The sequence below is a fragment of the Dysgonomonas sp. 521 genome (assembly GCF_010501055.1).
In the GTDB taxonomy this organism is placed as follows: domain Bacteria; phylum Bacteroidota; class Bacteroidia; order Bacteroidales; family Dysgonomonadaceae; genus Dysgonomonas.
Map to the genome: position 1 here is coordinate 4219 of NZ_QVMO01000014.1, position 57671 is coordinate 61889.

The following is a 57671-nucleotide window of genomic DNA, read 5'->3' on the forward strand; positions in this document are numbered from 1 at the left end:
CAAGCGGTAAAAGACCGATTGAAGACAAATAAGATAACGTTGAAGACAAACAAGACAATACGGATGTTCCCTCCCCGAATGTTAGATTTTTAATTATATTTGTTATTTCTTTTATTACTTTTGTAAAAGTAAAAAGGCAAATACCCATTCCCGGACATATACCGGATGGGCACGATATATGACCTCTGTGTATATAGCGATATACTATATTCCTATAGAAATGTAGTTGTGAATACATTTGTTATTTGCTTCGTTTCTACCGTCTTTATATGCCTTCTTGCCAAAAAACAAGAAGTGTCTCCTGATAGGTTTTCGAGTCTGTCTCTTTATAAGTGACAGACAGCGGAAAATGCGTTTTGCAAACCGCTGTATGGCAATGAATTACAAGGCTGAAAAATGAAACGAAAACGCTTTGTGCAACATTTGTCAAACAAAAAAGTAGTGATTTGCCGCCACCTCAACCGAATAACAATCTGTATATCAATAAAATATAAGCAGATTTGAAGAGAAAAATCCGACTTTCCGTTAAGCCATTTGTAAAACATTTGTAAAACACCTGTAAATAAGCACCTTACAAGGAAAAAGTTGCGAGAAAAATGAGTGTTTGCAGATACTAAAAAAATCTTAAAAAACGGGCATTTAGGCGTATTTGGACAATAATTGTGCGGAAATAAGCAATAAATTAAAGGGTGAGATGCCCTATATTTGCAGTCATAAGTTCAACAGGTTGTCCGTCACTTATAAAGAGACGGACTCTTTTTTTTGCTTTAACAAGTAGCAAATGTAAGCAAAAATCCATGCATCAACTATTCCCCCTAAATAACCACAGGTAGATCTGCCATTTTAAACATCGCTGATACGCTTTAACAATATTTACACAAAACAAACGAAAAAAGCGTATCCGAAGTAGAATAATGCGTATCTTGTCTAACCCCTCCGCTTCGCTCGTCCCCTTTATCAAAAGGGGACAATCGCTGGCTTTCCATCGTTTGTTCGGAATTTTAGCTAAGGATGAAAAACCAGAACTCTCCCCTCGCAGAAGGGGAGTACCACCGGAGGTGGGGAGGGGTTAGGCATTAAGACGGATATTCATTAAAAATAATTATTTAAGAATATTGCAAGTTAGCGACGGGATTGCACAGCGGTGCAGTCCCGTTCGGTTTTTAGGGATACACACAAACTACCTGAGAGAGTTATCACCGTAATAAAAAAGAACTTAACCGCTCATTCCATGTTAAAATTTTTTCTAAAATAAATTTTAATATATATTTTTACAAGTAAATATTACACACTATGAAATTGTATACAAAGATTTTGTTCACTGTTTGCTTTCTTACTTTTGCATCGATACTACACGCAGAAGTAAAATTGCCTCACATTTTTTCTGATAATATGGTACTCCAGCGCGACAAGCCGGTAAAGATATGGGGCTGGGCCGATAAAAACGAAACCGTAGAAGTACGCTTCCACGATCAGGTAAAAAAAATAAAGTCCGACAAAGACGGAAACTGGACTGTAACGCTTGACCCTGTTGCATACGGAGGACCTTACACAATGGTTGTGAAAGGGAAAAGCAATACTCTTTCATTCGATAACATCCTCGTGGGCGAAGTATGGTTATGCTCAGGGCAATCGAATATGGAAATGACAGTTCATGGCTGGGGATCGATAGACAACTACGAACAGGAGATAAGCAATGCTAACCATCCGCAGATAAGAGCTTTCAATGTGGTAAAGGATGTAAGCATGACTCCTAAAGATGATCTGGATGGGACATGGGATGTATGTTCTCCGCAAACGGTCGCTAACTTCTCCGCCGTAGCTTATTTCTTTGCACGTAAGCTGAATGAGGAACTCAATATACCTGTAGGTATTATCAACTCCTCGTGGGGCGGTACAGATATAGAAACGTGGACCAGTGCCGATGCATTCGGCAAGCTGCCACAGCAATTCAAAGACAGATACAAAAACTTCCAGATTCCAGACTTTGACCAGTTCAGGAAAAACAATGAGACCAACAAAGTGAAATACATGGAAGCGCTCAAAAACGATCCCGGCATAAATGAAAAATGGTATGAGCCTTCATTCAACACCTCCTCATGGAAGAAAATGTACATCCCGCAAATGTGGGAAAATGTATTAGGAGACGTTGACGGCATTATATGGTTTACATACAGCCTGAAATTATCAAAGGAGGATGAAGGAAAACCGGCCGTATTGCATCTGGGTACAATAGATGATGATGATGTGGTATGGATAAACGGGGTGAAAATAGGCGAAACGGTTGGTTATACAACAAATCGGATCTACGATGTTCCCGAAAACATTCTCAAGGCCGGAGATAATAAAATAGTGATAAAAATAACAGACGGTGTTGGCGGAGGCGGGATATACGGAAATCCTGAAAAGATATTTATCAAGACAAATACGAATCAATACCCACTGGCCGGAGACTGGCAGTACAAAGAGGCTGTGACAAGTACGATGTACAACTATATAGATGTCTCTCCCAACATGTATTATTCGCTATTGTACAATGCCATGATAAACCCGATAACGAAGCTTTCCATCAAAGGGGCTATCTGGTATCAGGGCGAGAATAACGCCTCGGAGGCATATAACTACCGTACCCTGTTCCCTACCATGATAAACAACTGGCGCAACAAATGGGGCTATGAGTTTCCATTCTACTGGGTACAGCTTGCCAACTACATGGCAAAAGACAATACGCCTGTAGACAGCGAATGGGCCGAGCTGCGTGAAGCGCAAACAATGACATTGTCATTGCCGCATACAGGACAAGCGGTAATCACGGATATAGGCGACGGGGATGACATACACCCGCGCAACAAACAGGATGTGGGGCTACGGCTCGCACTGATAGCATTGAACAAGGATTATGGGAAAACAGACATCATATATTCCGGTCCTACATTCAAAGCGATGGATATTGAAGGCAATAAGGCAATAATATCGTATACCAACACGGGTAAGGGCTTATATGTAAACAATAAATACGGTTACGTGGAAGGCTTTGCCATCGCAGGCCCTGATAAGAAATTTGAATGGGCAAAAGCATACATTGATGAAGACAAGGTAATTATCTATTCGGATAAGGTTGCCAATCCTGTGGCTGTGCGCTACTCCTGGTCAAACAATCCGGATGTGAATCTGTTCAACAGAGCAGGTCTCCCTGCTGTACCTTTCAGGACAGACAGTTGGAAAGGAATTACACAACACAATTAGTGTTAGAGGTAATTAAACTAATTGTGAAGACAAATGCAAGAGGCGACCGTCCCGATGGTAAATCGGGGCGGTTTATTCATTAAGCTAAGGTTATCTCTTATTGCGGGGATGATGTTCGATAATCTCCTGGCGGAGGTATTCCCTGTCCATGTGTGTATAAATCTCCGTTGTGGTAATCTTTTCGTGCCCAAGCATCAACTGTATAGCCCTGATATTGGCGCCACCTTCAAGCAGATGAGTGGCAAAGGAATGGCGGAATGTATGCGGGCTGATAACCTTCTTTATCCCGGCCTGTACTGCATACTCCTTGATAAAATGGAAAACCATGATGCGGGAGATAGGAGTACCCCTGTTGCTCAGAAACAGGGAATCCTCGTGCCCCTTCTTTACATTTACTTCCGTGCGGTAATACATATATTTCTCTATCTCGTTGATAGCTATATGTGATATAGGTACAAGCCGCTGTTTACTGCCTTTCCCCTCTACCTTGATAAAGCCTTCATCGAAAAACAGGTCGGAGAATTTCAGCTTGGTCAGCTCCGATATTCGTAAGCCGCAGCTATAAAGGGTTTCAAGAATAGCCCTGTTGCGTTGTCCCTCCCTGGTAGATAAGTCGATCACAGACATCAGTTTCTCTATTTCTTCAAGGGATAGCACAGTCGGCAGTTTCAGCCCTATTTTAGGAGTCTCCAGCAACTCGGTCGGGTCATTTTGCATATAGCCGTCCAGTACAAGGAAATTATAGAACGACTTGATACCCGAAATAATACGCGCTACCGAACGGGCATTGATACCAATATCGTAAAGTTGGGCAACAAACTGCTGAAGGTGATCGAGGGTCACTTCTTCTGCTTTCAGCCCTTCGTTTTGGAGGAAACCGGAAAGCTTCGCAAGATCGGTCATATAGGCATCGATAGAGTTCGGCGATAGAGACTTTTCCAGGAGTAGGTAGTTTCCGTATTTTTTAGCTATGTTGTTTTCTTTTGCCATTTAACCATTCTGATAGATATTCTTATCCACAGTATAATTCGTTAAAGACTTTAAGCCTTTTAACCGACGTTCCAGATCATCCATATCAAATTTATAGAATTTCAGTTCAAGTTCAGTTAAATTCTGCAATGATTCTATTCCCTCCGTGTTATCCAGTGTTACGAATTTAGCACTCTCATAAGTTGAGCCCCATAAAGAAAGGTACTGCAAAGATGGAACATTTCCCAACCCCGAAAAGCTTTTCAGCGCTTTTGTAGATTCTATCCCCAAAGCGACCAAATCACTTTTTACATATCTTAGAAATTGTAAATTCTCTAATCTCGAAGGACTGAACAACCACAATACCTGCAAACGGCGAAGAGATTCCAGCTCTTTGAAAAAAGATTCATCTTTCCTGATATAAGAAATCTGCAAATGGGTCAGATTAGGAAATAGTTTTAACAAACTCAAGTCGTCCTGCTTGTTATTCCATATCTGTAAGTGTGTTACCTGCTTTAACAAATTCGCGTTTTGTTCCAGTATTTTATATTTTGCTCTGTCTATCTTATAGTTGTTGATTTCGATAATCTTTACATTTTTATAAAAGCGGATATTCGACAAATCTTTTGTACGTGGCAAAATCAATACTATATCTGAAGAAAGGTTTATCTCGCAAACCGTATTCTCTATATTTTCATCAGCAGGATCAAGGAAAATACCATTGGACTTCTCATAAAAAAGCCTACTGAATTCTTTTATTTTTTCTATTCCGCTCATTTATCTTTTAAGCTTATTTCATTTATTTATAATTACAAATATATATCTTTGTAGCATGAGTTTAATGAATTAACATTGGCTTAATCTTTTTCAAACTTATGAAAATTTTCAAATCTATATATAATTACCTGATTACCAGGTATACAAAAATACAATTGCTTATCATACTGGTAATCATTGTTTTTGCTTTTTTTATCACTGACAGCAATATCTTCGCACGGTTTAACTATGATGCGAAAATCATGGAGCTAAACGGCCAGATAGATTATTACCGCGAGAAAACGGAGGAAGATAAAGAAAAACTAAAACTGCTGGAATCGGATAAAGACCGCATCGAACAATTCGCCCGGGAAAACTATCTGATGAAGAAAGACAATGAAGATGTTTTCCTCGTAGAATAACCTATCATCAATCTGAAATGAAGCAAAATACGAAGCTCAAAAATATTATTTTCCAAATATCCGCGATACTTATCCTCCTTGCCGCCATTGTGTACTATTTTCGTCCCGATGTAGCCAAATACATCATCATAGCGGGAGTAATAGGATATACCGTCATTTCATTCACTACTCCTTATCCGGGGAAAAGCTTGAGGGGAAAACGGCTGTTCAACATCCAGATAATAGCCGTCTTGCTGATGTGCGTATCCGCATACCTTATGTTTGTAGATATTAGTGGCTGGGTGGTCACACTTCTGATAGCAGCCATACTTACACTGTACAGCACAGTCGCCATATCGATGGAGTATAAGAAAGAACAGGAACAGGAAGAAAACGGACAAAAATAAAAGGGATCGTCTCCAGCACAGACAATCCCTTTCTTTCAACCTCTATTCACAATATGCGCTTAATCACTAAGCGAAGAGATTTTATTTTTTAGTTGACAGTTGATAATTGACAGTTGATAATGAATTAATTTTCAATTGTCCACTGTCCGCTATCAATTATTACTACGGTTTCATTCCCATTGCAGAAATGTATCCCGCATTCTTTACACAGTTATTAAACTTCATGTTCTCAAGCAAATCAATCATTGCTTTTTTCACAATTTCCTGATTAGGCCTTGCTTCGCGTACTTTTGCAAAACTGCCTCTGTCTTTCTTTGTAAATTCAACTATCACATCCCAGTTTTCAGGTTTCGGTATTGTTACCATACAACTGTTGGGCACCATTTTCTTATATGGCCAGTAGTGCCATCCAATGTTGTTGCGTTCCATCAGGCGTGTCCATCCGGCAATCCACTGGTCGGTATTTTCCCCTGTTTCGCCCATATATATTGGCAGGTTTACGCTGTCCCTGAACTGTACGAAGTCCTGAATATTTGCCTGCAATGTATCGCACCAATAACGGTGGCAGGTGTACATCAGCTTATCATCGAACTTAGAATCTTTGAATACTTTAAAGTTTCCGTTCCACTGCGCCCCGGCAAGTAGTACTATATGATTTTTATCTACCAGGCGTATAGAATCTACACACCTCTTGTATAATGGCTCCAGAGAATCATTCAGATGGGCGTATTCTTCGAGGAAATAGTGAGCGATAGGTTCATTCAGCAGGTCGTAGCCAAGTATAATCGTATCGTTGGCATAATGTTCGGCTACTTCTTTCCAGATGCTGCAGAATAATTCCTTACTAGGCTCGCTTTCCATCAGCCAAGGGTAACCGTAACTGTCGTCGATATTATCGCCTGTCTGTCCTCCCGGAGCATCGTGCATATCCAGTATTACATACAGGTCTTGCTGGCGGCACCATTCCACCACCTGGTCGATAAGGCCGAAACCATTATGATCCGAATCCAGCCCCATATAGTCTTCATTGGTAAAGAGCTTATAATGGAACGGTATCCTGATGGAATTCATCCCTGTCTGCTTAATATACTTTATATCATCCTCGGTGACATAGTTCTTCTTAAATTCATTCCAGAACCAGTTGGTAAAATCTGGCCCAACCATTTCGCAAAATGCCTCATTGATAAGGCGGTACGAACTTGCGTCCTGAAAGAAAAACATATAACCTTCGGGATTGATCCAGTTTCCAAGATTAGTACCTTGTATCAAGAATTTATCGCCGTTAGGTTTAATCAGATTCGGCCCGTCGATACGAAGGAAACGGTCTGCTGACACTGTTTCGTCTTTCTTCGGTTCACAACTAAAGAGTAAAAACGGTAGTAAGAAAAGATAAAATAGTTTTTTCATGGTCTTTTGTTATAATAGCGTTAAAATCAAACAAATAGAAAAAGAAGGCATAAGAGCCATATAGATAGGATGACTCTTACACCTTTTCTGTACTTTATTCTGTCACAGAGAAAGTACCTTTCAGGGTAGCGTTACTATTGCCGCCAACCCAAACATTAAAATCACCTTTTTCAGCCTTTTTAACCAAGTTGCGACCATAAAAAGCAAGGTCGTCTGTCGTTAAACTAAATTCAATTGTTTTCGATTCGCCGGCTTTAAGGGCAACACGTTGAAAACCTTTCAGTTCCTTCACAGGACGTACTACCGAACCAACAATATCTTGTACATATAATTGTGCTACTTCTGTTCCATCTATATTGCCTGTGTTTTTAAGCGTAGCTTTCACGGTCAGTGTACCGTTCATCGGTACAGAAGCAGACGAGAGAGTTATATTTGAATATTCGAATGTAGTGTACGACAATCCATACCCGAATGGGAATAAAGGATCTTTTCCCGAATCGAGGTAGAATGATGTGTTACCAAGGGAAGTCTGCCCTGCTTCCAGTTCTATCTCGTCAAGAGTCATTACTTTTTCAGGAGCCGGACGGCCTGTATTGTTATGGTTGTAATACATTGGTATCTGTCCCACTTCGCGAACAAATGTGGCAGGCAGTTTCCCGCTAGGATTAGCTTTTCCGAATAACAAATCAAGGATAGCCGGGCCACCCATCGTTCCCGGATGGAAGTTGAATAATACGGCATCGGCATAAGGAAGATCGCGCTCTATAGTCAGCGGACGGCCTGCCATGATAACCAATACTACGGGTTTTCCCGCACTTTTTACAGCTTTCAGCAAATCGGACTGTACACCTATCAGGTTGATATTAGACAAGGAATGCGCTTCACCTGAAAGTATCGCCTCTTCTCCTAAGAATACTACTGCTACATCAGCAGACGCAGCCGCTTGTTTTGCCTTTTCGAAATTCGCAGTGCTCTTGTCGCGCGAATAGCCCAAAGCAGGCTCATACACATAATTGATATGCTTATATTCACCTTTGAGCGCTCCAACAGGAGTTGCTGTATAATTCTTGTCTCCATCGAAAACCCATGTTCCCATCTGATCGTGCGGAGCATCAGCCATAGGGCCTATTATTGCTATTTTCTTAGTTTCAGCCAAAGGCAATGTGCTGTTATCGTTCTTTAATAAAATAGCTGATTCAACGGCTGCTTTTCTCGCTGCATCCTTATGCTCTTGCGCATATAGTACAGAAGCTTTCTTTGTATCTACATACGGGTTTTCGAACAATCCCATACGGAACTTGATACGGAGTATATTGCGGACAGCATCGTCTACGGTCTGCATAGATACTTTACCTTCTTTTATCAATTCCGGAAGATACTTAATATAGGCACCGCTCACCATTTCCATATCCAGTCCTGCATTAGCAGATATTTCGGCCACTTCTTTATCATCCTTTGCAAATCCGTGAGGAATCATTTCGCCCATCGATGCCCAGTCTGATACTACGAAGCCATCGAATTTCCACTCATCACGCAAAATGTTTTTCAGTATATAACTGTTTCCTGACGCAGGTATACCGTCATTATCATTGAACGATGTCATCAGTGTAGCTGCACCTGCTTTTATAGCTTCGTGGAACGGAGCCAGATACACATTGCGCATCAATATAGGAGGGATATTCGTACTGTTATAATCGCGTCCGCCTTCTGCCGCGCCATAACCAATGAAATGTTTTACACAGGCAGCCATTGAGCCGGGATCGTTCAGATTTCCATTTCCCTGAAAACCTCTGACCATAGCAGCACCCAGTACACCACCCAGATAAGGGTCTTCGCCCAGACTTTCGGCGATACGTCCCCAGCGTGCATCGCGGGATATATCCAGCATAGGGGCAAATGTCCAGGTAACACCTGTCGAGCGTGCCTCTACTGCAGCTACGCGTGCGCCATCCTCAACCAGTTGAGGGTTGAAAGACGCAGCCTGCCCCAGCGGAATAGGGAATATTGTTTTAAATCCGTGGATAACGTCACGCCCGATAATCAAGGGTATACCCAGACGGCTGTTTTCTAAAGCAGCCTTCTGCATACGGTTTACCATTTCGGGGTCGGTAACATTCAGTAACGAACCTATTTTACCATCCCTTATGGGGCCTGTTATATTATTATCAAGCATCTTTTCAGCCTCTGCTTTTATCAGGACTATTTTTTCCTGCTTGGTCATTTCCGATGGTTTCTTTTGTCCCTGGCCTCCGGCAATACCCATCCTGACAAGGAATGTATCCATGTCATCGTCGCTATATTGGGCTATGGCCTTATCGTCAACGGCAAAAAAGCTAACTTGATTCATCTGCCCTATCTTCTCTTCAAGGGTCATTTTGGCGAGTAAGTCCTCAACCCGCTTCTCTATATCGCTTTGTGCATAGCCTGTCGAAAACAAGCCCGCCAAAAGGATAGTACCAAACAATCTTAATTTCCTTAACTTCATATATTTATTTTTTATCTTATATCTTAATTCGTTTTCCCATTACCATACAAATGTACCTACCGATCCCGAAGGCAACGTAGGGGAAACCATTTGTCCGTTAAAACGTATACTAAAAGTAGCTGCTAAATCCGATTTGTTCAACACTATCAGCACATGCTTCCCGTCAGGTGTCTGAAAGGCTACATTCGGCAGGTTGTTCATCTCCGATGACGCAATTCTTACAGAGCCCGGACGGACGAACTTGGCTGCATGGGCTATCACGTAATAGCTTTGGTTCCTTTGCGTAACACTGCCTCCATTGATAGTTACCGCACCCAGACAGTCTGAACATCCCCCCTCGGTATGCGGCTGCATATTAGGATCCGAAGCCAGATTCCATTCTATTATATTTTTGCTCCAATTGCGCATAGCGCCCACAATTAAATTTTCGATATGCCATTGCACATCCCCGCCAAAATCGCCTTTCGACGACGTGAACTGCTCGGTAAAGTATAAATTCTTCTCGGGGAATTTATCATGCACAGCCGACATCGTTTTAATATCGCCGGCATAGAGATGAAATGCGGATCCATCTACCACTTTGTAGGCTTCCGGATCATTCAATATAGCAATAGCATATTCAGGATGATCGAGATTATGATCGTATATGATTATTTTTGTTTTTATTCCATTTGCTTTAAATTGAGGAGCAAGATGATTTTTAACAAAATCGGCTTGTTCATCAGCTTCCATCAACATAGACGGATTATTCCAGGCATTCAACGGTTCGTTTTGTGGTGTTATAGCATCGATGGGAATGCCTGCTGCTTCCATCGTTTGAATATATTTTACAAAATAGCGGGCATAGACATCATAGCATTCAGGCTTTAACTTACCTGGTTGTGCTCCGCCCCCATAGAGCGTGTTATTGGTTTTCATCCAGGCAGGCGCGCTCCAGGGCGAGCCCATAATCTTGAGTGAAGGATTCAATGCCAGCATCTTTTGCAGGATAGGGATCAAATCTTTCTTTTCCATATCCATGTTGAAATGCTGCAGATCCATATCTCCCGGAGAATCATTGTATGTAAATGTAGAGAAACTCAAATCGGAAGCTCCGATACTTACCCGCAAATAGCTGACACCTATATGGGTAGAATCGGTTAACATCAGCTCTTTCAGCAAGTCATCCTTTGCTTGTGGCAAAAGCCCGTTGATAAGGGAGGCGCTTCCTCCGGTAAGGGCATAGCCAAAACCATCAACGGTTTGGTATTTTTGAGTAGCATCCACATCTATTGTGGGATAAATATCAGTAGCCTGTCCAAAATTCAGACTGACATTCTGCTGTTTAAAGAGAGTGCTTCCATCCAGATTAGTCATCCAGAGAGCGACATCGCTCTTAGCCAAAGCACACCAGACCTGTACAAAGATTGTAGTATCTGTTACCGCATCGCCATTGTAAGCAAAGACTGCTATCGGGTAGGTAGTAACAGTACCCGGAGCCGATGTGAACGAATAATTTACTGTTCCACCCGGCTCATCCAATGAGAGCATCTTGTTGTTTTCTGTTGGCAGTACAATCTGGTAAGAAGTAGCATTTGTGGCAGAAAGAGTTAAATGAACCGCACCACTACCATCTCCATATTTGTTACTATCGGAAGCTCCAACTACTTCTACCTTAATTTTCAGGTTGGTTGGGGCTACAGATAACTGGCTATCATCCGATCCATCATTACTACTACAAGCAATGAATAAAAAAAGCGATAACAGATAATACATCTTCATTACATTTTTCATTTTGTTTTTTGATAAACTCTTACATAGTCTATTTCGTAAGTTGCCGGCAGCGCACTTTCATCCACTCCCAAAGCTCCTCCCCAGTCTCCTCCCCATGCCAGGTTCAGCTTGAGATAGAATGGTGCATCAAAAGGCCATGTATTTTTATTTCCTGTCTTATCATTTACGAAGTTAAACAACTGCTTACCATCTACATAGGTACGTATATAATCTTCTGTCCACTCCAGTGCATAAACATGAAATTCGGTTTGTGCTCCGGCAAGGTATTTTTCTGCTGTCTTTTGTGTACCTATCGAGTGATAATAAGCCTTACAGTGTATGGACGAACTTACATAGTTAGGGTTATAACCTACTTCTTCCATAATATCTATTTCGCCGTCATCGGGCCATGCCGCAAAGTTTTTAGGCATCATCCAGAATGCAGGCCATGTACCTTTACCCTTAGGTAATTTCAAGCGGGCTTCAAAATAACCGTATGTCCAGCTTTCACTTGTATTTATACGAGCCGATAATATTTCTTTACCAACCTTTTTAGCGATTATCTTCAATGTCCCGTCATATATCACAGCACATGTATCCGTACCTTTGTTTCCTGCGATATAGGTCTGCAATTCATTGTTTACCCAACCCGGGCCGGCAGTTTCATAATACCATCTATCCGTATTAGGGAGTGCCGCTTTTCCATTAGCATTTCTCGAATCGTCAAATTCGTCCTGCCAAACAAGCGAGTAGCCTTGTGGAACAAAACTTTCTATTTTAGTAGGCTCCTGGCTTACGATGCATTTTTTTTCAACCGTACCCGCAGTGAAAGTCAATTCAGCCTTACGTACAGATTCAGTAGAATTCGGTAAAGCCGATACTAAAACATTGTGACTTCCGGTACCGCCCGACTTTTGTGAATAACTACACCAGTCTGCATTAGATGAAACTGTCCAGTCCGTATTGGATGTTACAGCTACATTTACTCCCTTGCCTTCCGGCAGTATGGAAATGTCATTTGGGCTGACAGAGAGGTAAGTTTCCGCTGGGGAAGGAGGTAGCTCCTGACCGTTGGCTGAATCGCCGCCACAACAAACTAATGAAAATAAAAGTGCGAATAAGGATAACATATATATGTTTTTTTTCATCTTTTAGTAAAATATGAAATATGGGTGTGGACAAGCCACACCCATTCATCCTATTTAGTCAATAACTTCTTGTAATGTAATATTCTTAATTACAACATCAGTATTAGCAGGGTTGCCTCCAAAGTCAAAGATCAATTTACCTTTGCTTATATCTACACCCGGCAAGTCGGTTTGTTCAAAGACTACATCTTCACCTGCAGGAAGATCAACTCTGCTATCGAGAAGAACCGGAGTGTCACCATCTACATTCTCACACAATTTCACAGTTACACCTCCGATAGCATTCGATGCATTCAGTGTTACAGAGAAATTATAATTCTTATCAGCTGATGTAGCCAGACCTTCTGTATTGAACGCTACTTGATTTTGCCATTGGTCACTAGTCGCATCTGGGAATTTAAGAGTGTATTTTGTACCATCGGTAGTTAATTCCGGATCTGGAAGCTTGTTCCAACCAGGAGCATAGTAGAAACTATTGGTAAAGCTTACATCAGCCCATAAATTCACAGCTACAGGCCCGGATACCAGTTCGAAACACCACTGAGGATCGTCCGCTTTAGACAGTCGGACACTTGTAGGAGAATAGCTTATTACTTCATACGCAGTTTCGTCCAAGTCTCCAGGAGAAGTAACATAGCCAACAAATCCTTTCGTAATAGTCAGAATAGTTTTACCTCCATCTTGAGTAACTTTCCAGGTAGCACCACTTGGAGCAGTGTAAACTGTGGTTACGAATGATCCTTTCGGGTCACCGTCAGAGAAAGAATCGGCTGCCGATTCATTAACAAAGGTATCGCCATTGTTTTCATATTTGTATCCTCCATTTGGATTAATACCATCCGGTGTAAAGGTCATTTTATCGTTCATCATAGAAGGTTCAGGACCATTATAATTCCACCAAACAGTCTCACGATCATTCGGGTCGCGCATAGCAGACCATTCCCCTATATACCATGTCTTACCGGCTGTGTTAGCTTTACCTCCGGTGAGGGCATATTGCAGGCTGGTTACATTGTCTGTATAGATGCCCGGATTGTCATTATTTATAGTAATGGTTACCTCCTTTACGATCATATTGCCATCCGGTGTATAGATAACACATTGAGCCGTATAAGTTCCTTTTGCTACCACATACTCGTGAGATCCTGTCAGATTCTTAGTTGTTGCACCATCTCCGAAATTGACTTCACAAGAGTGAGGAGTAGAAACGTCCTTACTATACGAAACGGCATAGTTATATGTCCATTCATTGCTTCCGGATGTTACTTCAAATGAAATCTGATTCGCATCAATACTGTAAGCTCCCAGGTTGTGGTCATCATCCGGCGAACATGCCGTTAACGCCAATGAGGCGACAAACACTATATATATGAATTTTATTATTGTTTTCATACGTACTTATTTTATATTTTAATGTCAAGTATTAATATCCCGGATTTTGAACCAATGGGAATTCCGAGCCTTCAGTCTTGTCAATTTCAGACTGGCTAATAGGTAAGAATTTTCTTGTATCGTCCCATACGCGGCTTATAGGAATATCCATATCCGTTACAGAGAGTACGTCTTTAATAGCCTTGCCGTTTTCATCGCTACCCCAACGTACCAAATCCCAGAAACGTAAGCCTTCGCCATAAAATTCACGGTGACGTTCACGTTTAATGTTGTTTAGGGTCGCATTTATACGGTGCTTGGCATCACCAAAAGCGCGGTCGCGTATCGCATCCAGATATGGCTGTGCGGCACCTTGTCCGCCTCCTACCGCGAACTCCAGTTCGGCAGCATTCAGGTATGCCTCAGCGATGCGATAGATACGACGGTTGTTTTCATAGTTCAAATCGCGGTCTCCCTGATTACCTTCGTTATAGCCATCACGGGCAATATACTTTTTGAGAAACAAGCCTGTATTCTGATAAGTGGAACTTGTCGCAAATGCAATAGCAGTAGCGTCTTTCCTATAGTCGCCGGCCTCGTTGAACAGAGCGTTAAACGTAACCGCATTTACCGGGCAAAAACCCCATCCGGCTACAAAAGGCTTTATATCTATATCACGGGCGCCTGTAAATCGCGGCGAATAATTACCATAACCTGCCCAGGCATTTCCCCATGATTTGGCCTCAGGGATACAATTGACTTCAAAAATACTTTCGCTGCAAAATTCGCCGTCACGCAGGAATATCCATTCTATCGGATTGTCAGTAGAAGGCGATCCTTCGCCAGTATAGTTAGGTTGCGCAGCTGTTGTTACCAGACTGAAAGCTCCGTTATTGATAATAGTTTTCATGTCTGCCAGTACTTCAGCATATTTCGACTGGTCTTTGTAATACATTACCACGCGGGCTTTTGTCATCATAGCCATAGACTTGGTAACACGTCCCGTATTGTCACTCATCGGCAATTCTGGTTCAGCGATAGCGGCATCCAGATCTGCAATAATAATCGGGTACATTTCGTCAAATGTATGCTGTCTGGCTATAAAAGGTTCAGATGTCCATGCCTTATCGAAGTAAGGGATATTTCCGTACGCTTTCCACAGCCAATGTACATAATAAGCACGTAAAGCCAGAGTTTCGGCACGCAATCTCGCCAAAGTCCTCGGATCGGGGTCTCCCGCTGCATTATCTATTGCGTCTAGTGCGCCGTTGCAACGTTTCAACCCTGCATAAAAGATACTCCACCAGCCGTCAGGAGAATTTGACGGAGTTGAATTAAAACTCGCGAAAAGTTGTAAGAATGGCTGGTCACCTGCATCTGATCCACCTGCATAAATGTCGTCGGTAGCTACATCGTAAAACATATTGACAGGCATCCACTTGCTATTGGCATAATCGTCAAAATTCATGATGGAATATGCACCCGTCACATTCTTTTCAATCACATCTATTGTGGCCGGCGCGCCTGCTACCACATCTGTGCTAGGATAAGACGTCAGATAGTCATCGCCGCAGGATGTCAGCAGCCCTGCCAGTACAACTATAAATAATACGATTTTATTTTTTTTCATGATTCTTTTATTTTTAAGATTTAGAAAGTAACGCCCAAACCGAAATTGAAAGTGCGGGCCACCGGATAGTTCCCCATAATAGATACACCGCTCTGCCTGTCAGCAATTTCTGGGTCGAATCCATTATATTTGGTAAATGTGAAAAGGTTTTCGGCTCCTACCCATAAGCGTAGGCGTTCGATAGTAGCTTTGCGTGTGATTGCCACTGGCAATGTGTAGCCAATCTGAATGTTTTTCACGCGGGTAAACGCACCGTTGTGAACATATAAGTCGGATATACGCCAGTTTTGATTCAAATCTGCACCGGTTGAAGCCAATCGCGGATATTTGTTGGATGTTCCTTCTCCTGTCCAGCGATCCATAAACCAAGCCGGAAGATTAGATTTGGAAATGTCGGTACGCCTTGAGATATCAAATACATCGTTTCCTGTTACACCCTGTATGAATACATAGAGGTCGAATCCTTTATAATCGGCTGTCAGTGTAAATCCATATGTCCAATCCGGTACTGGTTTACCAATCATTTTCTTATCATGAGAGTCAATAACGCCATCCGGCACTCCGTCAGGACCTGATATATCTTTGAAGCGAACGTCTCCCGGTACAGCTTTCGGCTGAAGCAAGTTTGTCGCGCCAGTTTCAGGATTAGTCCATGCATAGTTGTTAACCTCATCCTTGTTTTGGAAAATACCGTCTGTTACATAACCGTAGAAGAAAGGGCTTGGATAACCATTGCGCTGATAGATAAAATTATCAAGACCTGCAGCTCCGATCGCTCCCCAACCGTTTTCACCTGAAGCGTTACCATAGTCCACTATTTTGTTTTTCACATACGACAGATTGCCTTTAAGTCCAATATTCAGATCTTTAACCGGTGAAAAACGATATGCGATATCAAATTCCACACCCTGATTGTCTACAATACCTGCATTTTCGTATGGAGGTGACTGCCCTACATATCCCGGAACACCGGCAGATTCGCGCAACATGTCTTTGGTACGTTTCTTATACCAGTCGAATGTGAAGGTAAGCGCGCTGTTGAGGAATACCATATCCACACCTATATCAGTCTGTGTACTTTTTTCCCAGTGAATATTCGGATTTGGCAGACGGCCTGCACTGATACCATAATTCATCTGATCTCCAAAATAATAATTCAGTCCACTCTCCATCAAACTCATATAAGAATAAGCATTGATACGGTCGCTACCGTTCATACCCCATGAACCGCGCAACTTGAGGGCGTCCCACCATGTAGGTTTGACGTTTTGGAATGTAGGTTCGTTCCATACATTCCAACCCACAGAGAAGGAAGGGAAGGTACCCCATTTATTATTTGCTCCAAATTTGTAAGAGCCGTCACGGCGTACTGTTGCCTGAAGCATATACCTTTCATCAAAGTTATAGCTAACACGTCCATAATAAGATGCCAATTTAGATTCAGTAGTCTTACCGCCACTGGTTCTTCCTCCTTTGGCTATATCCATTTGCGCATTGTCAATGATAGCCATATTCGGGTCGTAAGCTTTCAGGTCATAGCCTTTGCCTGTCAGTACACGGCTGTGCATATCACGAGCCGATTGACCTGCCATCAAAGAGAAAGAATGTTGTCCAAGCCTGAAATCATAAGTCAATGTATTTTCAATCTGACGTGTAAAACCACGGTTCATTTCGGCTGCTGCAAAAGACTTTGTAGGATCTTCATCATTTGCCCCTGTTGTGTTATAAGATTGGAAATAAGGGAACCTATAGCTGTTATTTCCCCAGAACGCCAGGTCGAAGCCATAGCTGGAACGGAATTTCATGCCGGGCAATACATCGAGTTCACCCCAGAAACTACCAATGAATTTATCTTCTTCATTGAAAGTCTTGTCGGGGCGGGTATAAATAGCTAACGGGTTACGGAACTCCTGAAAATCTACAGGTGAAGGTGTAAGTACACGCCCGTTAAGAGTCAGTGCTGTAGGGTGTTCAGCTAATAAGGCCGCACCGTCTTCTTCACTAAGATAAGGAGTCATCATAGGCTGTAAACCCATGGCGCTGGAAAGAACTGTACCAAATACATCATTGTTATACAACCCGGTAGAATTTCCGCGTGCATAAGAAACATTGACACCTACTTTCAGCTTATTCAAGAATTTACGATCCCTAGCTGTATAAATTTCATAATCACTATTGAGTCGAACCGACCATCTGTCGTAATTAGACGCGCCATAATTACCACCCAATATACCATCCTGTACAAAGCGTCCTAAAGAAAGGAAGTAAGAGCCTTTCTCGTTTCCACCCTGAATGCTGATTTCATGGTTTTGCACCGGTGCGTTATCATTAAAGGCTACATCCTGCCAGTTCGTGCTTGGAATAATCCCATTACGAGCATCGGCAATATTCTGAGCCGAATAAGCAAGTCCCATATTAGAGCTCAGATTATACTCGTTCATCAGAGTCATATATTGCTCTGAGTTGAGCATCGGCACTTTTCTCCAAGCACTCTGCCAGCCAAGAGTCATTTCATACGAAATTCTTGGTTTGCCTTCTTTTCCACGTTTGGTAGTGATCAGTATAACCCCGTTACCACCTCGTGTACCATACACTGCAGCCGAAGCCGCATCTTTCAGAATTTCCACCGATTCGATATCGGAAGGATTCAGGTTTTTGATACCACCGTCTACAGCCATACCGTCTACAATATAGAGAGGGCTGTTGTCGCCTGTGGTCCCTACTCCGCGAATACGAATATTGACATCGCTACCCGGTTGTCCCGAATTGGTTGTTATGGAAACACCGGACACTTGGCCATTCAGTACGTTTTCTATGCGTGAAGGGGTTGCTTTTGCAATATCCGAAGCCTTTACGCTACTGATAGCTGCCGTTACAACGCTTTTTTTCTGTACGCCGTAACCAATAACAATTACTTCATCCAATAAACTTTGTGCAGACTTTAATTTCACATCCAGCTTACTGCCTGTAACGGGATGCTCCTGGCTATCATAGCCTACATAAGTAAATGCCAGAGTAGCACCGGCAGGCACATTAATAGTATACTGACCATCCACATCGGTCATTGTTCCATTAGTTGTACCCTTTTGGGCTACAGATACGCCAATTAAGGTTTCTCCTGTTTCTGCATCGGTAACAACTCCCGTTATCTCGGTAGTTTGCCCCAAAACAGTCATAGAAGTAAAAAGAAAAAACGGAAGGATAACAAGTAACTTCCAAAGAAAGGATTTTCTCTTCATAATTGAAAATTTAAGGTTGATTAATTAATAGTTTTAGATTCTTGTTAGTGAGTCTGATGCAAACATAGAACATTACTTTCTTTTTTTTTATATTTTTTAATACTTCAAAAACTCAAAAAACTTTCTTTTTGAATACTACAATACTACTACAACACTTTTAATGAAGACTGACAACCAGATTATTATGTTAATTACTATTTGCAATTTCTGTTTTTAGTAATTATATTAGTATATTTGATATTGCTAGTATGCTTTTAATAATTATTAATGTATAACATCAATCAAAATATTACAGTATATCCAGTCATTTTTCCCTTTGAAAATTTGACAGTTAACTATTTATTACCAAGAGAGATAAATGCAAAATTTCATATTACTTAAGAAACTGTTTAAATTTTATACGAATTTTTTATTATGTCTTTTTATTTGGGCAAAGTACTTTATACATAACCATAACATCCATGAAACATATTCTCAGAATTATATCTTATATACTATTCTTACTAGTACCCGTATTTATATATCCGGATACTATCTGGCAGCGAAAAATAATAAACTATGAACGTAATCAGTACAAAGCCGGCTTTCAGAATTGGATGATAGCCCAATCCGAGAATGGATGGATATATTGTGCCAATTCGAATGGGTTATTGGAATTTGATGGCGTCAACTGGACTTCATATCCTATCCGCAACAATGTAATGCGTTCGCTAAAAATCATTGATAAGAGAGTATATATCGGTGGCAGTACCGAATTTGGGTATTTTGAGCCCAATCAGATCGGACTCCTTACCTACCACTCTCTGTCGGAAAAGACAAAAGACTGGGGCGGAGAAGTCTGGAATATAATCGACAATGATAATGTAATTTATTTCCTAAGCGAAAGGTATATCCATACATATAATAAGAAAGCAAATGGAGTTACCTCCGTCAATACCAATATCAAGATAGACTGTTCCACCCTATACAAAGGGAAATTATATATAGGCACTACCGACGGAATATTTTATCTGGACGACAACAATAAGATTATGCTCTTAGAGTCGTCTAAGCCATTGACCGGACGCAAGTTGGTAAGCCTGTTGCCATATAAAAACGATATACTGGTAACATCAGCCCAAGCCGGCTTATACCTGTTAAACACAAATGATATACAAAAGATACAATCGATAGCAGACAGCTTTATCAGTAAGAATCAGTTGTTCAGTACAACTATATCGGGGTCGAAAATAGCATTGGGTTCAGTTCAAAACGGCGTTCTTATCTTCGATTTCGATAAACCTGCTTACAAAGAAGAATTCAATCTCAACAACGGGTTAAGGAACAACACTGTATTAAGCTGCTTTTTTGATAAAGAACAAAACCTATGGCTGGGACTTGACAAGGGGATTAGCTATATAAATCTAAACTCTCCTATCAGGCCTCTGTTTGCTACAGCTTCCCCTCTAGGCACCGGCTACTGGAGTACAGTATATAATGATGAATTATATTTCGGAACAAATCAGGCACTTTACAAACTCGACAAAGAAGGGAACTACAAGCTCATAAAAGATTCGGAAGGACAGATCTGGTCTATAAATATCATCGAAAACTCTCTCTTCAGTTCGGGAGATAATGGCATCATCGTTATAACTGCTACCGAAACCTATAAAATAAATCTGCAGGGAGCATGGGAAACACACGCCCTGGCTGCCGATAGAGAGCGGCTGATAGTAGCCACATATTCAGGATTCCACATACTTAAACGCGAAAACGGACGTTGGGCCTATTCACACAAAGTACCTGATTTTTTTGATTCGTGCCGGGGATCCATAGAAGATAATGAGCCTTATACTTTCTGGATAGCAAATGCCAGCGGTTACATACAACGGATTACATTCGACCCGGGATTCACCAAAATAGTGAAACAAAAAGCTTATCCGTTCAATAATGAGACTTTCGATGCGAATATCATTTTCAGGAAGATAGATAATAACCTTGTTATTTGCACCGACAACGGGATTCTTTACTACAGCCGCATTAGCGATTCCTTCGACCATTATACACAGTTGGAGTCAATGCTTGAAGGTCCTAAATATTATGAATTCTTATTCGTAGATAAGCTAAAGAATATTTGGTTTGTCGCTGACAATAACCTGAAGATGCTATCTTACACCGATGGAAAATACCAAGGGAATATACACAACTGGGGATTATCCAACGAACTGATAGACAGCTACGAAAACATCTATTTAACAGATTCCGCAACAGCTATTGTATCTGTAGACAATGCTTTCATGAAAATAGACCTGTCAAAGAAAAGGAACAGTCCCCTCCCAACAAATACATATATAAGGAAAATAACAAACAGCCGGAACGACAGTATTTTAAGCTATGGAGGCAAAGGGAAGTCAATATCCTTGCCTTATTCCTTAAATTCGATCAGGATTCATTTTGCCGCTACCTCCTATGAGCATTCATCAGACATTTTATATATGTACCGCCTCAAAGGCCTGGATGAAAACTGGAGTATCCCTTCTACAAACACATTGAAAGAATATACCAACCTTGATGAAGGGAAATATACATTCGAAGTGAAAGCCTTCATCGACGGAAACCCTGATTCTACGAATGTTACATCTGTAATGTTCATCGTACAGCCTCCGTGGTACAGGTCGCTTCTGGCCTATCTGCTTTATTCTCTTGCCGCTGCAATACTAATACTTATCTTATACAAAAAGACAATAAGCAAACAAAAACGGATTATCCATCAGAAAGGAGAAGAACTGATAGCACAGACCAAACGCCATGAAGAAGAAACCAAACTGAAAGATCAGGAAATTTATGAATTGCAGAACGAAAACCTGAAAAGTGAACTAAAATACAAAACGCAGGAGCTTAACGGATACATACTGAATGTCATTCGTAAAAACGAAATGTTTGAAGATATAAAGAAAAACGCCTTGAACATATCCAAAGCTATTGATGAAGAAAAACAGATGAGCACGATCAAGCAAAAGGTGATGCGCCTGATTAGCCAGATCAACAGCAATATTGAGCACGACACTGATTTCAAGGTGTTTGAATCAAATTTTGACCTTATACATCAGGACTTCTTCAAACTTCTTGATGAACGATTCCCGGGACTTAGCCGTAACGAAAAGATATTGTGTGCATATCTGAATATGAACCTTTCTACAAAAGAAATAGCTCCTTTATTGAATATATCGGTACGTGGAGTGGAAGTCAACAGGTACAGGCTCAGAAAAAAAATGAATCTGGACAGAGATGTAAACCTTTCGGAATTTTTGCATAACCTGAAATGATATTTTCTTTACAATTTGACACTAAAACAGAGTACTAACAACAGATTATTAATCCATCAACAGTCTGTTAATACATAAAAGAGGATAAAATATTATATTTTGTCCAGAAAGATGCTTATAAATATTCTCAATATTTTTTGGGATAAAAATATAAATCTTATCTTCGAAAAATGTAACCAAGAACCAAGCATCATGGAAATCAGACTTAATAATACATTGCCGGAATATCCTTCTTTCGTAGAAGGAATACGCCGTGCACCAGATAGAGGATATAGCCTCACCCCTGCTCAGACAGAAACTGCACTAAAAAATGCGTTGCGTTATATTCCTAACGAATTACACGAAATTCTGGCTCCTGAATTTCTGGAGGAATTAAAGACCCGCGGGCGTATATATGGCTACCGCTATCGTCCTCAGGGAGATATTTATCCCAAATCCATTGATGAATATACAGGAAACTGCATCGAGGGGAAAGCCTTCCAGGTAATGATAGACAACAACCTGTGCTTCGACATTGCCTTGTATCCATACGAACTGGTGACTTATGGCGAAACCGGTCAGGTGTGCCAGAACTGGATGCAATATTGTTTGATAAAGAAATATCTCGAAATACTCACCAGTGAGCAAACATTAGTAATAGAATCGGGTCACCCGCTTGGACTATTCAAGTCGAAGCCCGATGCCCCGCGTGTTATTATCACCAACTCTATGATGGTAGGTATGTTCGACAATCAGGCTGACTGGGAAATAGCAGCACAGATGGGTGTTGCCAACTACGGACAAATGACCGCAGGAGGCTGGATGTATATTGGCCCGCAAGGAATCGTGCATGGCACATTCAATACTTTACTGAATGCCGGACGCCTGAAATTAGGCATTCCGCAGGATAAAAACCTTGCAGGTTACCTCTTTATATCTTCCGGACTGGGAGGCATGAGCGGAGCACAGCCTAAGGCCGCGGATATAGCAGGAGCAGTATCCATCGTTGCCGAAGTGGATTATTCACGTATAGTGACCCGCCACAGTCAGGGATGGGTGCATCATATAATTGCCGATGCGGGTGAGGCTTTTGATATAGCGCAACAGGCACAGAAAGAGAAGAAAGCCTGTTCGATAGCTTTTCATGGAAATATAATCGACCTGCTTGAGTATGCCGAAAACAACGGAATACATATTGATTTACTTTCCGACCAGACTTCCTGTCATGCCGCTTATGAAGGCGGATACTGCCCTGCAGGTGTCTCTTTTGAAGAAAGAACAAAACTGCTGAAAGAAGACCGTGGAACATTCCATACATTAGTAGATAAAAGCCTGAAACGTCATTTCGAGGTTATCCGCAAACTGGTAGCAAAAGGTACATACTTTTTCGATTACGGAAACTCGTTTATGAAAGCTATGTATGATGCCGGAGTAAAAGAAATATCCAAAAACGGCGTTGATGAGAAAGACGGATTTATCTGGCCTTCGTACGTAGAAGATATTATGGGGCCCGAACTTTTCGACTATGGCTATGGCCCTTTCCGATGGGTTTGCCTCAGTGGGAAACATGAAGACCTGATTAAGACCGACCATGCGGCAATGGAATGTATCGACCCTGCACGAAGAGGTCAGGATAAAGATAATTACGACTGGATTCGCGACGCCGAGAAAAATCAACTGGTGGTCGGCACACAGGCACGTATACTTTATCAGGATGCTTTGGGACGTATGAATATCGCTTTGCGATTCAATAAGTTGGTACATGATGGTGAGGTAGGCCCGATTATGCTGGGGCGCGACCATCATGATGTAAGCGGTACGGACTCCCCTTTCCGCGAAACGGCCAATATAAAAGACGGCAGCAATGTAATGGCAGATATGGCTGTACAGTGCTTTGCCGGAAATGCGGCCAGAGGAATGAGCTTGATAGCTCTCCACAACGGCGGAGGCGTTGGTATCGGGAAATCTATAAACGGCGGCTTTGGACTGGTATGTGACGGCAGCGAACGAATCGACGAAATTATACGTTCATCTATGATATGGGACGTAATGGGCGGAGTAGCCCGCCGTTCGTGGGCACGGAACGAACATGCGGTGGAAACTTGCAATTCATTTAACCGGACGCATCAGGATGGGTATCATATTACCATGCCGTATATAGCTGATGATGAATATATAAAGAATTTATGTAAATAAGATGAAATTATTACCAACAATCATACTCACTCTTTTTTCGCTAACTACTTTCTCTCAGGAAATCAACCTGAAAAAGAAAGCACAGGAGATTACCGAAGAAGGAAAATCCCTCTACAGGCTTGAACTCGCGGCCTGGCACGGCTCTGATATTTTTATGGAAAGTTATAAAGGAGAAGAGCGTGTGGGAGGTTATTTTTCCTATATAGATAACGGTACCCCTAAATGCCTGTTTTTCTCAAGGGGAGAGAATCCAAAGGTAATCGGCGTGGTATCCTTTGGCGATATAAAGATAGTGGAAACAGCTACGATAGACTTTAAGCAGCGGGATTTTAAGGAAAATGAAAAACATCTGTATGCTATCCGGAGAAAGGCTCTCACAGAAATACAACAGGACACTGTTTTGTTCAAAACCTATACAAATACCAGCCTCAACTTAATCCCTATGATAAAGAACGGAGAAAAAAAGGTATATGTACTTACAGCGCCTAAAGTAGCAGGCATCGTTCTCTTTGGAAATGATTACCTGATGACTTTTGACGAGCAGGATAACCTGAAAGATAAGATAGAGATACACCGGAATCTTATCCCAATCGAATTTGAAAAAGGACAGAACGCTGTAGGAGCAATGCACTCTCACCTTACTGAGACAGGTGATTTTATTACGCCTACCGATATATGTACACTTATGTTGTATGCAAAGTTTGCTGAGTGGAAACTGCATATCGTTATGTCTCAGAAGTATGTAAGCATCTGGAACTGCGATACGGAAACTCTTACTCTGATGACAAAGGACGATTATAACAGATTGGAAGAGGAAAGCAAGAGATGACATATAAGGAAAAAGAATTATATGATGCTATTGATGAAATACTCTGGAAAGACTGGAACCCTATCAACATAAATGATAATGAAAATATAAGGGATGAATATCAATCATATACCCCTCATGTTTTCAAGTTAAAAATACAAGGTGCTGATATAGTCAAAATAGCGCGGCATCTTTATAATGTAGAAACCATCAATATAGGATTAGCTGGAAATCCAGAACATTGTAAAATAATAGCTAAAAAGATATACGAATTATGAAATCTGAAATAAAATATATTGAATTAAAATCCGGTTATTCGGACGATGGGCCAGCCTGGATTGGAATGGTTGATTTTTCAAAAACAGGGAAAACAATATATTTTAATGGGCAAGCATTCAAAGGTAATGGACATGGATATGCCAGAGACATTCAAAATGGTGATTTATACTGGATTTCCGGAGTTAAGAAAAATGGATTAGACAGGCATTGGGCTGGGGGAGGTAAGATATTTATTGATAAAAATATAGTACAGGAATATTTAGAATTAACTGGCATTATACAGCTTGACTTAAAGAAATATGAGTTGGTTGAGATTACTGAAACAGACAAACGGCTATTTAATGAGTTAGAAAATCAAAATGCAAATTCATCAATGAATTCAGAGACCGACAATTTATCAATGACGGAATTAGAGAAGACTTTAACTGAATTGAAAAGAGAGGAAAAATACTCTGATTCAAAAGATGGAAAAAAGTTTCTGAAAATAAGAATTTCTGAAATCGAAGAATTAATAGAACAAAAACCAATAATACCATGAGCTCAAACAAAATCATCGAATGCGTACCTAACTTTAGCGAAGGACGCAATTTGGAAAAAGTGGAAAAGATAGTCAATGCTTTTCGTGCAAAAGAAGGAGTTAAATTGCTGGACTATAGTACCGACAAAGACCACAACCGCATGGTAGTCACTGTAGTTGGTGAACCCGAAGCCCTGAAAAAAGCAGTGATAGAAGCTATTGGTACAGCTGTGGAAGTCATTGACCTCACTCAGCATAAGGGGCAGCATCCGCGTATGGGAGCTGTGGATGTAGTGCCGTTTATACCAATCCGCAACGTCTCGATGGAGGAAGCAATCGCCTTGTCGAAAGAGGTTGGAAAAGGAGTAGCCGACCGTTACGGACTTCCTGTATTCCTGTACGAGAAGGCTGCATCAGCCCCTCATCGTGAAAATCTGGCAGCAATTCGCAAAGGAGAGTTTGAAGGATTGAAAGAGAAAATGACAAAGCCCGAATGGAAAGCAGATTTTGGTCCCGAACAGCCACATCCTACAGCCGGCGGCGTAGTTATAGGTGCGCGTATGCCGCTTGTGGCTTACAATGTAAACCTGAATACGAATAAACTCGAAATAGCAGATGCCATAGCAAAAAAAGTGCGATTTCTGGGTGGCGGACTACGTTTCTGTAAAGCAATGGGCGTTGAGCTAACCGAAAGGGGAATTGTACAGGTATCCATGAACCTGACGGATTTTACCAAAACAGCGATTTACCGTGCCCACGAACTGGTACGTATAGAAGCAAACCGTTATGGTGTTTCCGTTGTAGGTGCTGAAATTATAGGTCTTGTCCCTATGGATGCCCTGATAGATACGGCAGCTTATTATCTGGGACTGGAAGATTTCTCTACAAAGCAGGTATTGGAAACACATTTGATGGAGTAAGATTCTATAACCACGGAGTAAAAGGAGTATCACGGAGTTCTAATTATAAGCTCATATCTTTTTATTTAAAACTCCGTGATACTCTGTGTAACTCTGTGGTTAAACAAAAGTATTTATGAAACAAGGTAACATCATCATAAAAAACGCTACCCAATTAGTCACCTGCTCCGGCTTTTCGGCTAAAAAGGGAAAAGATATGGCTGACCTATCCATTATAGAGAACGGGGCAGTCATTATAACCAATGGAATAATTACCTATGTAGGCAAAGATGCTAACTGCCCTCCCCTGTCTGATTTTCCTGAGCATACTGTTGTAGATGCAACAGGAAAAGCTGTGCTTCCGGGATTTATAGACTCGCATACCCATTTTATCTTTGGTGGTTACCGTGAAGAAGAGTTCTCGTGGCGTATGCGTGGCGACAGCTATATGTCCATCATGGAACGTGGTGGAGGCATTCACAACACCATGACGGCTACCCGCAACGCATCTTTTGACGAACTAAAAGAAGCTGGGCGAAGACGTCTCGATAAAATGCTGGCGATGGGTGTTACTACCGTTGAAGGAAAAAGTGGCTATGGCATGGATAAAGCCACAGAGTTGAAGCAGTTGGAAGTAATGAAAGCCCTGAACGAAGAGCACCCTGTGGATATTGTCAGTACCTTTATGGGAGCACATGCCACCCCAAAAGAATATAAGGGCAGGGAGGATGATTTCCTCGATTACCTCATCAGTGAAGTAATGCCGGAAGTAAGAAAACAGGGATTAGCCGAATGCTGCGACATATTCTGTGAAAAGAATGTATTTGATATAGAGCAATCCCGAAGATACCTAACAGCCGCCAAAAAGCTTGGCTTCAAATTGAAAATCCATGCTGACGAAATAGTTACACTCGGCGGAGCGGAACTTGCCACTGAACTAGGAGCCTTATCTGCCGACCATTTGTTACAGGCTTCGGATAAAGGCATTGAAGATTTAGCAAACAGTAATACGGTTGCTACCTTACTGCCCTGCACTGCATTCTCTCTGAAAGAACATTATGCACGGGGACGGTATATGATAGACGCAGGCTGTGCCGTGGCATTGGCTTCCGACCTCAATCCAGGAAGCAGTTTTACTAACTCTATTCCCCTATTGTTTGCTTTGGCATGCATTTATATGCAGCTATCACCCGAAGAGGCTGTTACGGCACTGACCATAAACAGCGCGGCAGCAGTAGGCAAAGCAGATACAACAGGAAGCATAGATGTAGGTAAGCAGGGAGATATTATTATATTGGAGTATCCATCTTATAAGTTTCTGCCTTATCATATAGGGATGAATATTGTAAAAAAGACAATAAAGAACGGGGTTCTATATTGATTTAAAGATTTAATAATTTAATAATTCAAAGATTACTTAAAAAATGGGGCGAATAGATAAATTCGAAGATTTGGAAGTTTGGAAATTAGCCAGAGAGTTTGCTAAAGATATTTATTTATTGACTAATCAAGGTGATTTTTCGAAAGATTTTAGATTAAGAGACCAAATAAGAGCATCATCCGGTTCTATTATGGATAATATAGCAGAAGGATTTGAAAGAAATGGAAATAAAGAATTCATTCAATTTTTATATATTGCAAAAGGTTCCTGTGGTGAGGCTCGTAGTCAGCTTTATAGAGCTTTGGATATAGACTATATTAACAGAGAAAGTTTTGAAAAGAGTTCTCAAAAAGCAACTATAATATCTCAATCATTATCCAATTTTATTGGATATTTAAGAAAATCAGAATTAGATGGCATTAAATATAGAAAATAGAATCTTTAAATATTTGAACTTTAAATCTTTAAATTAAAAATCATGTTAGTAAACCTATCAGTAAAAGAATTCCTAGCCAAGACAGCGGGGAGCGATCCTGTACCCGGCGGAGGTAGTATTGCAGCGCTGAATGCAGCGATAGCATCAGCATTGACAGAAATGGTAGCCAATCTTACCATTGGTAAAAAGAAATACGAGGATAAAGAAGAAATGATGAAAAAGATTGCCGGGATAGCCACAAACTATCAGGCAAGCTTTATTAAAGATATAGATGCCGACTCGGATGCCTACAACAAGGTGTTCGACGCCTTCAAATTACCAAAGGAAACGGACGAAGAAAAAGCCGAACGCAGTAACCAGATACAGGCGGCAACAAAAATAGCAGCCGAGGTACCGATGGAGGTTGCCCGAAAAGCTGTAGATATTATGGATATTATAGCACAGGTAGCCGAAAACGGGAATCAAAACGCCGTCACGGATGCCTGTGTGGCTATGATGACAGCCCGCACGGCGGCATTGGCGGCAATACTGAATGTGAAAATCAACTTATCGTCAATCAAAGATATAGAATATGTGGCGCTAATGACACAGGAAGCGAACTATCTGGAAAGTGAAGCCATGCTGAAAGAACAGGAACTATTAAGCAAAGTCAATAAAATACTATAAATGAAATTCAAAGATTTAAAGATTTAAAAAATCAAGAAGAATTTCTAATCACCAGATACTCATCTTTAAATCTTTAAATACTAAATCTTTAAATACTACCAAGTTTATGAAGAATGTCTATTATGTCGGTTCCGGGGAACTGGATTTTGATATCATCGAAAAGATTATCAACAAGAATCTCAAGCTCGAACTAGCTTCTGAGGCCAAAGAACGTATACAAAAGTGCAGGGATTACCTCGACCAGAAAATAGAATCTCAGAAGACACCGATGTATGGCATTACTACGGGTTTCGGCTCGCTTTGTAACAAGAATATCTCTCCTGATGAACTGACCCGTCTACAAGAAAACCTTGTTAAGTCGCACGCCTGTAGTGTCGGCGAGGAAATTCCCCATGTGGTGGTCAAACTGATGATGCTACTGAAAGCGCATGCACTCTCCCTCGGATATAGCGGGGTACAGGTTATTACTGTTCAGCGGATTATCGACTTTTTCAACAATGATATTATCCCTATCGTCTGCGACAGGGGTTCACTTGGAGCGTCCGGTGATTTAGCTCCTCTGGCTAATCTCTTTCTGCCCCTCATCGGAGTAGGCGATGTTTACTATCAGGGTAAAAAGCGTGAGGCAATGAGTGTGCTTGACGAGTTCGGTTGGAAACCAATCCGGCTGATGAGCAAGGAAGGGTTAGCCTTGCTGAATGGTACACAGTTTATGAGTGCCAATGGTGTGTTTGCTATGCTTAGAGCATTCAAACTATCAAAAAAAGCAGACCTGATAGCCGCCCTTTCGCTAGAGGCATTTGATGGATGTCTCGACCCGTTTCTGGATTGCCTGCACCAGATGAGACCACACAAAGGACAGATAGAAACCGCATCTAATTTCCGCAAACTACTCGAAGGCAGCGAACTGATTTCACGCAAGAAAGAACATGTACAAGACCCCTATTCATTCCGTTGTATTCCACAAGTTCACGGGGCAACAAAGGATGCAATACGGTATGTAGCCTCAGTATTACTCACCGAGATAAATTCGGTAACAGACAATCCAACCATCTTTCCGGATGAAGATAAGATAATATCGGGTGGTAACTTCCACGGGCAGCCATTGGCTATCTCTTATGACTTTCTGGCAATAGCCTTAGCCGAATTAGGGAATATATCCGAAAGGCGTGTAGCTCAATTGATTATGGGGCTACGCGGCTTACCTGAATTCTTGGTGGCCAACCCCGGTGTAAACTCAGGGTTTATGATTCCGCAATATACTTCAGCATCGATGGTTAGCCAAAATAAGATGTACTGCTATGCTGCATCGAGCGATTCCATTGTTTCATCCAACGGACAGGAAGACCATGTGAGCATGGGAGCAAATGCTGCTGTCAAGCTATTTAAGGTAATGGACAACCTGAACCATATACTGGCTATAGAGCTGATGAATGCGGCACAGGGTATCGATTTCCGGCGTCCGGCAAAGACCTCCCCTATCCTCGAAAACTTCCTGAAAGAGTACCGCAAAGAAGTACCTTTTGTGAACGATGATATTGTAATGTATAAAGAAATTCATAAAACGGTAGCATTCCTTAACAGGAATTCACTGGAATTTATGGATTAAAGAAATATCCTCCTGATTTTGAATTAATTAAATATCAGGAGGATACCTGTTCTAAATCATACTATTACTTTTCAGCCAATAAATCATCTACCACCTTATTAAAGTCCTGCTTGAATTCTTCGTAAAACAATCCTGTCGCAGGGCCGTTGAATCCGGTATGAATCTTTCTTACCACACCTTTCTTATCGATGAAGATAGTAGTAGGGTATCCCATAATCTTACTTACCTGCGGAAGGGCTTTTGCTGTGGCATCATCCCCCAGCTTTCCTGCGAATAATATCTCATAAGTAGTATTATAACGCTTAGCCAAACGTGAAAGAACTGTCTTCACATATTCAGGATCATCCTTACGTTCAAAGGCTAATCCTATAATTTCCACTCCCCGCTTATTGTTCTCCTTATACCACGGAGAAAGGTATTCCATTTCATCCAGGCAGTTGGGGCACCAGCTCCCAAGTATAGACACTATCACAACTTTATCTTTATAACGAGGGTCGGATAAAGAGACTTTTTGCCCTTCTATATTGGGAAAAGTGAAATCGAGGCGGTCATATCCTTTCTTCATATAAGCCAGACTGTAAGGGTCGGCAAGAGCAGCATCTGCATTACGTTTGCCAATAAGCTTAGTTACGCCTCTGGTAGTATAAAACTCCCCTGTAAAGCTGTCATTACCCTCAAACTTGCCTTTTATCAGATAGGGACTAAGACCTGCAAATGCAGAAAACCGGAATCCATCATTTGTCAAAGCCCCTTCCAGATAGCGAAGGTCGCCCGCATTGGTCAATATAGAGCCTGTGAGTATAGCTGCATCCTGATTAAATATACCTACATTGTGGGTCGTATCCCCATTTTGTCCGATAAAGTCAATATCCCATTTACCTGCAAGGGAAGTAGTTACAGGACTTGTTGCCACTTCAAAACGCGGAGCATCGCTTTTTACAGCAGTAAAAGGTACTCCTTCATCATTGTCAACAAACAGTTTCTTAAACTTTCCTTCAAATTTGCCGTCAGTCACCACGCCCGTTAATATAGCATCATATGCTTCAATTGGGATAGTCACGGTATCGCTAGAATAGGTTATTCCCTTCAAAGGAACCCTCTCTGCTCCATTTATCAGATAAACTGTAGCCGAATCGGTAGCCGCACCTTGTACTTCGAACAGAAATGGAAACTGCTGGTCTGAAACAGAGAACTCACCTCTCCATTTGCCATCTTCCAGTTTATGGTTCTGTGTCTTATTACATGCCATAGAAAATAGTGTTGCAATAGCTATTAATAAATACTTTTTCATTTTAGTATGTTTTTATCCACCTCCCCCAACCCCTCCAAAGGAGGGGAGACAGCGAAGCCATAAAATAACATCATTTCTTGTTGTGGCTTTGCGGCTCCTTCTCCCTTTGGAGAAGGCGGGGGATGAGGTGTTTAATTTGTCTATAAAATTACAAACTAGTTCTTAAATACCCACAGTTTAGTCTCTATTTTATCATTACCCTGTGCAGATAAAGCCTGCTGATAATTAGCCTGATTTACATTTTGTTCTTTAGTCGGATAATATAAGCGGCTTGGTATTCCTCCATCTCCAAACAGAGGTTCGAATCGGTAGGTCACTTCTTCGCCGTCAATAGTTCCCTGAAATACAATATCTCCTTCTTTTACCAGAAAATCGGGGTATCCGGTACGGCGATACTCGCTCCATGACTCAAGCCCCTGCATATAAAGGGCGATATATTTCTGAGTCAGCACATTTTTCTGGTTAGCAGCAGGAAGCGAAGCCAGATAAGCAGTTACATTGTCGGCAGATACACCCCATTTCTCCAATGAGGCACGGACACCCGATTCATAGTTGCTTTGCGACCATCCATTGTATTCGGAGATAAGGAATTCTACTTCTGCATACTCCATCAGTACTTCTGCATAATTGGCGGCATTGACTACCGACCCCGGCAAGCTGACACCTGTTGCAGCAAATTTACCTGCCTGATCATTTGCCAGTCCGTAAGGCAAACCAAAATAGGTACCTCTGGTAGCAGCAGGCAGTGCATATATCGGCAAGCGCGGATCAACCGCAGGTAATACCGCATTTTTACCCTGTAGTAAATCTGCAAATACATGGGATATGGCAAAGTCCTTCCGGTTGGCTGTAACGGTTGCCCTGTACAACGGAGCTTCGTTAGGAGAAGTCACTGAGTACTTAAATGCGGCATTGTCGCCATTACTTGTAAATACTCCTTTATTCTGTGCATCCTCGAAATGCTCTTTATATAAAGCCTGATTCTTATCTTTCAGGCGGGTAGAAAAACGTAAGCGTAATGAGTTGGCAAATTTAGCCCATTTCTGGTTGCTTCCGCCATAGATTATATCTGACTTTCCGAAGGTTGTTTCTGCCTGATATTTGATAAGTGTATCCCCCGCAGCTTTCAGTTCATTCAATATGTCTGTATATATCTTCTCCTGAGAAGCATATACAGGCGTAATATTCTCAGGCTCGTGTTGCAATGCCTGAAAATCCGTATCCTTATTTCCGTACGATTCGTAAGGAATATTCCCAAAGACATCAGTCAAAGCATAGAATGCATACGATTTCAATACACGGCTTATAGCTATCTGTGTAGCATTGCGTCCGGCTCCGTTTGCTGTTGCCACATCTTTTGTGACAGGGTCAGTATTCAGTTTAATAACCTCTTCCAGATTATTAAGGGTCTTGTATAATCCTTTCCAGTAATCATCGGAATAGCTGAACGGAATATCATACCTCGATTGAGTAGTGTATGTATTCTGTGCAAAATACTGAACAAATAACATAGAACCGCGTAATGACACTGACTCATTCCGCAGGTTATCAACCAGCGATTTTTCTGCTGATGTAATCAACGAAGTAGTCGGCACAGAAGTCGGTCGGTTGGGGTCTTCATTTATATTATCCACACAGGATGATAAAAGGATAGAAGCAAAGAGACCGAGTATATATAGTTTATTTATTTTCATAACATGAAATTTCTATTTTGTTAAAAAGTGACAAAGGTGACACCTTTTCGTATATTTTTGGTTGTTACTTTTCTTTTATGTATTTTCTATCGTAAGGGCGAACCTATGTGTTCGCCAGATTCATTTGGGCAGACACGCAGGTCTGCCCCTACTCTATATAATTAGATAATTTTCTTAGAATTTAAAACCAAGATTTAACCCATAAGTCACAGGAACAGGAATATTACCTCCTTCTATACCCTGAACATTACCACTACTATTTGTCAGTTCGGGGTCAATATCTTTGCTCTTGGTATAGATATTCCATAAGTTGCGGGCATAGGCTGTCACGCTTACACTTTCAATCTTCCATTTCGGCAATTTGAATGTATATCCCAAAGTCAGTTCGCGCAACTTGATAAACGTAGCATCGAAAACCGTATATGCAGTAGGCCCATTGTATTGGTTCTGCGCCCATGCCTGTGCAGTTACACGCTTGTCGTTTGTTGCCGTATTAGAAACTGTATATGTTCCATCAGCATTGAATACGACATCGCCTGTTACACCATCAAGAACAATGCCATCCTCACGAATATTATTTGCAGCTGTTGACTCCAATATACCAGAATACATCCCTACCTTATAGGTCTGAGAGAAGAATTTTCCTCCTATTCTTGAGTCAATCAGGAACCCGAAAGTAAAGTTCTTATATCTCAACTGGTTCTGAAAACTCCAGAGAAAATCCGGCAACACGCTTCCCAGCGATGCAAACTGGTCGGTACGCATATATACTCCATCGCTATTCACTACCTTTTGCCCGTCAGAAGCATATACAAAGTCATAACCCTTTATCTGCCCGTAACTTTCCCCTTCCTCTGCTACCAGGGAAACCAATGTATTACTCAATTGCAACGTATTCACTGCATCCGACAGTTTGATAATCTTATTGCTGTTCTTAGAGAAGTTGGCAATAGCTGTCCAGTCCCAATCCTTTTGGCGGATAGGGTTTACTGTCAGTGTAGCTTCAACACCTTTATTGTTTATCTTTCCTGCATTAATCAGCTTGTAACTATAACCGAAAGCATCGGAGGTTGGCAATGAAATAATCTGATTGCGTGTATTATTGTCATAATATGTGACATCCAATCCTATCAGATTATTGAGGAACTGCAATTGTAATCCGGCTTCCCACGAAGATGTAATCTCCGGTTTCAGTTCCGGGTTATTTAGTTTATCAGGCAAAGTATACGATATATTACCGTCAAAAGCAGTCTGTGCCTCGTATGTTTTGTACAACTGATAAGGATCGGTATCATTACCTACTTCTGCCCATCCTAAGCGTACCTTTCCGAATGATAACCAATTCTGATTTTTCAGTGCAGGAAGCTCCGTGAATACAAAAGAGCCGGTAACGGAAGGGTACAGGAATGAATTCTCATCCTTCGGTAATGTTGACGACCAGTCGTTACGGATAGTGCCGTCTACATACAGCATGCTTTTCCACCCGTACGATACACTTCCATATACTGACGAAATAGCCTTCTTGTAAATACCCGTTGTCGGATTTATTATAACAGATGAAGCATTATTCAGACTGTAATATTCAGGTATCCGAAGACCTCCCGAAGTTTGTATATCACTTACACGCCTGTTGCGTCTCATATAGTTGGCTCCAAGATTAGCGACTAAAGAATGATTACCCCAACGGTTATTGGATGTAGCGAGGAATTCATAGTTAAACTCATCAAATTTCTGGGAATATTCCTGATACATCGACTGCGAACGGGAGTAATATGCAATACGATCCTGCGAGTTATACTGGTATATATCTCCATTTATCCGTCCTGTCAGGCTTAACCATTTTGTAGGGGTAATCACCAATCCTACATTACCATACAACCTGTCTCTGTTTTCTTTCAGATAACTCTCATAGGCAGACCAATAGGGGTTATCTATATATTTTGTTTTTTCGGCTTCGGGCGTATTCTCCCAGCTGGTGCGGTTCCATGCGCGGGGAGTACCATCAGCACGTTTATATTCTTTCAGTTTACTGTAGTCTACCTGCACCTGTCCCCACTGGTAGGCTTCGAGCATAATATTACGGTTCGAAGCGCCTGTCCAAGGACGACCTGTAGATTTATTATTTATATAGTTTACGTTTCCGAAGAATGAAATCAGGTCTCCTTTTGTACTTCCCGATATATTCACTGCATTTCTGGTTAATGATGAATTAGGGACAGTACCTTTCACATTCTTATTCGTAAATGATACACGGAATGAACCTCTGGCCGTATTCTTCGAAAGGGCTATATTATTTGTATTGGATATACCTGTACGGAAAAAGTCTTTTACATCACTTTTAGGGTATGACCACGCTTGTGGATTCAGGTAATCACCAGGATACTCAGGGTCGAGATTGTACCAGTTCAGGACAGGTGTACCATCCAGTTTCGGCCCCCAGCTCTCGTCGGCAGCATAATCTACCACATTATATTCTTTCCCGTCTATAGTTCCTTTCTGAAAAGTAGTGCTATAGCCTCCACCATATAGCTTCTGGCGTTTTGGCAACCGGACTACATTCTCAAATTCAAGGCCTATATTCAGCTGAATGTCTATGCGGTCATCATTCCTGTCACCCTTCTTTGTGGTTATCAGTATTACCCCGTTTGCTGCGCGTGTACCGTAAAGGGCTGCTGCAGAAGGACCTTTCAACACTGTGATATCTGCAATATCATCCGGATTAATATCCTGAACAGTACTACCTACATCTTTACCGGCACTACCATTGATGGTAGAAGATGTATTCATATCGGTATTATCCAGTGGCACTCCATCTATGATATACAACGGTTGGTTGTTTCCTGTAATGGAATTGATACCACGCAATGTTACACGTGACGAACCACCCATATTTCCTCCGCCGGATATCACCTGAAGGCCGGATATCTTACCCGAAAGGGCGCTCAGGGCATTTGTAGGACGGGTTTCCAGAGCCTTGCCCGAAACATTTTGTACGGCATACCCCAATGCTTTTTTCTCGCGGGGAATGTTCAGGGAAGTCACCACAACCTCATTCAGTTCAGTACTGTTCTCTTTCAGCACAACATCTACCTGCCTGTTGGAGAGTATCTGAACCTGATGTGTCTCAAATCCGAGATAAGAGAATACCAGATAATCACTTCTTTCTACAGAGATGGAATAATATCCATCTACATCTGTAAGCGTCCCTGTCTGGGTATTACTTTTCACCTGTATAGTTACACCGGGCAGGCCCGAACCCGAAGCATCGGTCACCCGGCCTTTTATAACAAACACCTCATCATCGGCCTGAGCGAATGCCAGTAATACAAAGACATTCAATAACAACAGTAGTTTTAACTTTCTAATTTTCAACATAACCTTTTCCTAATTAACTTAACTCAAACAATCTTTACATAATAGATACCATAAATATCAATTCGTTAAAAACAGATAATATTTATTGCAAAAGTATAATGCGTTGGTCAGGTACGAAATCCCTTTGATGTGGTATTTTATATACCTCAAATATGGTATATGGGAGGATGTTTAATGATTATTAATCGACGAAAATAAGAGTCTTTGGTTAATAAAAATATTTAATAAATCATATCTATTTCCTAAATAAATCTGATTTCTGCGATGTGTTATATGATTAATATTTACCTTTGCCCCCATATAATATATAATGTATGGAATTGCTGGATAAAGCCTCAGGAAAAATCCGATTCGGTATAATTGGTACAAATTTTATAGTAGATAAAATTCTGGAAGCGGCCAAACTTGAGCCCCGCTTCGAACTGGCAGCCGTGTATTCCCGTACACAGGAACGGGCTGACGAATTTGCCGGCAAACATAATATCCCGCACACCTTTACCTCACTCGAAGCTATGGCATCCAGCGATATTATTGATGCCGTTTATATAGCTTCACCCAACTCGTTGCATGCTTCCCAGAGCATCTTGTTTATGCAGCACAATAAACATGTCTTGTGCGAAAAACCTTTCGCGTCCAATACCCGCGAAGCAAAAGCGATGATAGCGGCATCAGAGAAGTACGATGTAACATTAATGGAGGCGATGAAGCCCACTTTAACTCCAAACTTTTCAGCAATCTGCAATCACATCAAAGAAATCGGTACAGTCCGCCGGTATTTTTCCTGCTATTGCCAATACTCATCCCGCTACGACAAGCTGAAGGAAGGTATTGTCCTGAACGCTTTCGACCCTGCACTTTCCAATGGGGCTGTGATGGATTTAGGCATATACACCATCTATCCGATGGTAGTCCTGTTTGGACGCCCAAAAAGAATCAGTGCCACAGGGTATAAACTATTTACGGGAGCAGACGGACAGGGAAGTGTTAATTTCGAATATGACGGAATGGAAGCGACCGTACTTTATTCCAAGATTGCAGATTCGGATCTACCCACAGAGATACAAGGGGAAGAAGGTACAATCACTTCCGACCGGATAAATATTATCAGTGAAGTTAAACTAAAAAAGAGAGGGGGAACAGAATATGTAATCAGCGAACCTAATACCACACACGAATATTATTTTGAAGTGGCTGAGTTCATTAACCTGATACAAAAAGGAAAAAGAGAGTCGGAGGTAAACAGTCATAAAAACACGCTTATAACAATAGAAATAATTGATGAAATCAGAAAACAGCTGGGCGTAATTTACCCTGCTGATAGCATATAAATATTAAATTGTTACAAATACCCGATTTTTATATTGTATTATTTTGAATAATACGGAATTTTGCTCAACATTATTTCTGATGATTATACAATTTATTATGATTGCCAACTTTTTTTAACAATAACAAAGGTTTTATATATTTAAAATATTCCTAGCTTTATTCCGCATTATAATTAGGTTTTTCTAATTTATTAGACACCTTTAGAGTTGGAGCTTAAAGTGTTCAGAAACAAGCCCTTAAAGCTATTTGATTTGTATTCATGAAAAATGTACGAAAATAATAAGGCCCAAACTCCCGTTTTGACGGATATAAGAAGAAAAAACAATCTATATTATTTAATAGTCTTGTCATAAAGACAAATTTTTTATTACTTACTTAACCCATGAATGAACTAACATCCTATTCGCGCCCACAGACCTTCTGGCTGGTAATCCTGAGGCTACTCATCGGCTGGCATTTTCTGTACGAAGGTCTTGTGAAAATCTTTAACTCTGGCTGGACAGCCTACCCTTATCTCATGGATTCCCAGGGATTTTTATCCGACTTTTTCCACAGCCTTGCTGAGAATGAAGGATTTCTGGCCATATCCAATTACGTTAACATTTACGGATTAACCCTTATCGGACTGGGGCTGATACTTGGCTGCCTCTCACGTTACGCGTCCATAGGCGGTATTATTTTCCTCGCATTATATTTTTTATCCCATCCTCCTTATATCGGATCCGAATCCATGATGCCTACCGAAGGCTCTTACCTGTGGGTAGACAAAAACCTGATAGAAATAGGTGCTTTAATGGTGTTGTTATATTTCCCGACTTCGCACATAATAGGCCTGGACCGGTATATTTCAAAATTTTTTAAACGTAAAACAGCTTAACATATCATGACATCCGAAGATAAGAAAGTTACAGAACCAGATAAAGAAAACAACCAAAAACCACAATCCAATGGAAGCCCGCTGCCCGAATCGCAGGGACGGCGCGATGCATTAAAAGCGTTAGCTACTGTTCCTATCCTGGGGGCAATGGCTTATGGTGTTTATAAAAAACAGAAGTACGATAAGACGATGCACGATGTGAGCGACGTCTTTAGCCTGAGTAAAGAAACGGCCACAATACCCGATTTACAGCCTAACGGGAAACAAATCCGGCTGGGAATCATCGGATGTGGTATCAGAGGAAAACAACTATTGAGAGCGGCAGGATTTGCAACTCCCCAGTCTTTGCAAGACCTCATAGATGAATCGAAAAAAGATAAAAAAGATACGCGCTACCAGCTATTCAAAGAACAGGAAGACCTCAACGTCGTCCTAACCGGCGTATGTGATATTTTTGATACATTTGCCGAACAGGGAGTAGCTGCCGGAGCAAATATAAACAGGGAAGGACTGGGTGGAAAACTGGGGCCTGAACCTAAACGTTACCGCCACTATCAGGAAATGCTGGCTGCGGACGATATAGACGCCGTAATTATAGCAACACCCGACCACTGGCACAGCACAATGGCTATGGATGCCGCCAAAGCGGGAAAACATGTGTATGTAGAAAAACCTCTCTCGTGGACTGTACCCGAAACATATATGGTAAGGGATGTCATCAAACAGACAGGTGTGGTTTTCCAGTTGGGACATCAGGGACGGCAGGTAGATAGCTACCATAAAGCAAAGGAAATCATAGACAAAGGCCTGCTCGGGCCAATCTCCCTGATAGAAGTATGCACAAACAGAAATGACCCGAACGGAGCTTGGGTATATGACATTGACCCTACTGCCAATCCGAAAACCATCGACTGGAAACAGTTTGAAGGAGACGAAGAAAGGGTTAAAGAATATATGGACTACATGACCAAATATAAATTGGAAAAATATGTAGGCCCGGACGAAAGGGGCAAATTCAGCCTCGAACGCTTCTTCCGCTGGCGTTGCTGGTGGGATTACAGTACAGGGCTGAGCGGAGACTTGCTAACACACGAATATGATGCCATCAACCAGCTGATGGGTGTCGGCATACCGCACTCCGCCACATCTTCGGGAGGAGTTTACTTCTTCAAGGACGGCAGAACCGTGCCGGATGTACTGCAAACCACGTTCGAATTTCCAGACAAAGACATGACCATGCTATATAGCGCCACTCTTGCCAGCAACCGCAACAGAGGGAAAGTAATCATGGGGCACGATGCGTCGATGGAAGTGGGAGACACACTAACAGTGAAAGTAGACAGTGCGTCTACCAGATATAAAGATAAGATCGACAATGGTATTATCAAACCGGATGTACCATTCTATACATACGTTCCGGGCAAAAGTAATGTAGACGCGGTAACCTCCGCCACCGAACTCTATTTCGCCCAGCGCGGACTATTATATTCTTATCTGGGAGGTAAGCGCTATGATACTACATTCCTGCACATAAGAGAGTGGCTCGAAGCTATCCGCGATACCAATAAGAAAATCTCTTGTGGTATCGATGCAGCCTTTGAAGAGGCTATCACGGCACACATGGGAACACGCGCATATCTGGAAGGCCGTACCATGTACTGGGATAAGGATAAGGAAGAAATAGTAAGAAGTTAATTGACAGTAGACAGTGGACAATAGATCGTTAATTGCTAATTTTTCGTTGTCAATTGTCAACTATCAACTGAAAAAGAATTACCATTAAATCTAAAAACAATATTAACCTAAAAAAACAGAGAAATTATGGCATCAGACATTTCGAGAAGAAAGTTCCTTTCTACGGGAGCTAAAGCCGCCATCGGACTGACGATTATCCCAAGTTCGGTGTTAGGTCAAAACTTCGGGCATATAGCTCCGAGCGACAAATTAAACATCGCAGCCGTTGGTGTTGGAGGTATGGGACATGCTAACATTAAAGCTGTGGAAGCTACAGAAAATATCGTTGGTTTATGCGATGTGGACTGGAAATATGCTAAAGGCGTATTCGACAGATTCCCAAAAGCCCAAAAATTCTGGGATTTCCGTGAAATGTACGACAAAATGGGTAAAGACATTGACGCGGTAATAGTAGCGACAGCCGACCACACACATGCTATCGTATCTGCCGATGCTATGACAATGGGCAAACATGTATTTTGTCAAAAACCACTTACCCACACAGTATATGAATCCCGCTTGCTGACCAAGCTGGCTAAAAAACATAAAGTCGCTACCCAAATGGGTAATCAGGGTGCATCAGGAGAAGGCGTTAACCTCGTTTGCGAATGGATTGCCAATGGAGAGATAGGGGAAGTTACGAAAGTAGAATGTGCTACAGACCGTCCTATTTGGCCACAGGGATTGAATGCCCCGGAAAAAGTGGATAAAATACCAAGCACCTTGAATTGGGACTTGTTTACAGGCCCTGCAAAAATGAAACCGTTCAACTCTATATATACTCCTTGGAACTGGCGTGGCTGGTGGGATTATGGTACAGGCGCATTAGGCGATATGGCTTGCCACATCATGCATCCGGTATTCAAAGGTTTGAATCTGGGTTACCCTACCAAAGTACAAGGTTCATCTACCCTGCTGTTGCAAGATTGCGCACCACAGGCACAGCATGTTAAATTAACATTCCCTGCCCGCGACAATATGCCTAAAGTAGGTATGCCAGAAGTGGAAGTGCATTGGTATGATGGCGGTATGATGCCCGATCGTCCTAAAGGCTTCCCTCAGGGAAAAGAATTAATGGGCGAAGGCGGTGGATTGGTTATCTTCCACGGCACAAAAGATACACTGATTTGCGGATGTTACGGTGTAAACCCTTGGTTGTTGTCGGGCCGCGTTCCGAATGCGCCTAAGACACAACGCCGTGTAGACACATCGCACGAAATGGATTGGGTACGGGCTTGTAAAGAAGATGCTTCCAGCCGCGTAATGACTAAATCAGATTTCAGCGAAGCAGGTCCTTTCAACGAAATGGTAGTGATGGGAGTTTTGGCTATTCGTTTGCAAACCTTGAATAAGGAATTGTTGTGGGACGGCGAAAACATGAAATTCACAAACATCGCTCCGAACGAAGAAATCAAGATATTAATTAAGGACGATTTCAAGATTGTAGACGGAGACCCTAAATTCAATAAGATATGGACCGATCCGATCAATGCTCAACTCTTTGCCGAAGAATTGATTAAGCATAAGTACAGAGATGGTTGGAAATTGCCGGCTATGCCTTAATGGTCACAGACCTATCTATTATTCAACAAATTATTATTTAACTAAAACCAAAATAAAAATGAAAAAGATTATTTACAGCCTGGCTTGCTGTATGGTTGCAGGAGCATTTGTCGCTTGCGGAGGCGGTGCGAAGAATACAGATAACAACAGTACGGGTTCGGATTCAGCGGCAGCAAAAACAGCCGAAGCTGCTAAACCGGAATACACAGTATTAGATAAACCACAAGTTGACCTTTCTAAATTTAAGAAAGACAAAGACGGTTATATAACTATTTTCGATGGTAAAACATTCGAAGGATGGCGTGGCTATGGTAAAGATAATGTTCCCGGAAAATGGACTATCGATCAGGGCGCTATCAAGTTTAACGGTACAGGTGGCGGAGAAGCTCAGGAAAAAGACGGCGGAGATATCATTTTTGCTCACAAGTTCAAAAACTTCGAAATGGAGTTGGAATGGAAAGTTGCGAAAGGTGCTAACTCAGGTATCTTCTATCTGGCTCAGGAAATCCAGACAAAAGATCCTAAAACAGGAGAATTGAGAATGGAACCTATTTATATTTCTTCTCCCGAAGCTCAGGTATTGGACAACGAAAACCATCCGGATGCAAAACTGGGTAAGGACAACAACCGCCAGTCAATGTCATTATACGACATGATCCCAGCCAAACCACAGAACGCTAAACCATTTGGAGAATGGAACAAAGCGAAGATTATGGTTTACAAAGGAACTGTAGTTCACGGACAAAACGGCCAAAACGTAGTTGAATACCATTTGTGGACACCACAATGGACAGAAATGCTTCAGGCAAGCAAATTCAGCGAAGAAGCATGGCCTTTGGCATTCGAATTGCTGAACAACTGCGGTGGACCTGACAGACAGGGTTATATCGGCCTACAGGATCATGGCGACGATGTTTGGTTCCGCAACATCAGAATTAAGATCCTTGACTAATTACACTATTTTTTATTCATAATATTTATCAAATCCTTGAAGGAGCAATCCTTCTTGGATTTGACTTTTAAATAATCTTATATTTTTATCATGAAAATATCAATTATCCTAGCCTCAGCTATATTTATGCTGGCATCATGCACTCCTAAAGCTGATACCCAGAATGCAGCACCTGTAAAAAAAGATATCGCCCTGCAATTATACTCGTTAAGAGATGATATAGGCAATGGCGACAATGGTTATAAAGGCTATGACGATGCTATAAAGAAAGCCGGAGAGATGGGCTATACTGCCGTAGAAGCCGCCAACTACGGCGATGGTAAATTCTACGGAAAGACACCTGAAGAATTTAAAGCCAGTATAGAAGCCGCCGGCATGACCGTACTTTCTTCTCACACAGGTAGAGGATTGAACGAAAAAGAACTTGCTTCCAAAGATTTTACAGAAGGTCTGAAATGGTGGGATCAGTGTATTGCTGCGCACAAGGCTGCGGGAATGAAATACATCGTTACTCCGTGGATGGATACACCTAAGACGCTTAAAGATTTGCAGACATACTGTGAATACTATAACGAAATAGGAAAGAAATGTAAAGAAAACGGCATGTTGTTCGGCTATCACAACCATGACTTCGAACTTAAAAACAAGATTGAAGACAAAGTGATGTATGACTACATGATAGAAAATACAAACCCCGAATATGTATTCTTCCAAATGGACGTGTACTGGATAGTAAGAGGCGGACAAAGCCCTGTAGACTACTTCAACAAGTACAAAAACCGTTTTACCCTGCTTCACATCAAGGATAATAAAGAACTTGGACAAAGTGGCATGGTAGGATTCGACGCTATCTTCAACAACACAGATGCTGCAGGTGTGAAACATCTGGTAGTGGAAGTAGAGCATTATAACTTTACTCCGGCCGAAAGTGTGAAGAAAAGCTTGGAATATCTGATAAATTGCCCACTGGTAAAAGAAAGTTACGATAAATAGTGATTTAGCTGTTAGCCGTTAGCTTATAGTTTTGTCGCTTTGCGGCATTAACAGCTAACGGCTATTAGCTAACAGCTAATAAATATACAGATGAACGCAGTAATGGCCGATAACGGCTCCTTCTACTACAATATACGGGGGACAGCGGAGGGAACCAGTTATAACATCATATATCAGGATAATAAGGACAGGGATTTTCAGCCGGAAATAGATACCCTGTTGGCCGGATTCGAAAAATCATTATCCGTATATGACCGGGATTCCATTATCTCACGTATCAACAGGAATGAAGACGTAGAAGTAGATGACTATTTTTATACAGTCTTTACCAAAGCAAAAGAAATAAGTACCCAAACAGAAGGTTCGTTCGATATATCCGCTGAACCGCTATTCAGAGCCTGGGGATTCAGCTCTCAGGGAAAAAACCCGCCCGATAAAGCCCAAATAGAGAAACTGAAACAATATATCGGAATGGATAAGGTGAAGATAGAAAACAGACGGATCGTTAAAAGCCACCCCGACATTGTATTGAATGTAAATGCCATTGCAAAAGGATATTCGGCAGATATTGTAGCAACCTTTCTCGATGAACACAACTGCCAAAATTATCTGGTAGAAATAGGAGGAGAAATCCGCCTCAAAGGGGAGAACCTACAGGGAGAAGCATGGCGCATCGGGATAGATCGCCCATCGGAAAACAATCCCATCCCCGGACAGGATCTGCAAGCTGTGTTGCAGATAACCGACAGAGCAATAGCTACATCCGGAAACTATCGACAATTTTATATCCAAGACGGACAAAAGATAAGCCATACGATCAATCCGGCAACAGGCTATCCGTCAAAACACAACCTGCTATCGGTAACAGTAGTTGCGGACGAAGCCCTCGCAGCCGATGCCTATGCTACAGCCTTCCTTGTGTCAGGAATCGAAAAATCACTGGAATGGCTCAACAAATACACCGGACTGGACGCCATATTTATATGCGACGAAGAAGGAGAATATAAAATGTACTGCACCCCTGCACTCGAAGGCAAGATTATGCAGGAGTACGGATAAAGAGCCCGCTGTATTGTGTTAAAAAGAAATAAATATTAAATTATATCCGCTTTTTAGATATTATTTATCTTATTTTGTTAACCGAAAACAATCTTAAAGAAATTAATATCATCAAAGCACTAAAAATCAAAATTCATGAATACATTATTATTTTTAGGAAATCTGGGAACAGGTGAAATTATCATTATAGCCATTGTTGTTTTACTCCTGTTTGGCGGTAAAAAAATCCCTGAACTGATGAAAGGTCTTGGCAAAGGCATCAAAAACTTCAAAGAAGGAGTGAAAGGCATCGAAGACGATATAGAGGGAAACAACGACGAAACAACAACTAAGAAAGATTGAGATAGCACGCTTCTATGGGAGAAAGTAATGAGGGAATGACCTTTTGGGATCATTTAGAAGAACTACGCTGGACATTAGTCAGGTCTATCATCGCCTTATTTGTATTTGCTATCATCGCCTTTGCGCTGATGCCTTATATATACGACAGCTGGATAATGGGAGCTACACGCGCCGATTTCGTACTGTACAAGTACTTGTGTTACGCTACATCAGCCATACCTTTCCTGCCCGACTTCTGTGACGATACATTCCATATCAAGATCATAAATTATAACCTCACATCACAGTTTTTCAGGCACATGACCACCTCTTTCTGGCTGGCGCTGATACTTACATTCCCATACCTTGTATTCGAGATATGGCGTTTTGTAAGCCCGGCACTGTATGCCAGCGAAAGAAAAAGCATCAGATGGGTAGCCCTGTTCGGTACAGGCATGTTCTTTGTAGGATGTGCAGTAGGATATTTCCTGGTATTCCCGATGACGTTCCGGTTTCTGGCTACTTATCAGCTGAGTGAAATGATAGAGAATACCATTTCGCTCGATTCGTATATGGATAACTTCCTGATACTGATATTCATTATGGGTATTGTATTCGAATTGCCATTGGTATCATGGCTTTTATCCCAGTTAGGCCTGTTAAACAGGTCATTCTTCAAGAAATTCAGAAGGCACGCTATTGTCGGACTGCTTGTTTTATCCGCATTTATCACACCATCGAGCGATCCGTTTACGCTGTCCGTGGTATTCATTCCGCTATACTTGCTGTTCGAGTTAAGCCGCTTTATGGTAAAACCCGCGCCTAAGGAGACAGACGAAGATGAGGAGGATGAAGAAGAGGAAGAACTCGATGAAGATACTCCTGATATACAAATAGAATCTAAATAGAGATTAATATAAAACAAAAAAAATCCCGACCGGAATAACCAGTCGGGATTTTTTCATCCTTATATCTAATGTTTACTCGATTACGATTCTGCAGGAGGATTATTATTGTCTCCGTTTGCTTTCTGAACTGGTCTTTCAGGCCTTGGAGGACGAGGAAGAAGTACCTTGCGTGATAGTTTGAATTTACCTGTCTTAGGGTCGATATCAATCAGTTTCACTTCTATCTTATCTCCTTCTTTCAATCCTGCTTTCTCCATATCTTCGATACGATCCCAAGATATCTCAGAGATATGAAGCAATCCGTCTTTACCCGGAAGGAATTCGCAGAATGCACCGTAAGGCATCACCGAGCGTACTTTTGCTTCATACACCTCTCCTACCTCAGGTACTGCTACAATACCTTTTATCTTGGCCATAGCGGCTTCGATAGATGTCTTGTTGGTAGCAGAAACTTCCACACGTCCGTATCCGTCGATTTCCTCGATAGTAACTGTCGCTCCTGTTTCTTCCTGTATACCTTGTATAATTTTTCCACCAGGTCCTATCACAGCACCGATGAATTCTTTATTGATAATCATTACCTCAATGCGTGGAGCATTTTCCTTGAAGTCGGCACGTGGTTCCGACAATGTTTCAAGGATTTTGCCCATAATATGAAGGCGGCCTTCACGAGCCTGGTTCAATGCTTTTTCAAGAATCTCGTAAGACAGTCCGTCTACTTTTATATCCATCTGTGTAGCAGTGATACCGTCTTTAGTTCCACAAACTTTAAAGTCCATGTCTCCCAGGTGGTCTTCATCTCCAAGAATATCGGAAAGGACAGCAAAGTTAGTACCCTTATTTTCAGAGATAAGTCCCATTGCTATACCTGTAACCGGTTTTTCAATTTTTACCCCTGCATCCATCAATGCCAGTGTACCGGCGCAAACAGTTGCCATAGAAGACGAACCATTCGATTCCAATATATCGGAAACTACACGGATTACATAAGGATAATTAGCTGGGATCATTGGTTTCAATGCACGGTGTGCAAGGTTTCCGTGTCCTATCTCACGGCGACCTACACCACGTTGTGGCCTTGCATCTCCGGTAGAGAACGGAGGGAAGTTATAATGTAAAAGGAATCTTTCTTTTCCGTTATTCAGTACATCGTCTATTATCTTTTCATCCAGCTTCGTTCCTAGTGTTACCGTTGTCAGCGACTGGGTTTCACCTCGTGTAAAGACTGCAGAACCGTGGGCCCCCGGCAGATAATCTACTTCGCTCCATATAGGGCGTATTTCGGTAGTGCTACGGCCATCGAGGCGTTTGCCTTCGTCAAGGATAGAACGGCGCATCGCTTCTTTTTCCACATCATGGTAATAACGGGAGATCAAAGCGCTTTTCTCCTCCAGTTCTTCCTCTGTAAGGTTGGCTTTATATTCTTCTTCTATAGCTTTGAAGTTGTCTACACGCTCGTGTTTGTTTGTATTACCCGAAGCAGCTACGGCATAAGCTTTGTCATAGCATTTTGCCCAAACATCTTTGCGTAGTTCTTCATCGTTTGTTTCGTGGCTGTACTCACGTTTTGTAGTTGTACCAACAGCTTCCATCAGTTCTATCTGAGCCTGGCACTGCACTTTGATAGCTTCGTGAGCGAACTTGATAGCTTCCAGCATTTCTGCTTCCGAAACTTCTTTCATCTCACCTTCTACCATCATAATGTTGTCGATAGTGGCACCTACCATAATATCCATATCAGCCTGCGCCAACTGGGTAAATGTAGGATTCAGTACAAACTGACCGTCAACACGCGCGACCCTTACTTCCGAGATAGGGCCGTTGAACGGGATATCTGAAACAGCCAGGGCGGCTGATGCGGCAAGTCCGGCTAATGCGTCAGGCATATCTTCGCCATCGGACGAGAACAAGGTAACATTCACAAATACCTCAGCATGGTAATCGTCCGGAAACAGTGGACGAAGCGCACGGTCTACTAACCGGCAAACCAATATTTCATAATCTGACGCGCGTCCCTCCCTACGTTGGAAACCTCCGGGGAAACGGCCGAACGCGGCAAATTTTTCTTTATACTCTACCTGTAAAGGCATAAAATCAACACCCGGATTTGCATCTTTGGCCGCGCAAACTGTTGCCAACAACATGGTATTACCCATGCGCAACATAACTGATCCGTCAGCTTGTTTTGCCAATTTTCCGGTCTCAATAGTGATAGTCCTTCCATCACCTAAATCGATACTCTTTGTAATCGGATTCATCATAAATATTTTTTTTACTTCTTAAAATCGAACAAAGGTAAGTAAAGTTTTTGAAAATTAAGAGGATGCAATTCAGAAAACAAGGCAACCGTACTAAAATCGGATAAGTTTTTTATATATTCCATCACGGTACATGACAAAAATAGAATATTAAGGTTCAACCCCTCTCCCTGTGGGCACTCCCGGCCCTCCCCAAAAGGAGGGGGAGAAGCGAGAGGAGAGTCGCAAAGCGAAGACAGATGCCGTTTGATCCGTCAGGCACTCTTCCCTTTTGATAAAGGGAACGTTTTAAGTAGCGAGAGCAGAACTAAAATTTATTTTATGTTATGCCGAGTCACGACAAACAACGTTCACAGGAGCGAAGCGTATGTAAAACGACTAATGTAATTGAAGTCCCCGAAGGGGGAAGGGTTAGAATGATAGTATCTATTTTTTATCATGTATTAGAGTTTATATTCAATAAGATTATATATGGTTTATTCTCTGTGATTTAATTGCCTCCTGCTTTAGCTGGAGGATAATAGTCTAATCAGATAATGGCTTTAGCCAAAATGTTTTGACTAAAGTCGTTTTCTATCTGTATTATTATCCACGACTTGAAAGTCGTGGCAACTAAAACTCCTAAAAATATGCTTCTTACTCTTTTATTGAATATAAACTCTATTATGTATCTTTGATTTATAAACACTATAATGATATGCAAAAACTTCGAAAAGCTACAGATGAATTTATAAGGGTTATATCCCTGCCGTCTTCTACGAAAGACGAACTGAACAAGGCGTTGCAGGAATGCTACAAATGCTTTGACGACAGTACAGATGAGGAAATACTTGTCTTTATGAAGAGGGTGTTCGGCCTGCATAACCTGCCGGATATGGAACGGGCGTCCACGGCTACCATTATTTGTGGCTATCTGGTAGAGAGGGGATTTTCAAGTGATTCCATCCTGCATCCCCTGATCGACTTATACGATAATCTTCTCGACTGTTCGCGTACCTTTTATGAATTATTATTTACTGAAATAGAGAATGTAAAGGAAGAAGATGACGAGAAAAGGGATGAAATAATAAATAAGGTTTTTGCAGATTTGGTCTCCGACAGAAGCCGGATAAGTCAGGCTACTTACAATGCTGTAGTTGGCCTTGATAAATTTTATGCCTGCGCCGTTTCCGTATTTTCTATTAGTAAAAGCAATTTCTTTGCCGCAAAAACACGTTTAGCGGATAAAATAGCGTTTGCAGGACAATATAATCAGGGTTGTTACTGGCTGAACGAACTCTTTGGCGTACTGTTTGACGAACCTGTGACAGTGATAGACATCGACAGGAATATAGGCTTTACAGGAAAAATTAGCGGGATAGTGGATAATACGCAGCTTCAATATCTGTTGATGGGAATTCCTTTTATGAATGACGGGAAGTCTGCCGTTTCGGAAGAAATCCATAGCGTTTTTGATGGTACGGGGCCTCAACAGCTTGAAAAAGTTTCCGCACAAAGCAAATGGAATATGTACAATCTGGAATTGTGCAGACAACCGGACTGGGAACAGCTGATTAACAATGAAAAGAACCAGTCTGTAGCCAGAAGTTTTACTGATTGCTGGATATGGGGCGAAGGTATTCCGAGTGATATAAGTATTCACAACGGCCGCAGGGTAATATTATTGGGACTGCCGTCATACAGCCGTTCATCAACTATCCAGCGTACTTTCAGAAATCTGAAAGCAGGCATTGAGATAGAAAAGGAGTTGACAGAGGAAGAAATAAAAGATTGGCTTTATTACACAATTTAGAAAAGCGTTCAGGCAGGCACAGTTATACAAAAATGGGAATAATCCACTACCTTTATGCCGCATTATGATTGAATAACAGATGGAAAAAACAATATTCTATACACCCGATATACTCAGCAATCCTGAACTGCCGCTCGAAGAAGCGCAGCATTGCATAAAAGTATTGCGAAAAAAAGAGGGGGACGAAATTCTTCTGACAGACGGAAAAGGCTTTTTCTACGATGCGAAGATTATACAGGCTAACCCAAAGCACTGCCTTGTAAATATACTGAATACAACGGAGCAGCCTGCAAACTGGAATTGTACGATCCGGATTGCTTTCGCACCGACAAAAAATATGGATCGTATAGAGTGGTTTGCCGAGAAAGCTACAGAAATAGGGATTGACCGGTTTTCGCCGATTCTCTGCCGCCACTCCGAGCGTAAAGATATAAAGCTGCAACGTATTGAAAAGATACTTGTTTCGGCAATGAAGCAGTCACAAAAGGCCATTCTTCCACAACTGGATGAAATGCTGCCCTTTTCCAAATTTTTGGAACAGGATTTTAAAGGACAGAAGTTTATCGCACACTGCTATCCTCACGAAAAGAAAACATTAAAGGATGCTTATACAAAAGGGGAGGATGTCCTTATACTGATTGGCCCCGAAGGGGATTTCTCCGAACAGGAGGTAGAGCAAGCTATAAAAAAAGGCTTTCAACCCGTTTCATTAGGAGAAAGCCGTTTGCGGACCGAAACAGCAGCATTGGCAGCATGTCATGCTATCCATGTGCTGAACTGGTGATATCTTATTCTACACTTATCGTTATAACAGCAGGTTGCCCTTCATCGTTTATTATCTTCACCACTCCCTGTCCTATCACTTCTTTCGAAGTATCTACTTGCACAGAAGCACATTCAGTATCAGTCGCGTTATGCATATAGACTCCATCGAAGAGTGCATTGGTGAAATCAACCAGTTTCCAGCCGTTGCCATACAACAGCTTAATGGATATAATCTGGTCTCTTTTCGCAGATATGCTCATACTTTCCGAGTCCAGTTCGTATGTGGCAATAACTATAACATCATAGGTAGCGGTGGTTCCCCTTCTATCCGTAATTTTAAAATATGAGTTGCCGAATTCAATCCCTTCAACAACTATTTCATCATTTTCATTCACTGTTGCCTTAGCGCTTGTCCCGCTGATTGTCTCTATTGTGTAGCCTCCTGCACCAAAAGATACATATTTATCTATATATGTTTTTCCCAGTTCGGTGAATAATGTATGTCCGGGAGAAACAAGGGACTTGGCATAAGATACCATTGACAAGGATTTCTGCTGGCTTTTCTTGTCGGTAACCGTAATAGTTACATCTGTATGATAACTGATAAAATCGACATAGACTTTCGTCCCTTCTAACCTGACCTTTGCCGCGTTTTCATCCGAAGAGGTTACGGTATAATCTCCATTACCATCCAGTATCTCAAACTCTGTTTCTATTCCGTCAAACGACAATGTACGATTCCCGTTATCAACAGATAATAATAACTCTTTTACCGGTTCGTTGTCCTCATCATCTCCCCGATCAATTACGCTATCAGAGCCGCAACTTACGAAAAAGCAAATGGTGGAAAAAAGGAATAAGTTACGTAAAGTTTTCATCGTTGCTAGTTTTTGTATTTAACAGACCAAATATAGTCATATTTATCAAAATACATCATCATCTCAGCATAACCGCATCGATATCGGATCCATTTTTTATATATTCCTTATAACACATTCTATACAAACCACGTATAATGTGGCATGATTTACTCCGAATAGAATTTTACCCAATCCCGCTCCTCTCTTGTCAGGGCAGGAACATTCCCTTTAAAGCCGGGGTCGGGGGTGTACCATGACTGTCCCAGATAGAACTCTTTTAGTTCAGGGGAAGTAAAAATATATCCCTTGCGTGCAAACGGAAGATTTTTCAAGATTCTTTTCGACACTTCATTTGCCGTTTCTATTTCATATTCCACACCTGTATCTTCTATCAGCACCCATGACAGGTAAGGTCTCTCCTTATAGTCGAAAGGCTGTGCCATATAGGCTACAGGGCGATAGGCATATATCTTCAATTCAGCCTGGGGCTTGAAGTTAGCTGCTTTATAAATAACTTCTCCTTTTCTGATATGAAAATCGGTACGGATACTTTTCTTTTCGCGATTATCTGTATAATCGGTATATTCGATACCTTTTATAATAGAGCCTTTTCCTTTTAAAGTCCATTCCGGGTCTTTCCCAAAAGGCGAATCATCTATATAGAAATCCTGAAACTCGCCCATATTTACAATCAGGGTAAAATCATCGATCTGCTTATTTGCCCAGCGGTTGGCAGCCGTAAGTACATAATCGAACCGGTAGATATAATCCACACTTTTTGATAAGTCGCATACATAGGTATGCCTGATATGGTTTATCCCTTTCTTGAACTTCGCGGTAAAATAGTATACATAATAGTATTCGGGGTACTCAGTAGTCGCTTCTATCACTTCTTCGGGGCTTAACGCTACAAATTCGCCATGATGATAGTACGCACTGTCGTTTACAATCGCTACTTTATAGGGCAGAACAACGTGGTTCATCTGTATACTGAAATCTGAAATATTCGGATGTTTCCCTTTCTTGGGACTCGTGTCTGTGTCGCCTCGCGGAGCTGAAGCCTCGAAGCCCACTACAATAGATTTGGTGTTTCCCGGGTTGTAAAACTCATAAGAGACGGTTACCTCTACCTGTTGCTTGTTTTTTCTTTTTATGGTAAGAATCTCTTTTTTTACGGATATGTCGGTTTCCTCAACGGGTATCAGTTGATTTCCGCTAACGTAATATGCTCCATCGTTTGCAAAAGATGTAAGGTAGGATGAAGCAAATAGAAGGAATGGTATCAGATAGGTTAAAACTTTTTTCATTGCTACTCAGGTTTAAACGACAATTTATCCCAGATATACTTTTTAGGGTTTTCTATAAGAAAGGGTTCAATCATTTTATAATCATCACTTGTCAGATAGCTTTCTATATCGTAGCTTGCCTCTATAGATGTATCATCGGCTGACAACTCTATTGTAATGGGATTCATATCCAGCGCAGCGTAAGCATTACGGAACTCCTGGCTGTTTCGGTCTGTATCTGCTATTATAAATGTATCTTTATTGATTTTTGGGAATAAGTCGCCTTGGAGGATAGGTATCCATTTGGTCGTATAAAACTGTATCTGGCTATCGCAGGCTTTTCCGCAAACGGTTTTTACTACGCAGATAATTTGAGAATCATTGATCAAAGGCAACAGCTTTATTTGTATCATCCCCGATTCGGAAGTCTGGAGGGAGATGTAATCGTGAGATATGCCAACTCTTGTTACCTCGCCGAAAGCCTCCATACCGCTTCTGTTGACAGATACTCCGGCAGTGTCTCCGGGGTTAGATAGCAATTTGTCCTTGCCGGCAGCATCGAGGCCGAAAACCAAATTTTCGGGCATGGTAAGGAATACGGTGCTTATATCTTGAGCCGAAGCAGTGATGATAGTGCTGAACAGGAGAGTGATTGCGAGTATGATTTTTTTCATTTTATGCTTAATTAAAATATTATGGATTATGAAAGGTCTGCGGCCTTATTTTGTACCCAAATATAGGAAAAACATCGCTACTATTATTAAAACGAGGTCAATAGCTTTTCCTTTTAAGTTTTTTTCATGGAAGAAAAGTACTCCTCCGGCAAAGGAGACGAGTACGCTGCTCCGCCTTACCATAGATACAATCGATATCATGGCATCGGGATCGGTCAAAGCATAGAAATAGACAAAGTCGGCTATGGTGAGAAAGACGGATACAAGTATAATACTCCACCGCCATTGGAAAGGTGTGTTATTCTTCCGTTTAGGATACCACAGTATGAGAACTACTGCCAGCATGAGCAGGCACTGGTACGAGTTGAACCAGAATTGCACGGCAGTAGAACTGAATTTCTGCATCAGGAATTTGTCATATAATCCGCTTGCCGCACCCGCCACGGAGGCCAATATTATAAAGAATATCCATTTGTTTTTATGAAAACTGATGCCTTCTTTTTTACCGGAAAGGGAAAGCAGGAAAAACGATATGATGGTAATAATTACGCCTATCCATTGATAGAGGTTCAGCCTTTCGCCGAAGATAAGGAGCGCGCCCACCAGCGTCATCACAGGGCGTGTGGCATTGATAGGGCCTGTAATGGTCAGGGGAAGATGTTTGATGGCGAAGTAGCCGAATATCCACGATGTGAGCACGATGATGGATTTGATAAAGATATACCCGTGTGTTTCCGGCGATACCGAGGGCACATATCCGATTGTTCCGTATAGCGTATCCGGAGCCAGTTTGGATATGATAACAAGGGGGGATAGGAGCAACGAACAGAATAAAGTGTTAAGAAAAAGGACAGGGATTACAGCATTCTCATTAACCGATTTCTTTTTACAAATATCATAGCATCCCAGAAAGAATGCCGAAACAAAAGCAAGTACTAACCACATTTTATACGTAGTGTATCAAAAAAAATTAAGTGTGCAAAGGTAGCAACAATTTGTTTAGTACATGACAAAAATAATGCTCTACATGAAAATTATTAATAATGCGAATCAAGGGTTGAAAGCAGCTCAACTCCTGCCTGAAAGGCAGAATCTTCATAACCGTATGCAAGCGCAGCGTAGCTTACGCAGCAAGTGGCAATTACACTCCCCCCGGCCCGAAGCGGCAGGGCACACAGTATGTCCTGTCTTTCAGACAGCTGCTATTGCTCATCCTTTTTCCGCAGGTCGATGACCCGCGGTTATGAAGATTTGGCTTTTCAAGCCAGTTGCAATATTCTTTGTTATGTCCTAAAAAAATTGACGGGATAATAAATAATCTAATATTTTACATCATTGATTCATGTAATTTTACTATTTTGGCATACTATAAACTATTTCAAACTATGAAAAAGGAAATAATAAAAAAATTAAAAGACTTCTTCTCCAGCGAGGATAATCAGATACTTGCCGGAAAACCTGCAACAGATGAACAAATCAGAAATGCCGAAGAATTGCTTGGGGTAAAATTCAGCGAGGATTATATTGAGTTTATCAAATTGTTCGGCGGAGCCTATGCCGGTCTGGATATCCATGCATTTGAGAATGGTAAGGCTCTGGGCAAAGAAACGGTCATTGAGTTAACCGGCAATATGAGAATTTCTCACCCGGAGGTAAAAGATACGTATGTGATAAGTGATGATGGGGCAGGAAATCCGATAATGATAAATAGTAAGGGAGAAGTAGAGATATTTTACCATGATTCGGGGGAAGTGGAAACACTGGCTGCTTCGTTAAGTGAATTTATAGAGGAGAATTTTGAGCCTTGGTGATTTTATAAATCAACCTTCTGTTTTTACAGTCAGGCTTCTAAGTCCGCGAAGCGGGCTAATATGGATAACCACGCGTAAGCCCAGTCATGTTCGGAAGATTTTTAACATAATAAAAATCTTGTCTGTAAGGGCTGAAAGCCCGTTTTAATTCAGCCCAAGGTGAAGCCTTGGGCTGAATTAACCAGCCACTTCATGGCGAAAAAATCTTCCGAACATGACTAGGTAAAGCCCCTACCGTCAGGATTTGTAATCCGACAAAAACAAAAACAGGCTGTCACTTTTTATAGTACAGCCTGTTGTTTTTTTCGTAGAAAATTGTCTTATATAAAGCGTTCTTTGATATAATCGGAGGGAAAAAGGTAACAGGGAAAAGTAATGAAAAAAGTCACCTTTGTCACTTTTTATAGTACAGCCCGATTTTGACTCCGTCGATTTTCAATTCAGTTGTCACTTTTTTGCAGTAGCCTGCTATTTCTGTTTTACAGTTACCTTCTAAGTCCGCGAAGCGGGCTAATATGGATAACCACGGGTAAAGCCCGTGGCAAAAGCAGAAAGGAATAGACCGTCTCCGTAGGAGGCGAACGGGATTGGTTTTCGCTATTTGCCTCCTACGGAGACATTGTCTTTCAGTCAGTTCCTGCCACGGGTTTTTACCCGTGGTTATCTATGTTCAGTCCCTTCGGGACATAATGCGTTCTTTGATATAATCGGAGGAAAAAGGTAACAGGTAATAGGAATGAAAAAAGTGTCACATTTGACTACGCTTCGCTCCGTCGATTTTCAATTGTCACTTTTTTGCAGCAGCCTGCTATTCCTGCTTTTACAGTCACGCTTCTAAGTCCGCGAAGCGGGCTAATACGGATAACCACGGGTAAAGCCCGTGGCAAAAGCAGGTAGGAATAGACCGTCTCCGTAGGAGGCGAATGGGACTGTTTTTCGCTATTTGCCTCCTACGGAGACATGTTTTTTGGCCTGTCCTGCCACGGGTTTTACCCGTGGTTATCTATGTTCAGTCCCTTCGGGACATAATGCGTTCTTTGATATAATCGGAGGAAAAAAGGTAACAGGGAAAAGGAATGAAAAAAGTGTCACTATTGTCACTTTTTTGCAGTAGCCTGCTATTCCTGTTTTTACTGTCAGACTTCTAAGTCCGCGAAGTGGGCTAATACGGATAACCACGGGTAAAGCCCGTGGCAAAAGTAGATAGGAATAGACCGTCTCCGTAGGAGGCGAATGGGATTGA

Annotated in this window: 42 protein-coding genes; 25 read left to right on the forward strand and 17 right to left on the reverse strand. The window is 41.6% G+C overall.

The features are described from left to right. The first annotated feature begins 1293 nt into the window (after positions 1-1293). Entirely contained in the window at positions 1294-3246 is a 1953-nt protein-coding gene (locus tag D0T84_RS06380; RefSeq protein ID WP_163307050.1) for a sialate O-acetylesterase, read from the forward strand. Positions 3247-3336: 90 nt separating this feature from the next. Here D0T84_RS06380 and xerD read toward each other — a convergent pair whose 3' ends face one another. Together xerD and D0T84_RS06390 are read right to left on the reverse strand one after the other, a co-directional pair. Continuing rightward, on the reverse strand, positions 3337-4236 hold the full coding sequence (gene xerD / locus D0T84_RS06385; RefSeq protein ID WP_163307051.1) for a site-specific tyrosine recombinase XerD: 900 nt from the start codon (positions 4234-4236) through the stop codon (positions 3337-3339). Continuing rightward, a complete protein-coding gene (locus D0T84_RS06390; protein ID WP_163307052.1) occupies positions 4237-4992 on the reverse strand; it encodes a hypothetical protein in 756 nt (251 codons plus the stop codon). 98 nt (positions 4993-5090) lie between these two features. Here D0T84_RS06390 and D0T84_RS06395 point away from each other — a divergent pair, with 98 nt between their 5' ends. Beyond that, positions 5091-5393, forward strand: coding sequence for a septum formation initiator family protein (locus D0T84_RS06395; RefSeq protein ID WP_163307053.1), 303 nt, complete (start codon positions 5091-5093; stop codon positions 5391-5393). A 17-nt stretch (positions 5394-5410) separates the two neighbouring features. After that, complete coding sequence (locus tag D0T84_RS06400; protein ID WP_163307054.1) at positions 5411-5779, forward strand: hypothetical protein; 369 nt, start codon at positions 5411-5413, stop codon at positions 5777-5779. 162 nt (positions 5780-5941) lie between these two features. Here D0T84_RS06400 and D0T84_RS06405 read toward each other — a convergent pair whose 3' ends face one another. From D0T84_RS06405 to D0T84_RS06435, 7 genes are all read right to left on the reverse strand, one after another. After that, positions 5942-7186, reverse strand: coding sequence for a glycoside hydrolase family 5 protein (locus tag D0T84_RS06405; protein WP_163307055.1), 1245 nt, complete (start codon positions 7184-7186; stop codon positions 5942-5944). Between the two features lie 94 nt (positions 7187-7280). Then, on the reverse strand, positions 7281-9671 hold the full coding sequence (locus D0T84_RS06410; protein ID WP_163307056.1) for a glycoside hydrolase family 3 N-terminal domain-containing protein: 2391 nt from the start codon (positions 9669-9671) through the stop codon (positions 7281-7283). A 39-nt stretch (positions 9672-9710) separates the two neighbouring features. Further along, positions 9711-11444 carry a glycoside hydrolase family 30 beta sandwich domain-containing protein gene (locus tag D0T84_RS06415; RefSeq protein WP_221413121.1) on the reverse strand — a complete coding sequence of 578 codons (1734 nt, stop codon included), beginning with the start codon at positions 11442-11444 and terminating at the stop codon, positions 9711-9713. Continuing rightward, the gene (locus D0T84_RS06420; RefSeq protein WP_255495235.1) at positions 11441-12571 is read right to left on the reverse strand and encodes a family 16 glycosylhydrolase; all 1131 of its coding nucleotides are present in this window, start codon (positions 12569-12571) and stop codon (positions 11441-11443) included. Before D0T84_RS06420 ends, D0T84_RS06415 begins: the two co-directional genes overlap by 4 nt. 54 nt (positions 12572-12625) lie before the next feature. Beyond that, positions 12626-13963 carry a hypothetical protein gene (locus D0T84_RS06425; RefSeq protein ID WP_163307057.1) on the reverse strand — a complete coding sequence of 446 codons (1338 nt, stop codon included), beginning with the start codon at positions 13961-13963 and terminating at the stop codon, positions 12626-12628. Between the two features lie 31 nt (positions 13964-13994). Next, positions 13995-15572: a RagB/SusD family nutrient uptake outer membrane protein gene (locus D0T84_RS06430; protein WP_163307058.1), complete on the reverse strand. Its 1578-nt coding sequence runs from the start codon at positions 15570-15572 to the stop codon at positions 13995-13997. 20 nt (positions 15573-15592) lie between these two features. Next, on the reverse strand, positions 15593-18811 hold the full coding sequence (locus D0T84_RS06435) for a TonB-dependent receptor (RefSeq protein WP_163307059.1): 3219 nt from the start codon (positions 18809-18811) through the stop codon (positions 15593-15595). A 461-nt stretch (positions 18812-19272) separates the two neighbouring features. On the opposite strand from D0T84_RS06435, the gene D0T84_RS06440 reads away from it, so the two are divergent. The 10 genes from D0T84_RS06440 (at position 19273) to hutH (ending at position 30886) form a co-directional block, all read left to right on the forward strand. After that, positions 19273-22116: a triple tyrosine motif-containing protein gene (locus D0T84_RS06440; RefSeq protein WP_163307060.1), complete on the forward strand. Its 2844-nt coding sequence runs from the start codon at positions 19273-19275 to the stop codon at positions 22114-22116. A 192-nt stretch (positions 22117-22308) separates the two neighbouring features. Continuing rightward, the gene (locus D0T84_RS06445) at positions 22309-24291 is read left to right on the forward strand and encodes a urocanate hydratase (protein WP_163307061.1); all 1983 of its coding nucleotides are present in this window, start codon (positions 22309-22311) and stop codon (positions 24289-24291) included. Position 24292: 1 nt separating this feature from the next. Next, the gene (locus D0T84_RS06450) at positions 24293-25120 is read left to right on the forward strand and encodes a hypothetical protein (protein WP_163307062.1); all 828 of its coding nucleotides are present in this window, start codon (positions 24293-24295) and stop codon (positions 25118-25120) included. Further along, on the forward strand, positions 25117-25377 hold the full coding sequence (locus tag D0T84_RS06455) for a hypothetical protein (RefSeq protein ID WP_163307063.1): 261 nt from the start codon (positions 25117-25119) through the stop codon (positions 25375-25377). The genes D0T84_RS06450 and D0T84_RS06455 overlap by 4 nt, the downstream gene beginning before the upstream one ends. Next, positions 25374-25916: a hypothetical protein gene (locus D0T84_RS22525; protein WP_221413122.1), complete on the forward strand. Its 543-nt coding sequence runs from the start codon at positions 25374-25376 to the stop codon at positions 25914-25916. Before D0T84_RS06455 ends, D0T84_RS22525 begins: the two co-directional genes overlap by 4 nt. Continuing rightward, entirely contained in the window at positions 25913-26815 is a 903-nt protein-coding gene (gene ftcD, locus D0T84_RS06465; RefSeq protein ID WP_163307064.1) for a glutamate formimidoyltransferase, read from the forward strand. Before D0T84_RS22525 ends, ftcD begins: the two co-directional genes overlap by 4 nt. Positions 26816-26930: 115 nt before the next feature. Then, a complete protein-coding gene (hutI, locus tag D0T84_RS06470) occupies positions 26931-28175 on the forward strand; it encodes an imidazolonepropionase (RefSeq protein ID WP_163307065.1) in 1245 nt (414 codons plus the stop codon). Between the two features lie 43 nt (positions 28176-28218). Then, positions 28219-28611, forward strand: a complete 393-nt coding sequence (locus D0T84_RS06475; RefSeq protein WP_163307066.1) for a four helix bundle protein — start codon at positions 28219-28221, stop codon at positions 28609-28611. 42 nt (positions 28612-28653) lie between these two features. Beyond that, positions 28654-29277 carry a cyclodeaminase/cyclohydrolase family protein gene (locus D0T84_RS06480; RefSeq protein ID WP_163307067.1) on the forward strand — a complete coding sequence of 208 codons (624 nt, stop codon included), beginning with the start codon at positions 28654-28656 and terminating at the stop codon, positions 29275-29277. Positions 29278-29383: 106 nt separating this feature from the next. Next, positions 29384-30886, forward strand: coding sequence for a histidine ammonia-lyase (gene hutH / locus D0T84_RS06485; protein ID WP_163307068.1), 1503 nt, complete (start codon positions 29384-29386; stop codon positions 30884-30886). A gap of 64 nt (positions 30887-30950) precedes the next feature. Here hutH and D0T84_RS06490 read toward each other — a convergent pair whose 3' ends face one another. The 3 genes from D0T84_RS06490 to D0T84_RS06500 all read right to left on the reverse strand — a co-directional run bounded on the left by D0T84_RS06490 (position 30951) and on the right by D0T84_RS06500 (position 37246). Then, positions 30951-32177 carry a TlpA disulfide reductase family protein gene (locus D0T84_RS06490; RefSeq protein ID WP_163307069.1) on the reverse strand — a complete coding sequence of 409 codons (1227 nt, stop codon included), beginning with the start codon at positions 32175-32177 and terminating at the stop codon, positions 30951-30953. 155 nt (positions 32178-32332) lie between these two features. Further along, positions 32333-33871, reverse strand: coding sequence for a SusD/RagB family nutrient-binding outer membrane lipoprotein (locus tag D0T84_RS06495; protein WP_163307070.1), 1539 nt, complete (start codon positions 33869-33871; stop codon positions 32333-32335). Positions 33872-34045: 174 nt separating this feature from the next. Then, the gene (locus tag D0T84_RS06500; RefSeq protein WP_163307071.1) at positions 34046-37246 is read right to left on the reverse strand and encodes a SusC/RagA family TonB-linked outer membrane protein; all 3201 of its coding nucleotides are present in this window, start codon (positions 37244-37246) and stop codon (positions 34046-34048) included. A 314-nt stretch (positions 37247-37560) separates the two neighbouring features. On the opposite strand from D0T84_RS06500, the gene D0T84_RS06505 reads away from it, so the two are divergent. From D0T84_RS06505 to tatC, 9 genes are all read left to right on the forward strand, one after another. Continuing rightward, positions 37561-38574: a Gfo/Idh/MocA family protein gene (locus D0T84_RS06505; RefSeq protein WP_163307072.1), complete on the forward strand. Its 1014-nt coding sequence runs from the start codon at positions 37561-37563 to the stop codon at positions 38572-38574. A 383-nt stretch (positions 38575-38957) separates the two neighbouring features. Further along, on the forward strand, positions 38958-39452 hold the full coding sequence (locus tag D0T84_RS06510) for a DoxX family membrane protein (RefSeq protein ID WP_163307073.1): 495 nt from the start codon (positions 38958-38960) through the stop codon (positions 39450-39452). 6 nt (positions 39453-39458) lie between these two features. Next, positions 39459-41147, forward strand: coding sequence for a Gfo/Idh/MocA family protein (locus D0T84_RS06515; protein WP_163307074.1), 1689 nt, complete (start codon positions 39459-39461; stop codon positions 41145-41147). A gap of 126 nt (positions 41148-41273) precedes the next feature. After that, positions 41274-42749, forward strand: coding sequence for a Gfo/Idh/MocA family protein (locus tag D0T84_RS06520; protein WP_163307075.1), 1476 nt, complete (start codon positions 41274-41276; stop codon positions 42747-42749). 58 nt (positions 42750-42807) lie between these two features. Continuing rightward, positions 42808-43701: a DUF1080 domain-containing protein gene (locus D0T84_RS06525; RefSeq protein ID WP_163307076.1), complete on the forward strand. Its 894-nt coding sequence runs from the start codon at positions 42808-42810 to the stop codon at positions 43699-43701. A 90-nt stretch (positions 43702-43791) separates the two neighbouring features. Then, entirely contained in the window at positions 43792-44694 is a 903-nt protein-coding gene (locus tag D0T84_RS06530; RefSeq protein WP_163307077.1) for a sugar phosphate isomerase/epimerase, read from the forward strand. A 90-nt stretch (positions 44695-44784) separates the two neighbouring features. Further along, positions 44785-45753: an FAD:protein FMN transferase gene (locus D0T84_RS06535; RefSeq protein ID WP_163307078.1), complete on the forward strand. Its 969-nt coding sequence runs from the start codon at positions 44785-44787 to the stop codon at positions 45751-45753. A gap of 135 nt (positions 45754-45888) precedes the next feature. Beyond that, positions 45889-46095: a twin-arginine translocase TatA/TatE family subunit gene (tatA, locus tag D0T84_RS06540; protein WP_163307079.1), complete on the forward strand. Its 207-nt coding sequence runs from the start codon at positions 45889-45891 to the stop codon at positions 46093-46095. Positions 46096-46109: 14 nt separating this feature from the next. Next, a complete protein-coding gene (gene tatC / locus D0T84_RS06545) occupies positions 46110-46982 on the forward strand; it encodes a twin-arginine translocase subunit TatC (protein ID WP_163307080.1) in 873 nt (290 codons plus the stop codon). A gap of 80 nt (positions 46983-47062) precedes the next feature. Here tatC and pnp read toward each other — a convergent pair whose 3' ends face one another. Beyond that, positions 47063-49243, reverse strand: coding sequence for a polyribonucleotide nucleotidyltransferase (pnp, locus tag D0T84_RS06550; protein WP_163307081.1), 2181 nt, complete (start codon positions 49241-49243; stop codon positions 47063-47065). 694 nt (positions 49244-49937) lie between these two features. Here pnp and D0T84_RS06555 point away from each other — a divergent pair. Both D0T84_RS06555 and D0T84_RS06560 read left to right on the forward strand, forming a co-directional pair. Continuing rightward, the gene (locus D0T84_RS06555) at positions 49938-51032 is read left to right on the forward strand and encodes a hypothetical protein (RefSeq protein ID WP_163307082.1); all 1095 of its coding nucleotides are present in this window, start codon (positions 49938-49940) and stop codon (positions 51030-51032) included. A gap of 79 nt (positions 51033-51111) precedes the next feature. After that, positions 51112-51816, forward strand: coding sequence for a 16S rRNA (uracil(1498)-N(3))-methyltransferase (locus D0T84_RS06560; protein ID WP_163307083.1), 705 nt, complete (start codon positions 51112-51114; stop codon positions 51814-51816). 4 nt (positions 51817-51820) lie between these two features. Here D0T84_RS06560 and D0T84_RS06565 read toward each other — a convergent pair whose 3' ends face one another. The 4 genes from D0T84_RS06565 to D0T84_RS06580 form a co-directional block, all read right to left on the reverse strand. After that, on the reverse strand, positions 51821-52675 hold the full coding sequence (locus D0T84_RS06565; RefSeq protein WP_163307084.1) for a hypothetical protein: 855 nt from the start codon (positions 52673-52675) through the stop codon (positions 51821-51823). 149 nt (positions 52676-52824) lie between these two features. Continuing rightward, positions 52825-53964 carry a YARHG domain-containing protein gene (locus tag D0T84_RS06570; RefSeq protein ID WP_163307085.1) on the reverse strand — a complete coding sequence of 380 codons (1140 nt, stop codon included), beginning with the start codon at positions 53962-53964 and terminating at the stop codon, positions 52825-52827. A 2-nt stretch (positions 53965-53966) separates the two neighbouring features. Continuing rightward, the gene (locus D0T84_RS06575; protein WP_163307086.1) at positions 53967-54617 is read right to left on the reverse strand and encodes a DUF3256 family protein; all 651 of its coding nucleotides are present in this window, start codon (positions 54615-54617) and stop codon (positions 53967-53969) included. Positions 54618-54662: 45 nt separating this feature from the next. After that, positions 54663-55562 carry an EamA family transporter gene (locus D0T84_RS06580; protein WP_163307087.1) on the reverse strand — a complete coding sequence of 300 codons (900 nt, stop codon included), beginning with the start codon at positions 55560-55562 and terminating at the stop codon, positions 54663-54665. A gap of 440 nt (positions 55563-56002) precedes the next feature. Between D0T84_RS06580 and D0T84_RS06585 the strand changes: the two genes are divergently transcribed. Continuing rightward, positions 56003-56428, forward strand: coding sequence for an SMI1/KNR4 family protein (locus D0T84_RS06585; RefSeq protein WP_163307088.1), 426 nt, complete (start codon positions 56003-56005; stop codon positions 56426-56428). Positions 56429-57671: the final 1243 nt, after the last annotated feature.

Coding starts and splice junctions, on each gene's coding strand:
- D0T84_RS06380 (WP_163307050.1), top strand. CDS start 1,294: ATGAAATTGTATACAAAGATTTTGTTCACTGTTTGCTTTCTTACTTTT.
- xerD (WP_163307051.1), bottom strand. CDS start 4,236: ATGGCAAAAGAAAACAACATAGCTAAAAAATACGGAAACTACCTACTC.
- D0T84_RS06390 (WP_163307052.1), bottom strand. CDS start 4,992: ATGAGCGGAATAGAAAAAATAAAAGAATTCAGTAGGCTTTTTTATGAG.
- D0T84_RS06395 (WP_163307053.1), top strand. CDS start 5,091: ATGAAAATTTTCAAATCTATATATAATTACCTGATTACCAGGTATACA.
- D0T84_RS06400 (WP_163307054.1), top strand. CDS start 5,411: ATGAAGCAAAATACGAAGCTCAAAAATATTATTTTCCAAATATCCGCG.
- D0T84_RS06405 (WP_163307055.1), bottom strand. CDS start 7,186: ATGAAAAAACTATTTTATCTTTTCTTACTACCGTTTTTACTCTTTAGT.
- D0T84_RS06410 (WP_163307056.1), bottom strand. CDS start 9,671: ATGAAGTTAAGGAAATTAAGATTGTTTGGTACTATCCTTTTGGCGGGC.
- D0T84_RS06415 (WP_221413121.1), bottom strand. CDS start 11,444: ATGAAAAATGTAATGAAGATGTATTATCTGTTATCGCTTTTTTTATTC.
- D0T84_RS06420 (WP_255495235.1), bottom strand. CDS start 12,571: ATGAAAAAAAACATATATATGTTATCCTTATTCGCACTTTTATTTTCA.
- D0T84_RS06425 (WP_163307057.1), bottom strand. CDS start 13,963: ATGAAAACAATAATAAAATTCATATATATAGTGTTTGTCGCCTCATTG.
- D0T84_RS06430 (WP_163307058.1), bottom strand. CDS start 15,572: ATGAAAAAAAATAAAATCGTATTATTTATAGTTGTACTGGCAGGGCTG.
- D0T84_RS06435 (WP_163307059.1), bottom strand. CDS start 18,811: ATGAAGAGAAAATCCTTTCTTTGGAAGTTACTTGTTATCCTTCCGTTT.
- D0T84_RS06440 (WP_163307060.1), top strand. CDS start 19,273: ATGAAACATATTCTCAGAATTATATCTTATATACTATTCTTACTAGTA.
- D0T84_RS06445 (WP_163307061.1), top strand. CDS start 22,309: ATGGAAATCAGACTTAATAATACATTGCCGGAATATCCTTCTTTCGTA.
- D0T84_RS06450 (WP_163307062.1), top strand. CDS start 24,293: ATGAAATTATTACCAACAATCATACTCACTCTTTTTTCGCTAACTACT.
- D0T84_RS06455 (WP_163307063.1), top strand. CDS start 25,117: ATGACATATAAGGAAAAAGAATTATATGATGCTATTGATGAAATACTC.
- D0T84_RS22525 (WP_221413122.1), top strand. CDS start 25,374: ATGAAATCTGAAATAAAATATATTGAATTAAAATCCGGTTATTCGGAC.
- ftcD (WP_163307064.1), top strand. CDS start 25,913: ATGAGCTCAAACAAAATCATCGAATGCGTACCTAACTTTAGCGAAGGA.
- hutI (WP_163307065.1), top strand. CDS start 26,931: ATGAAACAAGGTAACATCATCATAAAAAACGCTACCCAATTAGTCACC.
- D0T84_RS06475 (WP_163307066.1), top strand. CDS start 28,219: ATGGGGCGAATAGATAAATTCGAAGATTTGGAAGTTTGGAAATTAGCC.
- D0T84_RS06480 (WP_163307067.1), top strand. CDS start 28,654: ATGTTAGTAAACCTATCAGTAAAAGAATTCCTAGCCAAGACAGCGGGG.
- hutH (WP_163307068.1), top strand. CDS start 29,384: ATGAAGAATGTCTATTATGTCGGTTCCGGGGAACTGGATTTTGATATC.
- D0T84_RS06490 (WP_163307069.1), bottom strand. CDS start 32,177: ATGAAAAAGTATTTATTAATAGCTATTGCAACACTATTTTCTATGGCA.
- D0T84_RS06495 (WP_163307070.1), bottom strand. CDS start 33,871: ATGAAAATAAATAAACTATATATACTCGGTCTCTTTGCTTCTATCCTT.
- D0T84_RS06500 (WP_163307071.1), bottom strand. CDS start 37,246: ATGTTGAAAATTAGAAAGTTAAAACTACTGTTGTTATTGAATGTCTTT.
- D0T84_RS06505 (WP_163307072.1), top strand. CDS start 37,561: ATGGAATTGCTGGATAAAGCCTCAGGAAAAATCCGATTCGGTATAATT.
- D0T84_RS06510 (WP_163307073.1), top strand. CDS start 38,958: ATGAATGAACTAACATCCTATTCGCGCCCACAGACCTTCTGGCTGGTA.
- D0T84_RS06515 (WP_163307074.1), top strand. CDS start 39,459: ATGACATCCGAAGATAAGAAAGTTACAGAACCAGATAAAGAAAACAAC.
- D0T84_RS06520 (WP_163307075.1), top strand. CDS start 41,274: ATGGCATCAGACATTTCGAGAAGAAAGTTCCTTTCTACGGGAGCTAAA.
- D0T84_RS06525 (WP_163307076.1), top strand. CDS start 42,808: ATGAAAAAGATTATTTACAGCCTGGCTTGCTGTATGGTTGCAGGAGCA.
- D0T84_RS06530 (WP_163307077.1), top strand. CDS start 43,792: ATGAAAATATCAATTATCCTAGCCTCAGCTATATTTATGCTGGCATCA.
- D0T84_RS06535 (WP_163307078.1), top strand. CDS start 44,785: ATGAACGCAGTAATGGCCGATAACGGCTCCTTCTACTACAATATACGG.
- tatA (WP_163307079.1), top strand. CDS start 45,889: ATGAATACATTATTATTTTTAGGAAATCTGGGAACAGGTGAAATTATC.
- tatC (WP_163307080.1), top strand. CDS start 46,110: ATGGGAGAAAGTAATGAGGGAATGACCTTTTGGGATCATTTAGAAGAA.
- pnp (WP_163307081.1), bottom strand. CDS start 49,243: ATGATGAATCCGATTACAAAGAGTATCGATTTAGGTGATGGAAGGACT.
- D0T84_RS06555 (WP_163307082.1), top strand. CDS start 49,938: ATGCAAAAACTTCGAAAAGCTACAGATGAATTTATAAGGGTTATATCC.
- D0T84_RS06560 (WP_163307083.1), top strand. CDS start 51,112: ATGGAAAAAACAATATTCTATACACCCGATATACTCAGCAATCCTGAA.
- D0T84_RS06565 (WP_163307084.1), bottom strand. CDS start 52,675: ATGAAAACTTTACGTAACTTATTCCTTTTTTCCACCATTTGCTTTTTC.
- D0T84_RS06570 (WP_163307085.1), bottom strand. CDS start 53,964: ATGAAAAAAGTTTTAACCTATCTGATACCATTCCTTCTATTTGCTTCA.
- D0T84_RS06575 (WP_163307086.1), bottom strand. CDS start 54,617: ATGAAAAAAATCATACTCGCAATCACTCTCCTGTTCAGCACTATCATC.
- D0T84_RS06580 (WP_163307087.1), bottom strand. CDS start 55,562: ATGTGGTTAGTACTTGCTTTTGTTTCGGCATTCTTTCTGGGATGCTAT.
- D0T84_RS06585 (WP_163307088.1), top strand. CDS start 56,003: ATGAAAAAGGAAATAATAAAAAAATTAAAAGACTTCTTCTCCAGCGAG.